This window comes from Serratia sp. D1N4 (genome assembly GCF_054552755.1).
Genome location: NZ_CM137274.1, coordinates 1,845,229 through 1,902,899, shown reverse-complemented (window position 1 = coordinate 1,902,899; position 57,671 = coordinate 1,845,229). Strand labels below are relative to the sequence as shown.

Annotated in this window: 42 protein-coding genes, 3 tRNA genes and 1 pseudogene (2 of these 46 only partly in view); 23 read left to right on the top strand and 23 right to left on the bottom strand. The window is 52.5% G+C overall.

Annotated features, from left to right (window positions below; all coding sequences use genetic code 11):
• The 4 genes in view from ACX1CU_RS08130 to yejF are tightly spaced (at most 9 nt apart) and all read left to right on the top strand, a layout consistent with a single transcriptional unit that may run on beyond the window.
• Positions 1–1,677, top strand: partial view of an extracellular solute-binding protein gene (locus ACX1CU_RS08130; protein WP_459402069.1) — the 3' portion only. It extends 132 nt beyond the left edge of the window; only the last 1,677 of its 1,809 coding nucleotides appear in the window; its start codon lies beyond the left edge, outside the window; the stop codon is at positions 1,675–1,677.
• A 9-nt stretch (positions 1,678–1,686) separates the two neighbouring features.
• Positions 1,687–2,781, top strand: coding sequence for a microcin C ABC transporter permease YejB (locus tag ACX1CU_RS08125; RefSeq protein ID WP_459402068.1), 1,095 nt, complete (start codon positions 1,687–1,689; stop codon positions 2,779–2,781).
• A complete protein-coding gene (locus tag ACX1CU_RS08120) occupies positions 2,778–3,803 on the top strand; it encodes an ABC transporter permease (protein ID WP_459402067.1) in 1,026 nt (341 codons plus the stop codon). The genes ACX1CU_RS08125 and ACX1CU_RS08120 overlap by 4 nt, the downstream gene beginning before the upstream one ends.
• 1 nt (position 3,804) lies before the next feature.
• Positions 3,805–5,403, top strand: coding sequence for a microcin C ABC transporter ATP-binding protein YejF (gene yejF / locus ACX1CU_RS08115; RefSeq protein ID WP_459402066.1), 1,599 nt, complete (start codon positions 3,805–3,807; stop codon positions 5,401–5,403).
• 13 nt (positions 5,404–5,416) lie between these two features.
• Here the strand turns inward: yejF and ACX1CU_RS08110 are convergent, their stop codons facing one another.
• From ACX1CU_RS08110 to rsuA, 4 genes are all read right to left on the bottom strand, one after another.
• On the bottom strand, positions 5,417–5,761 hold the full coding sequence (locus ACX1CU_RS08110; protein WP_459402065.1) for a YejG family protein: 345 nt from the start codon (positions 5,759–5,761) through the stop codon (positions 5,417–5,419).
• A 609-nt stretch (positions 5,762–6,370) separates the two neighbouring features.
• A complete protein-coding gene (locus tag ACX1CU_RS08105; RefSeq protein WP_459402064.1) occupies positions 6,371–8,311 on the bottom strand; it encodes a hypothetical protein in 1,941 nt (646 codons plus the stop codon).
• 736 nt (positions 8,312–9,047) lie between these two features.
• Complete coding sequence (locus ACX1CU_RS08100; protein ID WP_459402748.1) at positions 9,048–10,235, bottom strand: Bcr/CflA family multidrug efflux MFS transporter; 1,188 nt, start codon at positions 10,233–10,235, stop codon at positions 9,048–9,050.
• A gap of 29 nt (positions 10,236–10,264) precedes the next feature.
• Complete coding sequence (gene rsuA / locus ACX1CU_RS08095; protein WP_459402063.1) at positions 10,265–10,978, bottom strand: 16S rRNA pseudouridine(516) synthase RsuA; 714 nt, start codon at positions 10,976–10,978, stop codon at positions 10,265–10,267.
• A 329-nt stretch (positions 10,979–11,307) separates the two neighbouring features.
• Between rsuA and ACX1CU_RS08090 the strand changes: the two genes are divergently transcribed.
• Together ACX1CU_RS08090 and rplY are read left to right on the top strand one after the other, a co-directional pair.
• The gene (locus ACX1CU_RS08090; RefSeq protein ID WP_459402062.1) at positions 11,308–13,065 is read left to right on the top strand and encodes a DEAD/DEAH box helicase; all 1,758 of its coding nucleotides are present in this window, start codon (positions 11,308–11,310) and stop codon (positions 13,063–13,065) included.
• A 162-nt stretch (positions 13,066–13,227) separates the two neighbouring features.
• Complete coding sequence (gene rplY, locus ACX1CU_RS08085; protein WP_076941536.1) at positions 13,228–13,512, top strand: 50S ribosomal protein L25; 285 nt, start codon at positions 13,228–13,230, stop codon at positions 13,510–13,512.
• Between the two features lie 79 nt (positions 13,513–13,591).
• Here rplY and yejK read toward each other — a convergent pair whose 3' ends face one another.
• The gene (gene yejK / locus ACX1CU_RS08080; RefSeq protein ID WP_459402061.1) at positions 13,592–14,599 is read right to left on the bottom strand and encodes a nucleoid-associated protein YejK; all 1,008 of its coding nucleotides are present in this window, start codon (positions 14,597–14,599) and stop codon (positions 13,592–13,594) included.
• Positions 14,600–14,835: 236 nt separating this feature from the next.
• Between yejK and ACX1CU_RS08075 the strand changes: the two genes are divergently transcribed.
• The 8 genes and pseudogenes from ACX1CU_RS08075 to ACX1CU_RS08040 all read left to right on the top strand — a co-directional run bounded on the left by ACX1CU_RS08075 (position 14,836) and on the right by ACX1CU_RS08040 (position 24,117).
• Positions 14,836–15,063 (top strand): YejL family protein, encoded by a 228-nt coding sequence (locus ACX1CU_RS08075; RefSeq protein WP_076941538.1) that lies wholly within the window; start codon positions 14,836–14,838, stop codon positions 15,061–15,063.
• Positions 15,064–15,072: 9 nt separating this feature from the next.
• Positions 15,073–16,848 (top strand): LPS biosynthesis-modulating metalloenzyme YejM, encoded by a 1,776-nt coding sequence (gene yejM, locus ACX1CU_RS08070; RefSeq protein ID WP_459402060.1) that lies wholly within the window; start codon positions 15,073–15,075, stop codon positions 16,846–16,848.
• Between the two features lie 77 nt (positions 16,849–16,925).
• Positions 16,926–17,002, top strand: a tRNA-Pro gene (locus tag ACX1CU_RS08065).
• A gap of 199 nt (positions 17,003–17,201) precedes the next feature.
• Positions 17,202–18,078: pseudogene (locus tag ACX1CU_RS08060) on the top strand (tyrosine-type recombinase/integrase).
• A 139-nt stretch (positions 18,079–18,217) separates the two neighbouring features.
• The gene (locus ACX1CU_RS08055; RefSeq protein ID WP_459402059.1) at positions 18,218–18,805 is read left to right on the top strand and encodes a hypothetical protein; all 588 of its coding nucleotides are present in this window, start codon (positions 18,218–18,220) and stop codon (positions 18,803–18,805) included.
• Between the two features lie 743 nt (positions 18,806–19,548).
• Positions 19,549–19,947, top strand: coding sequence for a VOC family protein (locus ACX1CU_RS08050; RefSeq protein WP_459402058.1), 399 nt, complete (start codon positions 19,549–19,551; stop codon positions 19,945–19,947).
• Between the two features lie 137 nt (positions 19,948–20,084).
• Complete coding sequence (locus tag ACX1CU_RS08045; RefSeq protein WP_459402057.1) at positions 20,085–20,327, top strand: DinI family protein; 243 nt, start codon at positions 20,085–20,087, stop codon at positions 20,325–20,327.
• A gap of 970 nt (positions 20,328–21,297) precedes the next feature.
• Complete coding sequence (locus ACX1CU_RS08040) at positions 21,298–24,117, top strand: autotransporter outer membrane beta-barrel domain-containing protein (protein ID WP_459402747.1); 2,820 nt, start codon at positions 21,298–21,300, stop codon at positions 24,115–24,117.
• A 257-nt stretch (positions 24,118–24,374) separates the two neighbouring features.
• On the opposite strand, the gene ACX1CU_RS08035 is transcribed toward ACX1CU_RS08040, so the two are convergent.
• From ACX1CU_RS08035 to osmE, 3 genes are all read right to left on the bottom strand, one after another.
• Positions 24,375–24,450, bottom strand: a tRNA-Thr gene (locus tag ACX1CU_RS08035).
• A 6-nt stretch (positions 24,451–24,456) separates the two neighbouring features.
• Positions 24,457–24,544, bottom strand: a tRNA-Ser gene (locus ACX1CU_RS08030).
• Positions 24,545–24,701: 157 nt separating this feature from the next.
• Complete coding sequence (gene osmE / locus ACX1CU_RS08025; RefSeq protein WP_459402056.1) at positions 24,702–25,031, bottom strand: osmotically-inducible lipoprotein OsmE; 330 nt, start codon at positions 25,029–25,031, stop codon at positions 24,702–24,704.
• Between the two features lie 211 nt (positions 25,032–25,242).
• Here osmE and ACX1CU_RS08020 point away from each other — a divergent pair, with 211 nt between their 5' ends.
• The 3 genes from ACX1CU_RS08020 to rcsB are packed head-to-tail and all read left to right on the top strand — an operon-like array spanning position 25,243 to position 29,762.
• A complete protein-coding gene (locus tag ACX1CU_RS08020; protein ID WP_459402055.1) occupies positions 25,243–26,397 on the top strand; it encodes an MFS transporter in 1,155 nt (384 codons plus the stop codon).
• Positions 26,398–26,410: 13 nt separating this feature from the next.
• Positions 26,411–29,119, top strand: coding sequence for a phosphotransferase RcsD (gene rcsD, locus ACX1CU_RS08015; RefSeq protein WP_459402054.1), 2,709 nt, complete (start codon positions 26,411–26,413; stop codon positions 29,117–29,119).
• Positions 29,112–29,762 (top strand): response regulator transcription factor RcsB, encoded by a 651-nt coding sequence (gene rcsB / locus ACX1CU_RS08010; protein WP_025122830.1) that lies wholly within the window; start codon positions 29,112–29,114, stop codon positions 29,760–29,762. The genes rcsD and rcsB overlap by 8 nt, the downstream gene beginning before the upstream one ends.
• 53 nt (positions 29,763–29,815) lie before the next feature.
• On the opposite strand, the gene rcsC is transcribed toward rcsB, so the two are convergent.
• Positions 29,816–32,689 carry a two-component system sensor histidine kinase RcsC gene (gene rcsC / locus ACX1CU_RS08005; protein WP_459402053.1) on the bottom strand — a complete coding sequence of 958 codons (2,874 nt, stop codon included), beginning with the start codon at positions 32,687–32,689 and terminating at the stop codon, positions 29,816–29,818.
• A 299-nt stretch (positions 32,690–32,988) separates the two neighbouring features.
• A complete protein-coding gene (gene gyrA / locus ACX1CU_RS08000; protein ID WP_459402052.1) occupies positions 32,989–35,634 on the bottom strand; it encodes a DNA topoisomerase (ATP-hydrolyzing) subunit A in 2,646 nt (881 codons plus the stop codon).
• A 178-nt stretch (positions 35,635–35,812) separates the two neighbouring features.
• Here gyrA and ubiG point away from each other — a divergent pair, with 178 nt between their 5' ends.
• The 4 genes from ubiG (at position 35,813) to yfaE (ending at position 40,720) form a co-directional block, all read left to right on the top strand.
• A complete protein-coding gene (ubiG, locus tag ACX1CU_RS07995) occupies positions 35,813–36,538 on the top strand; it encodes a bifunctional 2-polyprenyl-6-hydroxyphenol methylase/3-demethylubiquinol 3-O-methyltransferase UbiG (RefSeq protein WP_459402051.1) in 726 nt (241 codons plus the stop codon).
• Between the two features lie 432 nt (positions 36,539–36,970).
• Entirely contained in the window at positions 36,971–39,259 is a 2,289-nt protein-coding gene (gene nrdA / locus ACX1CU_RS07990) for a class 1a ribonucleoside-diphosphate reductase subunit alpha (RefSeq protein WP_459402050.1), read from the top strand.
• 69 nt (positions 39,260–39,328) lie between these two features.
• Complete coding sequence (gene nrdB / locus ACX1CU_RS07985; RefSeq protein WP_459402049.1) at positions 39,329–40,459, top strand: class Ia ribonucleoside-diphosphate reductase subunit beta; 1,131 nt, start codon at positions 39,329–39,331, stop codon at positions 40,457–40,459.
• Positions 40,460–40,720, top strand: a complete 261-nt coding sequence (gene yfaE / locus ACX1CU_RS07980; protein ID WP_459402048.1) for a class I ribonucleotide reductase maintenance protein YfaE — start codon at positions 40,460–40,462, stop codon at positions 40,718–40,720.
• 68 nt (positions 40,721–40,788) lie between these two features.
• On the opposite strand, the gene ACX1CU_RS07975 is transcribed toward yfaE, so the two are convergent.
• Both ACX1CU_RS07975 and ACX1CU_RS07970 read right to left on the bottom strand, forming a co-directional pair.
• Positions 40,789–40,932: a Hok/Gef family protein gene (locus ACX1CU_RS07975; RefSeq protein WP_459402047.1), complete on the bottom strand. Its 144-nt coding sequence runs from the start codon at positions 40,930–40,932 to the stop codon at positions 40,789–40,791.
• A 229-nt stretch (positions 40,933–41,161) separates the two neighbouring features.
• Positions 41,162–42,358, bottom strand: a complete 1,197-nt coding sequence (locus tag ACX1CU_RS07970; protein WP_459402046.1) for a nicotinamide mononucleotide deamidase-related protein YfaY — start codon at positions 42,356–42,358, stop codon at positions 41,162–41,164.
• Between the two features lie 319 nt (positions 42,359–42,677).
• Here ACX1CU_RS07970 and tyrP point away from each other — a divergent pair, with 319 nt between their 5' ends.
• Entirely contained in the window at positions 42,678–43,826 is a 1,149-nt protein-coding gene (gene tyrP / locus ACX1CU_RS07965) for a tyrosine transporter TyrP (RefSeq protein WP_459402045.1), read from the top strand.
• Positions 43,827–43,860: 34 nt separating this feature from the next.
• On the opposite strand, the gene ACX1CU_RS07960 is transcribed toward tyrP, so the two are convergent.
• On the bottom strand, positions 43,861–44,403 hold the full coding sequence (locus ACX1CU_RS07960) for a YfaZ family outer membrane protein (RefSeq protein ID WP_459402044.1): 543 nt from the start codon (positions 44,401–44,403) through the stop codon (positions 43,861–43,863).
• 325 nt (positions 44,404–44,728) lie between these two features.
• On the opposite strand from ACX1CU_RS07960, the gene katA reads away from it, so the two are divergent.
• Positions 44,729–46,165 (top strand): catalase KatA, encoded by a 1,437-nt coding sequence (gene katA / locus ACX1CU_RS07955; protein WP_459402043.1) that lies wholly within the window; start codon positions 44,729–44,731, stop codon positions 46,163–46,165.
• Positions 46,166–46,209: 44 nt separating this feature from the next.
• On the opposite strand, the gene menE is transcribed toward katA, so the two are convergent.
• From menE to ACX1CU_RS07905, 10 genes are all read right to left on the bottom strand, one after another.
• On the bottom strand, positions 46,210–47,598 hold the full coding sequence (gene menE / locus ACX1CU_RS07950) for an o-succinylbenzoate--CoA ligase (RefSeq protein WP_459402042.1): 1,389 nt from the start codon (positions 47,596–47,598) through the stop codon (positions 46,210–46,212).
• Positions 47,586–48,569 (bottom strand): o-succinylbenzoate synthase, encoded by a 984-nt coding sequence (gene menC / locus ACX1CU_RS07945; protein WP_459402041.1) that lies wholly within the window; start codon positions 48,567–48,569, stop codon positions 47,586–47,588. The genes menE and menC overlap by 13 nt, the downstream gene beginning before the upstream one ends.
• A complete protein-coding gene (gene menB / locus ACX1CU_RS07940) occupies positions 48,569–49,426 on the bottom strand; it encodes a 1,4-dihydroxy-2-naphthoyl-CoA synthase (RefSeq protein WP_459402040.1) in 858 nt (285 codons plus the stop codon). Before menB ends, menC begins: the two co-directional genes overlap by 1 nt.
• Entirely contained in the window at positions 49,410–50,198 is a 789-nt protein-coding gene (gene menH, locus ACX1CU_RS07935; protein WP_459402039.1) for a 2-succinyl-6-hydroxy-2,4-cyclohexadiene-1-carboxylate synthase, read from the bottom strand. The genes menB and menH overlap by 17 nt, the downstream gene beginning before the upstream one ends.
• Positions 50,198–51,871 (bottom strand): 2-succinyl-5-enolpyruvyl-6-hydroxy-3-cyclohexene-1-carboxylic-acid synthase, encoded by a 1,674-nt coding sequence (gene menD / locus ACX1CU_RS07930; protein ID WP_459402038.1) that lies wholly within the window; start codon positions 51,869–51,871, stop codon positions 50,198–50,200. Before menD ends, menH begins: the two co-directional genes overlap by 1 nt.
• A 175-nt stretch (positions 51,872–52,046) precedes the next feature.
• Entirely contained in the window at positions 52,047–53,339 is a 1,293-nt protein-coding gene (menF, locus tag ACX1CU_RS07925; RefSeq protein ID WP_459402037.1) for an isochorismate synthase MenF, read from the bottom strand.
• Between the two features lie 268 nt (positions 53,340–53,607).
• Entirely contained in the window at positions 53,608–54,849 is a 1,242-nt protein-coding gene (locus ACX1CU_RS07920; RefSeq protein WP_459402036.1) for an MFS transporter, read from the bottom strand.
• A gap of 161 nt (positions 54,850–55,010) precedes the next feature.
• A complete protein-coding gene (locus ACX1CU_RS07915) occupies positions 55,011–55,877 on the bottom strand; it encodes a DMT family transporter (protein ID WP_459402035.1) in 867 nt (288 codons plus the stop codon).
• A 314-nt stretch (positions 55,878–56,191) separates the two neighbouring features.
• Complete coding sequence (locus ACX1CU_RS07910) at positions 56,192–56,617, bottom strand: cupin domain-containing protein (RefSeq protein ID WP_459402034.1); 426 nt, start codon at positions 56,615–56,617, stop codon at positions 56,192–56,194.
• A 309-nt stretch (positions 56,618–56,926) separates the two neighbouring features.
• Positions 56,927–57,671, bottom strand: partial view of a thiamine pyrophosphate-binding protein gene (locus ACX1CU_RS07905; protein ID WP_459402033.1) — the 3' portion only. The gene runs 1,085 nt beyond the window's last position; the window shows 745 of its 1,830 coding nt (coding positions 1,086–1,830); the start codon falls outside the window, past its right edge; the stop codon is at positions 56,927–56,929.

The window sequence follows — 57,671 nt, the reverse complement described above, 5'->3', positions numbered from 1 at the left end:
GACTACGTAAACCCGGCAGCCCCAAAAGGGGGGGACGTACGGCTGGCAGCCATAGGCACCTATGACAATTTCAACCGTTTCGCTTCGCGCGGCGTTCCCGGCGAGAGAACCGGGGAACTTTACGACACGCTGTTTACTACCTCTGACGACGAACCCTCCAGCTATTATCCGCTGATCGCCGAATCGGCGCGTTTCCCTGCCGATATGCGCTGGATGGAGTTGGATATCAATCCTCGCGCCCGTTTTCACGATGGCAGCCCGATTACCGCTGCCGATGTTGCCTTTACTTTTAATAAATTTATGACGGAGGGCGTGCCGCAATTTCGTACAGTCTACAAAGGTGTCGCCGTAAAAGCCCTTTCCCATCTGACAGTACGCATAGAGCTACCCACGCCAGATAAAGACCTACTTCTCGGCCTGTTCAGCCTGCCTATCCTGCCAGAGAGTTTTTGGAAGGATCACAAACTTAATGACCCCCTGAATACCCCACCGCTCGGTAGCGGCCCCTATAAAATCAGCAGCTACCGATTGGGCCAGTACATTACCTATGAGCGGGTGCGCGACTATTGGGCCGCCAATCTGCCGGTGAACCGCGGACGCTATAACTTCGATACGCTGCGTTATGATTACTATCTGGACGATAAAGTGTCCCTCGAAGCCTTTAAAGCCGGGGCTTACGATCTCCGGCTGGAAGGTTCGCCAAAAAACTGGGCCACGCAGTATCAGGGCGGCAACTTCGCACGCAACTTCATCATCAAACAGGATGAAACCAATCAGGCAGCGCAAAATGCACGCTGGCTAGCCTTTAATATTCAACGCCCGATATTTGCCGATCGTCGGGTGCGGGAAGCCATTACGCTGGCGTTTGATTTCGACTGGATGAATAAAGCGCTGTATTACGACGCCTATCAACGCACCAACAGCTATTTCCAGAACACAGTTTACGCCGCCAGCGGCTACCCAGATGCTGCCGAGCTGGCCTGGTTGGCACCGCTCAAAGGCAAGGTGCCAGCCGAGGTCTTTACTTCGATTTACCAGCCGCCCGCCTCCGACGGCAGCGGTAATAACCGGGAAAATTTGTTGAAAGCCACTGAACTGCTACAACAGGCCGGTTGGGAAGTAAAAAATCAGCAGTTGGTCAACAGCAAAACCGGTAAGCCGTTTGCATTTGAACTGATGCTGCTGAGCGGCAGCAATTTCCAGTATGTGTTGCCATTCCAGCACAACCTGAAACGGCTGGGCATTGATATGCAGATCCGCGAAATAGACACTGGACAGTTCACGCGACGCTGGCGTAAGCGTGATTTTGATATGATGCCAACGGTATATCCTGCGATGCCATTCCCAAGCTCTTCGCTGCAAACCCGCTGGGATTCGGAGTACATCGACTCCAGTTGGAACACACCTGGCGTCAGCGATCCCGCTGTCGATAGCCTGGTACGGCAAATCATGAAACACCAGGGGGATGAGAAAGCATTACTGTCCCTTGGAAGGGCGCTGGATCGGGTGCTGACCTGGAACATGTATATGCTGCCCATGTGGTATTCCAATCACGACCGCTACGCCTACTGGGATAAATTCTCCTCGCCGACGTTACGCCCGACCTATTCTCTCGGGTTTGATAACTGGTGGTTTGACGTCAACAAGGCGGCACGCCTGCCCGCGCAACAACAATAAGGAGTCTGTGTGGCCGCTTATCTGATACGCAGATTATTGCTGGTGATCCCCACCCTGTGGGCCATCATCACCATCAACTTTTTTATTGTGCAAATCGCGCCCGGTGGGCCGGTCGATCAGGCGATTGCCGCCATAGAGCTCGGTCAAACCAGCGGTTTTAGCGGCGGAGGCGGCGGTGATGGCCTTGGACACAGTAAAGCTGGCGTCGGCAACGTAGGTGACAGCCAATACCGTGGTTCACGCGGGCTGGATCCTGAAATCATCACGGAAATCACCAAGCGCTATGGTTTCGATAAGCCGCTGCATGAACGCTACTTCGCCATGCTGTGGAACTATATGCGTCTCGATTTTGGCGATAGCCTGTTCCGTGGAGCCTCGGTAATGCAGTTGATCGGCCAAAGCTTGCCGGTTTCCATTACTCTGGGGCTATGGAGCACGCTGATCATCTATCTGGTTTCAATACCGCTCGGGATCCGCAAAGCCATTCATAACGGCAGCGCCTTTGACACCTGGAGCAGCACGCTTATCATCATCGGCTACGCCATTCCTGCCTTCCTATTCGCCATCCTGATGATCGTGCTGTTCGCTGGCGGTAGCTACCTTGACTGGTTCCCGCTGCGCGGGTTGGTGTCCAGTAATTTCGATACCCTCCCCTGGTATGGCAAAATTATCGACTACCTGTGGCATATCACCCTGCCGGTGCTGGCGACGGTGATCGGCGGCTTCGCGGCCCTGACCATGCTGACCAAGAACTCGTTCCTGGATGAGATCCGCAAACAATATGTGGTCACCGCCCGCGCCAAAGGGCTAGACGAGAAAAAAATCCTCTACCGCCACGTGTTCCGCAACGCCATGCTGCTGGTGATCGCCGGTTTCCCAGCCACCTTTATCAGCATGTTTTTCACCGGCTCGCTACTGATCGAAGTCATGTTCTCACTCAACGGCCTCGGGCTGCTGGGTTACGACGCCACGCTGCAACGCGACTATCCGGTGATGTTCGGTACACTGTTCATATTTACCCTGATCGGCCTGCTGCTGAACATCGTCAGCGATATCACCTATACCCTGGTCGATCCGCGCATTGATTTCGAGGGACGTCAATGAGCCGCTTAAACCCTATCAATCAGGCCCGCTGGGCACGTTTTCGCACTAACCGCCGCGGTTACTGGTCACTGTGGCTGTTTTTGGTGGTATTTATCCTCAGCCTGGCCGCCAATCTGATCGCTAACGACAAACCCTTGCTGGTGCGCTATGAGGGCCGTCTGTACGTGCCGTTTATGGTCAACTACAGCGAAACCACCTTTGGTGGAGAACTGCATACCACTACCGACTTTCAGGATCCTTTCGTGCTGAAACAGATCGAGCAGCACGGTTGGGCGATCTGGGCCCCGATTCGCTTCAGTTACAGCACCATTAACTTTGCCACTGACGTCCCCTTCCCTTCACCACCATCAAGGCAGAACCTGCTCGGCACCGATGGCAACGGCAGCGACGTTTTGGCTCGGGTGCTTTATGGTTTCCGCATCTCCATGTTGTTCGGGCTGGCATTGACGCTGTTTTCCAGCGTGATTGGCATTTGCGTGGGGGCCACCCAGGGTTATTACGGCGGCAGGTTCGATCTCTGGGGGCAGCGCTTTATTGAGGTGTGGTCTGGTATGCCAACGCTGTTCCTGATCATTTTGCTTTCCAGCATTGTTCAGCCGAACTTCTGGTGGCTGCTGGCAATTACCATTCTCTTTGGCTGGATGAGCCTGGTGGGCGTGGTACGCGCCGAGTTCCTGCGTACCCGCAATTATGACTATATACGCGCTGCCAGAGCCATGGGGGTGCCGGATCGGGTCATTATGTACCGCCATATGTTGCCAAACGCCATGGTCGCCACGCTGACTTTCCTGCCGTTTATCCTGTGCGGTTCGATTACTACCCTCACCTCACTCGATTTTCTCGGCTTCGGCCTGCCCATTGGTTCACCTTCGCTGGGCGAGCTGTTATTGCAGGGCAAAAACAATCTGCAAGCGCCTTGGCTGGGTATTACCGCCTTCCTGGTGCTGGCGATACTGCTCTCATTATTAATTTTTATCGGCGAAGCGGTTCGTGACGCCTTCGACCCCAGCAAGGCGCATTGATATGAAGACTCCTCTGCTTGCCATTCAGGATCTCAGCATCGCTTTCCGCCAAGGGGCAGCGTTAAATCAGGTGGTTAACGGCGTTTCACTGCAAATTGAACAAGGTGAAACGCTGGCCCTGGTGGGTGAATCAGGTTCGGGTAAAAGCGTTACCGCGCTTTCTGTACTGCGTCTGCTGCCTTCACCACCGGTGGTCTACCCCGGTGGCGACATTCTGTTTAACGGCAATTCGCTATTGCACGCACCCGAGGCTGAACTGCGTAAAGTGCGCGGCAACCAAATCTCCATGATCTTCCAGGAACCCATGGTGTCACTGAATCCGCTGCACACCATTGAGAAACAGCTGGCAGAAGTACTGATGCTGCACCGGGGCATGCGCCGCGATAACGCGCGCAGTGAGATTATTCAGTGTCTGGATCGGGTGGGCATACGTAACGCTAAAGGGCGTTTAAAAGATTATCCGCACCAGCTTTCCGGTGGTGAACGCCAGCGGGTGATGATCGCTATGGCGGTTCTGACCCAGCCAAAGCTGCTGATTGCCGACGAACCGACCACCGCGTTGGATGTCACCATTCAAGCCCAGATCCTGATCTTGCTGAAAGAGCTAAAACAAGAGTTGGGCATGGGGTTGTTGTTTATCACTCATAACCTGAATATCGTGCGCCGCCTGGCAGACAACGTGGCGGTGATGCGCCAAGGGTTGTGCGTAGAACACAGCAGCCGCGAACGCCTGTTTAGCGCACCGCAGCATGCTTATACCCGCCAGTTGCTGGCTGCCGAGGACGTCGGTGAACCGCTGCCGCTACCGGTGAACCAGCAACCAAACAAACCGCTACTGAAAGTGGAGAATTTGCAGGTCAGCTTCCCGATCAAACGCGGCCTGTTGCGGCGCGTTGTCGACCAGAATTATGCGCTGAAAAATTTGAGTTTCGAGCTGCAACCCGGGGAGAGCGTAGGCTTGGTTGGCGAATCGGGCTCCGGTAAAAGCACCACCGGCCTCGCGCTGCTGCGCTTGCTGAACTCGCAAGGCGCAATCTGGTTTGATGGCCAACCGCTGCACCAGTTCAATAACCAGCAGATGCTGCCTTACCGCAGCCGAATGCAGATTGTTTTCCAGGATCCCTATTCCGCGTTAAACCCACGGCTGAACGTGCAGCAGATCATCGCGGAAGGCTTGGAGGTTCATCAGCAGCTAACTGCGGAACAACGGGAACAGCGAGTGATTGAGGCATTGCAGGAAGTGGGGTTGGATCCGGCATTGCGCCATCGCTACCCGACCGAATTCTCTGGTGGGCAACGCCAGCGTATTGCGATCGCCCGGGCGTTGATCCTGCAACCGCAACTGCTGATTCTGGACGAGCCCACCTCATCGCTGGATAAATCGGTTCAGGCACAAATCCTGATGTTGCTGAAATCGTTACAGCAGCGTCACCAGTTGGCTTACCTGTTTATCAGCCATGACCTGCAAGTGGTGCGTTCGCTCTGCCATCAGGTGATTGTGTTGCGCCAAGGTGAAGTGGTGGAGCAAGGGCACTGTCAGACTATTTTCAATGCACCCTCGGCAGCCTATACACAGCAATTATTGCAGTTAGTGGATTAATCAATAGCGGGATTCAGAAGGGATATTGTGCACTGAGCTGTTCAGCAATTGCCGCGCCGACGTTTTTTAACCGGCACATAGCGGCACTTTCATCGTGATGATGAACAAACAGGCAAGGCTCACCTTCCCATTCCACAATGGTGCAATTGACCTGAATTTCTTGCAAAGAAAGATTGAGCTGTTGCATCACAAGCCAAGCATCATTCCCATCATGACTGAGCAACTTCAGACCGATCAGGTTGTTATCGTCGTCTATGCCGCTGAGCGGAATCGGTTCAACCTTGACTCCGGTAAAACCCGATATCCAACGATAACTTTGCGGCAAGCGATGCACTACCGAAAGTTGGAGAGTATCCACATGAAATCCCTAGTATCAAAAGGTGGAACACTTTTTTACATCACAGCACTACTTTAGTTATAGCCGCAATCAACCGACTTTGCCGTGAGCAAGTGTTATTTAAACGTAAAAATTTTACAAAAAATTAACTTAATTTTGTACTTGCTGATATCACACGGCTTTCTAACCTACCGTAAAATGTTATTTCACAGCATTTTGCGACTCAGCTCGCATTTTTTGCGTTATATGTAACCCTTTCAGACCTCGAACTCAACATTTTTTTCTTTCAATGTAGTTACTTTACAATTGCTATAATTTTACATTGTGGAAACACTCGACCAATGCGCAGCTCCCACACATCAGCATAACGACATGATTAAAAATAGGAATAGTAGAAGAGGAAGAGCTTGCTGCCAAAAGGATTACAGCTGTAGCAATCTGGCAAGCCATCGCATTTTTTAACAAAAATAATACAGTTTAGGCTGTACAAAAGGCGCTAGTGATACATGTACAAAATACGACAGATGGGATGAATGGATGATACTGGGAGCCCACTGAGTGGGCTCCCAAGACGTGCGCTCGAACCGCACTATAGGACGTCATGCTCAAAAAGCGAGGGATTACGCCAAATCAACGCGTCGGTAATGGTCCACAATAGCCTCCCAAGGTTAAATCATAAGTCTGGTTGCTACCAAATAATTCATCTACCGTAAATTCACGATATGCAAAGAAATAGCACCCTTCACTAATGCCTTCCACCATACCAAAAGAGCTGGCCGCATTGAGATAAAAACGTTCATATCCCTGACCAATCCATTCAGGAAGAACGGTTAGAGGATAAACGACTCCCGTAGGGATAGTCACAGAAACAATGGTCGGCGGTACTGTAGGAAAGACTTGATCCCTATATTGAGGCCCCAGCGATATGTCACATTGTTCAATAGCGATATCTTGGATTGGATCAGTGTTACGTGCTTGAGGATCGCAACGCACATAAATATATTGCTGGTTAATTTTTTCCGGCGGCGTAGCAAATGTCATCACTAATTTATTTCCGCTAAGTGACGCATTGCTACCTTCTGCAGTATATTTCCATACCTCACCATTCTCTTTTGCTATGTACTGATACGCGTTCCAGTCTATACGTTGCGGTACCTCTTGCTTGTAAATGAAACTACCTTCCGCCGGTAAGCTATATTCCTGCGCCTCTGTAACTCCACTAAACACTATCTTGGATCTACAGGCTACTGGCGTCAGGTCAGGTAACTGGCATTGGGCAGTAAATTGATAAGGGGCAGATAACGGAATAGATATTGAGTCAGGTATCGAAGCACCTGTTCCCGTCGTATCCAATGGGTTTTTAATTGTACCGGTCAAATACCCACTTTCCTGCAAGAATGCAACGGCTTCCCAAGTAATCTCTTTTACCCGATCCGGCATATAGAGGATTGTAGAGCCATTGACACCAATACTACTGTTTTTTACGAGCTTCGAACCATCCATCAACACCACAGAAGCGGTTATACTACAGGCAATGGGTTTAGCTTCGGGATCCAAGCATTGCAAGAAAGTACTGCCTGGGGACTCAAATTTAAAATCCCAGTTCCATGATGAGAAATGCGGCACGGTAGCTTCTACCATCAACACTTTCTCGCCGTTGCGGGTCACTACGATTGCCGATCCTTTGACATCAGGCGTTTCTTCCCACAGCCCCAAGCGCTCATTGAAGTACCACATCGGGATTGCGCCGCCCGCAGATAAATCATGGCCGTCAATGCTGGAGAACGGCAGGCCCATCTGCAGGGTAGCGGTTTTACCTTCGGCTAAATTCAACGCTTTACCGGCTTCATCATAAAACGCGACGGCCATCAGCCCTGCGCTGATCAAGTCAACTTCCTGATTATCTGCGGTAATAGCACGCCCATTGGCAGGCATGGCTTTCAGATCATTGCTGTCGATATTCCAAGGCGTCAATTCAACACGCGCTTTGCCTGTCGCAGGCGTTCCGTCCGCATAAACCAACGCAGCCTCAGGCAGAATAACGTGGGCATCCATGGTCAGGCTGGAAATCCCCTGCGCTTTTTCAATATTTTCAAGGTACTTAGTTTCTGTTACTGGCATCAAATGAATGACAAGCGGCGGCATTTTTTCCTGTACCGCAACTTTAACAGCTTGCGTCACATAACCCGCTTTTTTCACTTTCACCACCCAGAAACCCTTCTCATCCGCAGGGAGAGAAGAGAGTTGCGCTACGCCATTTTGGTCGCTGGATGATACCTTTACTTCATCAAAGAATATTTCAGCGCCAGTCAGGACAACGCCATCTTTGCCTTGCGTAATAATATCCAGAGTCGCAGTCTCTGGAGTGACAATAGGGGGTTCTGGTGGAACAACAGGCGGTGTAACTGGCGGAGTGACGGGTGGAGTAACCGGCGGTGTAACAGGTGGGCTAACGGGTGGACTCACTGGCGGGTTGGTGTCTGAAGAATCTCCCCCGCCAGAATCGCACGCGGACAACGTAGCAACAAACATCCCAATGCATAAAGAGCGTAAGAAACGTATTTTTTTCACAGCATCTCCTTCCTAGAGTTATTGTTAGTGCAATTATTATATTTTATAATGCATATATCCCTAGTGCCTTTCAGAACGTATAGATACGAACTTCCCCGCTTACCCCAATCTGGTTTATCCAGCCTCTGAGAGTTCGCCTGGTTACCTCCTACCTGTATCCTGAAATCCACTGGGTATATCGTTTTGAATCCTTTAAACGTAACTGAACGTGCGCTGTTTATTTCTATACATAAGGCCGTATAGATTGCACTACCTCATATTATGTATCTCCCCCCTAACCAAATGCAACATAAGTGTTAACAAGTAACCCATTGACAAAGTTTTAAAATATGATTTTTGCTTAAGGCGGGGATTTATCTGATTATGTAGTGTGATTTCATTCACATTTAATGCTGGTGATAGATAAGAATAATATTACGGTAGAAATACTGATGAATACATATAATATACGGCAGCTAAAGTAGCCCCCATTCTGGCTGTACCTACCGGTGATTTAAAACCCTTCAGATAAACTCACCCATTAAATTATCTTGATATAATTATCGTTTCACATAACTTTATCTAAGATATTTACTAGAGGGCATTAGGTACAATATTAGAGAAAGCTCACAAATATTTACGCCAAGGATTAACCCATCAAACGCTGAGGTACCAACACATTTTTTTCACAAAAATAATGTAGCGATATGCCTATCACCATCCCCCCGCACTTTCAAAATGCAGGGGGATAGACAGATTATTTCTTGGGCACACTCGCAAAGCGGTAAAACAGCATAGCAATAATGCTGCATAACGCCATTGAAGAGACCATCGGCCATGCACTCTTACCCGGTGCCATAGCCAATATCGCACCGACCAACCCACCGATACTGAAACGCAAAGTACCAGCCAAGGAAGATGCCGTTCCCGCCATATGCGGAAAGTCATCCAAGATAACGGCCATCGCGTTAGATGAGATCATGGCGATACAGCCCAGATAAACCGCCACGCCCAGAACCAGCGCCCAGAAACCCAGCCCGCCAGCGCTCACCAGCAGCAACCACACGCCCATCACCAACTGCACTGATAAGCCAAAACGGAACATTTTGACGGCGCCAACGCGGCGCACATTGCGGCTATTGATCAAGGTGGTCAGGAACAGGAACACAATATTCAGCGCAAAGTAGTAACCAAAATGCTGGGGCGAAACGTTATTCAGCTCAATGTAAACAAAAGGCCCGGCGCTGAGGAAAGAAAACATCCCGGCAAACGAAAAAGCACTGGCCAACATATAGCTCAGCACCCGTTTGTGGCGGAACAATGAGCCAAAATTCCTCAGCGTAGTGCGCAGATGGAATTTCTGCCGCCGCTCTTTGGGCAGGGTTTCTTTGATAAAGAATGCCACCAGCACAGAACCCAGCAACGCCGCTGCACCCATAGTCCAGAAAATGGCATGCCAGCTAAACCACAGCAGCAGCACGCCGCCGATCATCGGGGCCAGCAGCGGCGCAATGGTCATCACCAGGATCACGAACGACATCATGCGCGAGAATTCATCCTTGCTGAACATGTCACGCATCAGCGCGTTGATCACCACGCTGGCCGCCGCCGCCGACAGGCCATGCAGGAAACGCAGATTGATCAGTTGCTCAACCGACTGCGCCAGGGCACAGGCCCCACCCGCGATGGCGAAAACCAACGTGCCCCACAGGATCACCGGTTTACGGCCAATGCTGTCCGACATCGGCCCATAGAACAGTTGGCCCAAGGCAAAACCCAGCACGTAGGCGCTGAGCGTCATCTGGACCCGGCCAGATTCCACGCCAAACTCCTGGGCGATGATCGGCATACTGGGCAAATACATGTCGATCGCCAATGGCATCAGCATGGAAAGCAGGCCCAGGATAAAGATCAAACCCAGGTGAGATGTCCGGTTCTGTTGCACGTTCAACGACTCCTTCATCGGCCGCAAAATCAATCCTGCAGGTGCGGCGCACCGACGCTGGCGATCTCTTCTTCGGTCAGCAGACGATATTCGCCCGGAGCCAAATCATCATCCAGCACAATGGCGCCAATACGTTCACGATGCAGCTCAATCACCCGGTTGCCTACGGCGGCAAACATGCGTTTTACCTGATGATAGCGCCCTTCACTGAGCGTCAAACGCACCAGGTTATCTTCGATCTTTTCCAGGCGTGCCGGTTTGGTCAGGTCTTTTTCATTGTGCAACTGCACGCCCTGTTCAAACTGCTGTGCGGTGTCTTCGGCTAGCGGATGCTCCAGCGTCACCAGATAGGTTTTTTCACAGTGATGCTTCGGAGAAGTGATCCGGTGCGACCACTGACCGTCATCGGTCATCAACACCAAGCCGGTGGTATCAATATCCAACCGCCCTGCCGCATGGAGCTTGTAGGCCACCGGTTCATCAAGGAAATAAAGCACCGTCGGGTGATCCGGATCTTCGGTGGAGCACACATAACCCTGCGGTTTATTGAGCATGAAATAGCGTGGCCCGGTCAGTTGTGACAGAACGTTGCCGTCGAATGTCACTTCCTGCTCCGGGGCCAGCTTGATCGCCCCGCTCTTGACCACTTCGCCATCTACGGTGACGCGTTTTGCACGCAGTTCACGCGCTACCAGGGCGCGGCTGATGCCTAATTGCTGAGATAAAAACTTGTCCAGTCGCATTGAATCTGCTTTGCCTGTCGTTGTTATGATCGCATTGATCGTATTGCTGAATATGACGCCCCACCCTTACACCAGGTGCAAAAAGCAGGTTCGAAGAGGAGGAATCAGTAAAATCGCGTGGGGAAACAGCGATTGCTGTCACATAAGTATAGCGGCGTAAACGATGCCATGACAGCGGCAATTTCCAAGCTTCTCGCACCACCCGCGCGATAAGGGCATAATAAGGGAAACTTTTCCGCCATTCGGGGAGCAGCATGGCACGATTTCAGCGGGGTTTTCTGTTGCAAAACCGGTTCCCGATGGCCTATTTCAACAAACGGCGTTAATTCATGGCATTTACCCTGCGCCCCTATCAGTTGGAGGCGGTCGACGCCACTATCCAACATTTCCGGCAGCATCCTGAGCCCGCGTTAATCGTGTTGCCAACCGGTGCTGGCAAAAGCCTGGTGATCGCCGAGTTGGCAAAGCGTGCCCGTGGCCGGGTGTTAGTGCTGGCGCACGTCAAAGAGTTGGTGGCGCAAAACCATGCCAAGTACTGCGCTTACGGGCTGGAGGCGGACATTTTTGCCGCTGGGCTACAGCAGAAAGAAAGCGCCGGTAAAGTGGTGTTTGGCAGCGTACAGTCGGTGGCGCGCAATCTACAGCTGTTTGATGGTGCTTTTTCGCTGCTGATTATCGACGAATGCCACCGCATCAGCGACGACGATGACAGCCAATATCAGCAGATTATTCAGCATCTGCAAAAATCTAACCCGCAACTGCGCCTGCTTGGCCTGACGGCCACCCCTTATCGGCTAGGCAAAGGTTGGATCTATCAGTTTCACTACCACGGTTTTACCCGTGGCGACAGCAGCAGCCTATTCCGCGACTGTATCTATGAACTGCCGCTGCGCTACATGATCAAGCATGGCTTTCTGGTTCCGCCCGAGCGGTTGGATATGCCGATCGTGCAGTACGATTTCAGCCGCCTGGAAGCCAGAAGCAACGGTTTGTTCAGCGAGGTGGATCTTAACCGCGAACTGAAAAAGCAGCATCGCATCACGCCGCACATCATCAGCCAGATTGTTGAGTATGCTGAAACCCGCAAGGGCGTGATGATCTTTGCTGCAACGGTAGAACATGCGCGCGAAATCCACGGCCTGCTGCCCGCTGGAGAAGCCGCACTGGTAAGCGCCGAAACGCCACCTGCCGAGCGCGATGCGCTGATCGCCGCCTTTAAACAGCAGCAGTTACGCTATCTGGTTAACGTGGCGGTGTTGACCACTGGCTTTGACGCACCTCATGTCGATCTGATCGCAATTCTGCGGCCAACCGAGTCCGTCAGCCTGTATCAGCAGATCGTCGGCCGTGGGTTGCGGCTGGCACCCGGCAAGAAAGATTGTTTGATCCTCGACTATGCTGGCAACCCACACGATCTGTTCACCCCGGAAGTGGGTGTCAGCAAGCCACACGCGGGCAGTCAACCGGTGCAGGTGTTTTGCCCCGCCTGCGGCTTTGCCAACCTGTTCTGGGGCAAATGCACCGAGAGCGGCGCGATCATTGAGCACTATGGCCGCCGCTGCCAAGGTTGGCTGGAAGATGACGACGGCAATCGTGAGCAATGTGACTATCGTTTCCGCTTCAAAAACTGCCCACACTGCGGGGCTGAGAACGATATCGCCGCACGCCGCTGCCATCAGTGCCAGGAAGTGCTGGTCGACCCTGATGATATGCTAAAAGCCGCACTGAAGCTGAAAGATGCGCTGGTGTTGCGCTGCGGTGGCATGGAGTTACAAGACGACCGGGATGACAAAGGGGAATGGCTGAAAGCCACCTACTACGACGAGGACGGCACCAGCACCAGTGAGCGTTTTCGTCTGCAAACACCGGCTCAACGTAAAGCGTTTGAAATGCTGTTCCTGCGGCCGCATCAGCGCGCGCCGGGGGTGCCATTCAGTTGGCAAACGGCTGCTGACGTCTTAGCGCAACAGGCGCTATTGCGCCATCCGGACTTTGTGGTGGCGCGTAAACGCGGCCAGTTCTGGCAAATCCGCGAAAAAGTTTTTGATTATCAGGGCCGCTTCCGCCGTGCCAATGAGCTGTATTAAGGGCGGTGCCGCGCACTTGCGGCAGGTTTTCATTGCCCAGAGAGCGGCTTTCCGTTAAAATGCCGCCCGCTTTGCCTGGGTTCGCCCAGTGTGAAAGCAGGTTATCGAGCCTGTTACTGGGTCGCCTGTAGCAGGGTAAATTTTCTTTTAAGAGAAAAAATAATGTTCACTATCAACGTACAAGTACGTAAAGACCAGGGTAAGGGTGCGAGCCGCCGCCTGCGTGCAGCAAATAAATTCCCAGCTATCGTTTACGGTGGCAAAGAAGCTGCAGTTTCCATCGAGCTAGACCATGATTCTGTGAAGAACATGGAAGTTAAGCCAGAATTCTACAGCGAAGCAGTAACTCTGGTTATCGACGGTAAAGAAACCAAAGTTAAGGTTCAGGCTGTACAGCGTCACCCGTTCAAGCCAAAACTGGCTCACATCGACTTCGTTCGCGTTTAATCGCAACGTTATCGATTTTTCGGGACGCCGAAGTAGAAAACGCCGCAATTGCGGCGTTTTTTATTGGCTGCGATCCGGCTTATTGGCCGCCGCCTGAACGGCGTTGCAGCTGATCGCGCAGGTTCGGCGGCGTGCCGCGAATAGTCAGCGTATCGGTAGCCGGATCCCAAAAGATCCGCTCACCTAACAGCATCGCATCAAAGTTCAGGCTGATACCGCCACCGCTGCCAGCAAATTTGGTCAACTGACGCAGCGTACCGCGATCCGCCGGGAAACTCTCTTCCAGTTGATAGCCCTGCTCGCTGGAAAACTGCAGGAAATCTTTTTCACCCACCGGCGCAATTTCTTTCGACAGTTCCTGTAGCGCAATCTCTTCGCCTGCCTGCAACTGCTCATTACAGTAGCTGTAAACCTGCTGGCGCACCGACTGGCGTTCGTTCTTGCCCAACTGCGCATCGGCACAGTAGTCGTCCACCGCTTGCAGCAGGCCACGGTTCTGCGCTTTGGTGTCCAGGCCTTCGGCCGCCGCCAGGAAATCCATGAAGAAATCGGAAACTTTACGGCCCACGCGCCCTTTCAGGAAGGTCAGGTAACGCGTTGATTGCGGATTGGTTTCCCATTCGGTCAAATCAATACGCGCCACGATATCCGCGTGGTTGATGTCCAGATAGTGAGTCATGCTGAGATCCAGCTCTTCATTGACGCGCGTACTGTTACAGCTGTTCAGCACGGCGATCAGCAAATACTCCACCGCCAGATAACGGTATTGGCCAAACAACACCACGCCGCCGCTGGCAAATGGGTATTTGGCCAGTTCATCGCGCAGGCGACCGGTCGCTGCACGGCTGAATGCCAGGAAGTCTTCATCACCCTTGCGGCAGGTACGCAGCGCATCCGCCAGTTCGCTCCCTTCATTAAACAGGCCATAAGCTTTGCTCTTGGCGCTGTAAACGCGGTGCAGCTCTGCCATCATCTCTTCCACCGCCACATTGGTGGGGAGAAGGGAATCGCGCAACACCACGTCCAACGTCTGTTCGTCGCGTTTAACCAACTGGTGCAGTGCGATCTGCTGGATATCCAGACTCATGATAAATCCTCCTGTTCTTTGAGCGCGTATTCAAGCACTGAAGGCTTCGAACCGCAACAGATACCCAATGGATTTCAAGTGACGATGAGCGCAGAGATAGAAGCAGCCAGCCCCTGCGTATTGGAAGGCAACGGGTATAATCATTTCCTTAACGATCTTCACGCTATAAAAGAGCGGAAAAACACGGCTCTATACGGTAAGATATTGGACTTTGTCAGGCTTTGAGCACAATCTTTATGCCACAATCATCCCGTTACAGTGACGAACACGTTGAACAATTGCTTTCTGAACTGGTCAATGTTCTGGAAAAACACCATACTCCCACCGATCTCTCTTTGATGGTGCTGGGCAACATGGTAACCAACCTGATCAACACCAGTATTGCTCCCGCGCAGCGGAAGTCACTGGCAAGATCGTTTGCCGAAGCTCTGCAAGCTTCGATCCGTGAAGATAAAGCGCATTAATAATTATTTATGGTGACAAACCGTCAGCGTTATCGTGAAAAAGTCTCCCAGATGATCAGCTGGGGGCACTGGTTCGCCTTATTCAATATTCTGCTCAGTATCGGGTTGGGCAGCCGCTATCTGTTTGTTACCGACTGGCCAGCCTCGCTGCTGGGGCGGATTTATGCGTGGGTCAGCCTGATTGGACACTTTAGCTTTATTGTGTTTGCTGCCTATCTGCTGATCATCTTCCCCCTCACCTTTGTGGTGATGTCGCAGCGCCTGCTGCGATTTATTTCTGCCGCGCTGGCCACTACGGGCCTGACCTTGTTGCTGGTCGATAGCGCCGTATTTACCCGCTTCCACCTGCACCTTAACCCGGTAGTATGGGAACTGGTAATCAATCCAGATCAAAGTGAACTGGCGCGCGACTGGCAACTGATGTTCATCAGCGTACCGGTGATCTTCCTGGTCCAAATGCTGTTTGCCACCTGGAGCTGGCAGAAACTGCGCAGCCTTAACCGGCGTAGCTTTGGCAAACCGCTGGCTGCGTTATTTATCTGCTCGTTCTTTGCTTCGCATCTGATCTATATCTGGGCAGATGCCAATTTCTATCGCCCGATCACCATGCAGCGCGCCAATCTGCCGCTTTCTTATCCGATGACCGCGCGTAAGTTCCTGGAAAAACACGGCCTGTTGAACCAAGAGGAGTACGAACGCCGCCTGATTCAACAGGGGAGCCCTGAAGCCGTAGCCGTAGAATATCCGCTGAGCCCATTGAGTTACCGTGATAAAGGGAGTGGTTATAACCTGTTGATGATTGTGGTCGATGGCATTCGCACGGCTGATATCGCGCAGGATATGCCTGCCCTCACCCGCTTTGCGCAGGAAAATATCCGCTTCAGCAATCATTACAGCTCCGGCAACCAGGCTGATACCGGTCTGTTTGGTCTGTTTTACGGCATTTCGCCCACCTATCTGGATGGTATCCTGGCCGGGCGTAAACCTTCGGCACTGATTAATGCGCTGAGCGATCAAGGCTACCAGTTTGGTCTGTTCTCTTCAGATGGATTTAATGCCACGCTGTATCGCCAGGCACTGCTGGCTGATTTCTCGCTGCCGGCACCTGAAGCGCAGAGCGATGCGGTAACCACCCAACAATGGCAACGCTGGCTGGCCACGCAGAATCATACTGCACCTTGGTTCTCTTACCTCAACTTCAGCGGTGCTGAACTACAGAATAATAGTGACAAACCGGATACGTTTATCCAGCGCTACCGTAATGGTGCGAAGGATGTTGATGCCCAGATCGCACAAGTGCTGGCGACGCTGAAAGAAAAAGAGATGCTGGACAATACCGTTGTGGTGATCACCGCAGAGCACGGTATTGAATTCAACGATACCGGCGAAGGGAATTGGGGAGCAGGTACCCGCTTCAACCGCAGCCAGTTGCAGGTTCCTCTGATTATCCATTGGCCTGGCACACCGGCACAGACGATCAACAAACTGACCAATCACAATGACGTGATGCGCACGTTGATGCAGCGCCTGTTGCATGTCAGCACCGCCGCCAATGATTACTCACAGGGTGAAGACCTGTTTGCCGCACAGCGAAAAAAAGACTGGCTAGCCACCGGCAACCGCAGTCTGCTGGTGATTACCACGCCAACGCAAACCCTGGTGTTGGACAGCAACGGCAGTTATCGCGCCTACGATCAGAATGATAAAGAGATAAAAGATGAAAAACCTCAGTTAGCGCTGTTATTGCAAGTGCTGACCGACGTTAAACGCTTTATTGCCAACTAACTGCTTAAATCTAAAGCAATCAGCGATAAGCCATCTTGAATTCACAACGGGAAACGGTAGTATAGGTCGCACTGCGTCGGCATGTAGCGCAGCCTGGTAGCGCACCGTCATGGGGTGTCGGGGGTCGGAGGTTCGAATCCTCTCATGCCGACCAAACACATATTCTGATAGGAACGGTTACTATCCGGAAGCCTCACAAAACCCGCAGCCTGATTAGGTTTGCGGGTTTTTTATTGCCTGTTATCGTTCGGTATGGCATGGTTTTAGCCGGATATTTTGGGACTATACAAGGGACTCTCGCCCCGTAGGCCCATAAATTTGTAGTCCCATAGTCCTATAAAATGGCGGATAACATGGCGATACAGGCAAAACCCCTGACCAATACAGAGATCAAAGCAGCCAAAACCACAGGCAAAGATTTATCGCTCTACGATGGCGGTGGTTTGCTGCTGTTGGTCAAATCATCCGGCGTTAAAACCTGGCGTTTTCGCTATTACCACCCAAACACCAAGAAAAGAACCACGCTTACATTCGGCAACTAACTCCGGGTTAATCCATGCCAACCCAGCATCAAAGATCAGCAAGGCATTTGAAAACCCGGTCACGCGCCATATGCCAACCATTAGGCCAGAACAGCTCCCGGATTTAATGCGTACACTGTCAGTCGCCAGCATAGAGCTGCAAACCCGTTTGGCTATTGAGTGGCAGCTATTGACCATCACCCGGCCAGCAGAAGCCGCCTCAACCCGCTGGGATGAAATAGACCTCACGGCCAAGGAATGGACGATCCCGGCAGGACGTATGAAAATGAAGCGAGAGCATGTCATCCCTCTCCCACCGCAAGCCCTGGCTGTTCTGGATGCCATGAAGCCCATAAGTGGCCACCGGCCTTATGTTTTTCCATCCAGTAAAGATCCAATGGGCCCAATGAACAGCGCCACAGCCAATGCTGCGTTGCGCCGAATGGGCTACAAAGGGATTTTGGTTTCTCATGGCCTGCGCGCCATTGCCAGCACTGCATTAAACGAAGAGGGTTTCCCACCAGATGTTATTGAGGCAGCACTGGCACACGTTGACACCAACGAGGTTCGCCGTGCTTACAACCGCAGTACCTACCTAGAGCAGCGCCGAGTAATGATGTGCTGGTGGGGGGAATTCGTGGAACGCGCAGCTGGCGGCTGTATTTTGGCTTCGGAGGGGGTGCGCGGGATCCGTGTTGTAGGAGAATAATTTCCTCATATTTGTCATTTTTTCGAATCGGTTGCGGTTCGAAGCCTTCAGTGTTTGAATTGGTGAGCCGGTCAAAACCGGTGATAACCGAACAGAGAAGATAAGCACCGTCTTATCTGAAAGGCATTGGGGCTACAAGATGGCGAATGACTGGAAAACATTAACAGCAGAGTATCGATACCTCGAAGTATCAAAATTTATCCAGGCGCTGATCCACCATCTGGGTATGCAACACTGCGACGCTTACGCGTTTACAGAAAAATTATTATCCTCCTTTCGTGGGTTGCCGCCGCTGAGCCTCTACTACCGACCCGCTACGGTTCTATCTTTTGATGATTATGAGGCTTGCAGCCCTGTTGACATTGAGAGCACCCGTTTTGAGTTACGCGATGCCGCTTATCGGAAAGTCGATATTAATTTTGACGGTATTTATTTTGAGCGCCAAGAAATTGAAGATAGAGCAAATGATTTAAAGATCACCTTACCTATATTCGAAGAATTAAATTACTCATATAAACATAAATCTGAGGGGTTGGATTTATTGCAAATAGCCTCAGATAAATGGAAAAACTTTGACCCATCAGATGTGACTACCGCGCCATTTTCATCTGACATTGTTGAACTATTGGTGAAAGAACATCGCGCCAGCAGACCAATGGCACAAGCTATTGCCAAAGTATTATGCCCGGAATGGGTTGCCACCAGCGGACGCCGTAAAGCTGTATAAGCCACCGGCCTATCAGTGGAAGAAGCCAGCACCGCGCCGGTAATGCTTCCATACGTTCCACCAGCGCCAGCGAGATCTAGTCTCCACTAAGGAGGCACGCGGCAACGATCACCGGCACAATCACCAACGCACCCAGGCGCATAAAGACACGAACGGGCCGAGTTATGGCCGCCGCCACAGTGCTGGTGGAGTCAGATAAGCGTAGCGCGTACCCGATGCAGGTAATTGGCTTTGACCTGCTGGCGCTGGAGCTGATGATCCACCATCGGGAGGAGCGGTTAACTGTGAGTGGCTTCGGGAGTTCGACGGCTACCAGATAACGGCGCGAGAGATGGTGGCCGGCAAGTAGGTTTTCCCCTGGACGGCGAAAGGGTAAAAAGTGGGCTAAAGTGATGATGACTTTTGCCTATGGGACTACATATAGGACTACAAAACAAAAAGTAAAATTATAAAATCATTATTTTTCAATTAAATAACCATCAAATTACAATTCTCTCATGCCAACTTTTTTATAGAGAAACCAACCTGTTACGGTTGGTTTTTTTATGCCTGCGATTTATTGATAACAAAATAATTCCCTCTCATCCATCCCTTTATTGATGTAAACCCTGCCCCGCTGGTGGGTTATTGTGCATGCTATCTTGGATAGTTACCGTACATAATGGATTCGCGGTAGCTCTTAGCGTAAGCAGTTTCACTCGCGTTCGGCCAAAAACAGACCTGGTTTGACCTGGAGATAAAGCATGATTGATCACACCGGCATCAATGTAAGCCAATTTGCCCAAAGCAAAAAATTTTACACGGAGGTGCTGGCATCGTTGGGTTATGTGCTACGTCTGCAACTCGGTGACACCGCAGCAGGCTATGGTAAAGCGATTCTACAGCCTGGGGACGATCCGGGGGGCGCTTTCTGGATCTCTGCCGGTGAACCCTGCACGCCGCGTATTCATATTGCTTTCCGAGCCACAAGCCAAGCACAGGTGAATGCCTTTTATGATGCCGCGTTAGCGGCTGGGGCGAAAGATAACGGAGCCCCAGGATTTCGCCACCACTATCACAACAATTACTATGCCGCGTTTGTATACGACCCTGACGGCTACAACATTGAGGCTGTTTTCCACGGTACGGCAGAGCCTATCTGAAGTGCTGAGGCTTTAGTCAATGGCGTTTCATGGCAGTGAGTTACCGCTGCAAGATTTTTGTCATTTTTCTCTTGCATAAAGCCCTAGCTCTCGGCCAAAATAACTGTATACATAAACAGTTATTTTAAGGTTTAACTATGTTCGTTGAATTGGTGTTTGATAAGCGCAACGTTACTGGCATTCCGGGGGCAGATGAAATTATTAAGGCCGAACTGACCAAACGCGTACATCGGCTGTTCCCTGACGCCGAGGTGAAAGTAAAACCCATGCAGGCTAACGCCCTGAACTCCGATGCCAGCAAAAGTGACAGAGAGAAGTTAAACCGTCTGCTTGAAGAAATGTTCGATGAGTCTGACCAATGGCTGGTCAATGAGATTTAAATCTGACACTACCTTGCGAATAAATAATCGAAAATGTGCGCCGGTATAATTTACCGGTGTAATACTTTGGCTCAAAAAAAAACCTCATTTACTCAGCCATTTAATGTCAGTTCGAAGTATAAATAATTGAATATATACTGACTCACCTCGTTGACTGCATCTAAAAAGCCCGAACACTAACGAGATGCATATTATTACAACAAGATGAGTTTATCACTCAGTAATATAACCTTTTAATCAGTTATCCAAAACCATCAAAAAAATAAGACTCTCTAATTTATTCCTAAGCTAAAAACAGGAGAGTATCAATTACACGTTGAGCAGGGAATGTCTCCGGTAAACCCGCCAGAAGAAGACAGAACCTACCATCCTGTTTGCAGCGATCACGACACAGTCAACAACACATAGGGCGTCTCATGATTTTATCACTATTCCCATCCCCCCTGCGAATAGGCGGCAGCACTGGCTTTGATACAGCATCCGTTAAATAGGGTTACTTACAGCACTGGTACAATTTCTTAACAAAGATAATATCCGAAGAGATAAATTTGCATTTAATTTAATCTAATATACTTAAAATTACATTATCCAAGCAAATTCCCAAAATAACAAATACTCATTGTGGTGATTTTTTAATCTACATATAATGCACCTAACTCGTCGTTTATTCTCCAAACGGTAAACATACGTACATCCAGCATAATAATTATTATATTCACTTTTTGATATTCCTAAATAACATTAGATGCACGGAATTAACCATTAATATTACATTAATTCAACACCAGGAAAACCTCATATGGACATACACTCTTTAGTCACATGTCGGCAATTTGTTGTCTCTAATCCAAAACCTAAAGAAAAAATCAATAGGCATCGTTCTTCCCATAATTCTACCGCAAACTCAGAAGTGACGAATGTATTCAGGCGATCATGCCTTTCTGTTGCACTTTCATGCTCTATCTTGAATGTGCCTTTCGCCTTCGCGGAGACGATTGATGGTGGCCAGACCGTCACTGTTCCAGGCTCACAATCCTCGCCTTGGGGTACCAATAACCTTCTGATCGGCGACGCCAGTAGTGGCACATTGCTGATTCAGGACGGCGGAACTGTCACGACCACGGGTGCCAGCTACCTCGGCAGAACCGCTGGCTCAACGGGCACGGTGCAAGTCTCCGATGCCGTATCATGGAATAACAGCAGCTACCTCTATGTAGGTTACGCGGGTAATGGCTCGCTCACCATCAGCGATGGCGGCACAGTCAGCAATACAGATGGCTATATTGCCAACATGGCCGGAGCAACAGGCGCGGTCGACGTATCCGGTGCCGGATCGCAGTGGCATAACAGCAAAACACTCGTTGTAGGTAACTATGGTGATGGTTCACTGACGGTTAGCGATGGCGGTGTTGTGATTAATACAACGGGCTTTATCGGCTACGCCCCGGATATTACGGGTACTGTCGAGGTGTCCGGAGCTGGGTCGCAGTGGAATAACAGCGCCTACCTCTATCTTGGCTACTACGGCAACGGCAAGCTAACGATTAGCGATGGCGGCACGGTGAGCAATACCATGGGTCTGCTCGGCGTCAGCGCTGGGACAACAGGTGTTTTAGAAGTGTCCGGCGTTGGGTCGCAGTGGCTTAACAGCGATTACCTCTATGTTGGCAACGCTGGGAATGGCAAACTCACCATTAGCCATGGCGGTATTGTCAGCAATACCAGTGGCTATATAGGCTCAGCCACCGATGCAATAGGTGTTGTCGAGGTGTCCGGTGCTGGATCGCAGTGGAATAATCGCAACAGCCTCTCCGTCGGTAGCGGCGGAAATGGCACTCTCACCATCAGCGATGGCGGTGTTGTCAGCAATACGACGGGCAGTATCGGTGCGAGCACCGGTTCAACAGGCGTTGTTGAGGTATCCGGCGCTGGCTCGCAATGGAATAACAGCGATGATCTGGCTATAGGCCGCTTCGGTAATGGCACACTTACCATTGCCGATCGGGCAGAGGTTTCCGCCAGATACGTAACTATTGCTAATAACGCATCCACCCAAGGTACATTAAATATCGGTAACGGTAATCTGGGCGGTACTCTCAATGCATCCAGTATCCGCAGCGGTGCCGGTTCAGCAACTGTCAACTTAAATCATACCGATAATATCGCCTTCGCACCGCGGATGTCCGGTTCATTAACCGTAAACAAGGTTAATACGGGTACCACCACGCTGATGTCTGTCAGTGATTATTCTGGCGTTACTACCGTCGATTCAGGAACCTTACGAGCCGGAACGGCTGGGGCCTTCAGCTTTAACTCAGACTTTGTTATCAAAGCCGACGGAAGGTTGGATCTGGCCGGTTATGACCAAACTCTGGCCAGCCTGAATAACGCCGGTGTGGTGAGTTTTAACGGTGCTCCAGGTACTGTGTTGACCGTTGAGGGTGATTACATCGGTAACAACAGTTTGCTGAATTTCAACACGGTACTGAATGATGATGCATCGGCAACCGATAAGCTGGTGGTAGAAGGTAATACTTCAGGCACTACGTGGGTAAGTGTGACCAACGCCGGCGGCAGCGGTGCTGCTACCCTGAACGGCATTGAACTGGTACAGGTTAACGGTCTTTCTGATGGTGAATTCGTTAAAAATGGCCGTATTGTCGCAGGGGCTTATGATTACTCTCTGGCACGCGGCACTGGTGACAAATCCAGCCATTGGTACCTGACCTCGGCCACGGAGCCAGTAGCACCACCACCAAGCCCAGAGGTTGAAGTTACACCGGAGCTAAAACCAGAAGAAAGTCCGGCAATCATGGTTGAACGTCCAGAAGCCAGTAGCTATGCCTTTAACCTGGCGGCAGCGAACAACATGTTTGTGACCCGTTTGCATGATCGTTTAGGTGAAACCCAATATATCGATGCTTTGACCGGCGAGCGGAAAGTGACCAGCCTGTGGCTGCGTAACGAAGGGGGGCATAACCGATCTCGTGATACTGATGATCAATTGAGTACGCTGGCCAACCGTTATGTATTGCAACTGGGTGGCGATATTGCCCAATGGAGTAGTGATGAGCAAAACCGTCTGCATCTTGGCGTGATGGCGGGCTACGCTAACGGTAAAAGCAACACGGTATCTCGCCTGTCTGGTTACAGTGCTCGCGGTTCTGTTGAGGGATACAGTGCCGGTTTGTACGGTACCTGGTATGCCAATGAAGCCGATAAGTCCGGTTTGTACGTTGATAGCTGGGCACAATATAGCTGGTTTAACAATACCGTCGATGGCCAGAACTTAAATACCGAAAAGTACAAGTCCAAGGGGGTTACGGCGTCAGTTGAAAGCGGCTATACCTTTAAAGTCGGTGAGAATTCAACCCAAAACGCAACTTACTTTATCCAACCGAAAGCGCAAATCACCTGGATGGGGGTGAAAGCAGACGACCACAAAGAAGCCAATGGCACAAATGTCTCTGGTGAAGGCCATGGCAATATCCAGACTCGTCTGGGGGTGAAAGCCTTTATTAACGGTTATAGCGATCAGGATAAGGGCAAGGACCGTGTATTCCAGCCGTTTATTGAAACCAACTGGGTCCATAACACTAAAGACTTTGGCGCCACGATGGACGGCATCACCGTGAAACAAGACGGCGCGGCCAACATAGCCGAACTCAAATTGGGTCTTGAGGGCCAGATCAATAAGCAGTTAAATCTTTGGGGCAATGTAGGCCAACAGATCGGGGACAAAGGCTACAGTGATACTGCGGTGATGTTGGGAGCTAAATATAATTTCTAAGGTGATGTGACTGTAAAAACCACCCGCTCTGGGGGGATTTTTTTGCCCCCTCTCTCGGCGTGCGAACTTCTCAATAAGCGAGTGGCATAGCGATGCCCCTTGGGAGTAGAGCATGACTGTGCGTGGTTTTTCGCATGCATAAAATCTCTATACGCGCAGCTATGCACAAGTGACCGAAGCGAATAGACGAAAAAGCCCAGCAACCTGTGAGGTTGCTGGGCTTAATAGACGTTAGTAAACGTGGGTATATCTAATTATGGTGCCGGCTACCGGAATCGAACTGGTGACCTACTGATTACAAGTCAGTTGCTCTACCTACTGAGCTAAGCCGGCTGAATTTGGCGGAAGGACAGAGATTCGAACTCTGGGACAGTCGCCCGTCGACGGTTTTCAAGACCGTTGCCTTAAACCACTCGGCCATCCTTCCAATGGGCGCAGATATTAGCGATACCGTTATGAAATGTCTACTGTTCCCATGCAAAAAAATGCAGAGAAACGTTCACTTGCTTAAAATTCAGACCACTAGCGGTTAAAAAATAAAGAACCACGTAAAAACGAGGTTCTTTTATAATAGTCGATGGCGATTATTTAGGCTGGACATCGTAGTCGGAACAACTCTGATAGCCTTTGTTCATCACATGGCCCGTATCGTTAAAGCTGACAAAATAGGTTTGTGCTTTTCCATCACGCGGTGCCACGGTGTAAGTATCACAGGTCCCTTGCGCGTGGATCAGTGTTGCGGACGTCGATGGCGGCCCGGCAATTGCACGCACTTGCTGTTTAGTCATCCCGACTTTTACATCGCTTACCACAGGCTCCTTCACATAGCTCGCGGCCCTGTCGTAAGCGGTACAACCAGCAAGAACAGAAAATGCCGCCATAATACAAATAGTTAATACCCGTTTCTTTGTCATAGCTCATCCTGTTGAAGTGCACTTGTCGTGCCCTAAGCCTAGAAGGCGAAAGGCTTTCCTACAAATAATAAATACTTTCCTCGCCATGCTCCCGATACATGCAGCCAAACTTAGGCGGTAACAACGCGAATCCTTTCGACCCCGATCGCGGATTGTGATAAAAACAGGGGTTCATTTTAGCCACTTACGCAAAATCGATCCCAATACCCACATGACAGCCACTTTGTGCAGTGAACAACGTAAACCCGGTGTACCAGAACAGGTAGCCACTCGCCTGGCGTTTTTTATCGCTGGTATTGGTATGGCCGCCTGGGCTCCTCTAGTGCCTTTTGCCAAAACGCGCATCAATATTGACGACGGTTCATTAGGCTTACTGTTGCTGTGTATTGGTGCAGGGTCAATGCTGGCGATGCCACTGACGGGCCTATTGACCGGCAAATTCGGCTGTCGGCGCGTGATCCTGCTGGCCGGGTTCGCACTTTGCATCGATTTACCGCTGCTCGTCATTATGGATTCAACGGCAGGAATGGCCCTGGCACTGCTGCTGTTTGGCGCTGCAATCGGCATGATTGATGTGGCCATGAATATACAGGCAGTGGTGGTTGAACGCGCCAGTGGGCGGGCCATGATGTCTGGCTTCCACGGTTTTTTCAGCGTTGGCGGTATCGTGGGTGCCGGTGGCGTCAGCGCGCTGTTGTGGTTAGGGCTCGGGCCGCTTCAGGCTACGCTGGTTGTCGTTGCCATGATTTTGGCATTGCTTTCTCTTGCCAGTAAAAACCTGCTGCGGGAAAGCGGCGGTAACGCAGGTGGCCCGATGTTTGTGCTGCCACGTGGCTGGGTGATGTTCATTGGTTTACTGTGCTTTATTATGTTTCTGGCTGAAGGTTCGATGCTCGATTGGAGCGCACTGTTCCTGACCACGTTGCGTGGTATGGATCACAGCCAGGCGGGGCTGGGATATGCGCTGTTCTCTATCACTATGACGCTCGGCAGGCTGAATGGCGATCGGATGGTCAACGCCATGGGAAGATACCAGGTGCTGTTATTGGGCAGCCTGTGTGCGGCGATCGGCCTAGTGTTAGCGATTTCTATCGACAACGTGATGACCTCGCTACTCGGCTTTATGCTGGTTGGCATCGGTGCCTCCAACGTGGTCCCCATTCTGTTTACCGCCGCCGGCAATCAGCAGGCGATGCCCGCTAACCTGGCTATCGCTTCGGTCACCACTGTCGGCTATGCCGGTATTCTCGCGGGCCCTGCGTTGATCGGCTTTATTGCCCAACTCTCTAGCCTGACGTTTGCCTTCGCCTGCGTCGCTACATTGTTGCTGGTGGTTACCGTAAGCGCTAAAGCGATCACTCGCTAACACGAAGGGTATAATGCAAAATAAACGACTGACTATCAGTTCCAGCTACATCACCCGCTGTTTCTGGCTGTTCATCGTGCTGCTGGCTGTGGCTCTTGGCTTGTATGGTTACAACTACACCAATGCCTACCTGGCGGAAAAGAAGTATTCCGTCAACACTATCGCCAATACCCTGCAAAAGCGGATTGATAACTATCGCTATATCACTTACCAGATCTACGACAGATTTGGTAACACGACAGCGCAACCCGCCGATGCCAGCCGCCAGGAAACCCGCCTGCATCCCGACATTTATTACGTTGAAAAATTGCGCAAGAAAACCGATGCGGTGATTTTTGGCAACCACGACAGCAGTACGTTGACGATGGTCGCCAACATTTCAGACTTCCTTGATGTCCGCTGGGGGGCCAAAACCGAAAGTTATACCATGTACTACCTCAACGGGCAGGACAACAGCCTGAGCCTGGTGACAACCCAATCGCTGAAAGAACTGACCTCACGGCTGAAAGAGAATTACCTCACCACGTTAGCCTCGGAGCGCCGGGCGGAAATGCTGCAACAGGCCAATATGCTGGACGAACGCGAAAGTTTTTCAGGCCTGCGCAAGCAACGTTTTCAGAATGCTTATTCGTTTTCGATCCGCACGACCTTTAATCAACCTGGGCATTTAGCCACGGTGATCGCCTTTGATCTGCCGATTAACGACATCATTCCGTTGCATATGGCTCGCTCCAGCTTTCTGCTGTTGCCCGACGGTGGTGAGATAGATGAAAACACAGTACCAAGCGAAACGATCACCGATACCAACGTCGCATTGAAAGGCAGTTGGGTCGAATTTAGCATTGCACTGCCAAACGCGCCGCTAAAACTGGTTTACCGCGTTTCTGCCATCAATCTGGCTATCGATCTGCTACGCAACAACCTCTGGTTGCTGGTGATTAATCTGCTGTTGATGGTGCTGTCGATGATGGGCATTTACTTTATTCGCCAACAATACATTCGGCCGAGCGAAAATATGGCCGCTGAATTGGAGAACGAGCGCACGCTGAATCGAGAAATCGTCGCCAGCCTCCCCTCGGGTTTGCTGGTGTATGATTTTGCCAGCAACCGCGTGATTACCAGCAACAAAATTGCCGAACACCTGCTGCCACACCTCAGCCTGCAAAAAATCGCGCATATGGCTGAACAGCATCATGGCGTGATTCAGGTCACGGTAAATAACGAAGTTTATGAAATCCGGATTTTCAACAGCCAATTATCACCGGAAACTTACCTGTTCCTGCTAAGCGATCAGGACAGAGAGGTGTTGGTCAACAAGCGGTTGCAGTTGGCTCGCCGTGAGTACGATAAAAACGTCCAGGCACGCAAGCTGATGCTGCATAACCTGGGGATCGAACTCAATCAGCCAGTGCAGCAGATGCATGCGTTGGCCGAGCGCCTGCGCACGCCAGCCGACGAAGAACAGCAACAGACGCTGCTCAACCAACTGAATCTGGTTTCGTCTTCGGTGTTGAGCCTGATCGAAAATATCACCCTGCTTACCCGGTTGGAAACACAGGAGTGGCAGCCTTCGCTCCAGCCTTTCAGCCCTTCGGCCCTGATCGATGAACTGCTGTTGGATGCCCTGCCAGCGATCAATCAGAAAGGATTGGCACTGTTCAACCATTTCCAACTGGATGTTAACCAGCAATATATCGGCGATGCCAACGCATTGCGCAAAGTTATCTCGCTGCTGATTCACTACGCCATTATCACTACCGCCTACGGCAAGGTTACGCTGATCGCCGAACATGAGGTGGATCACCCAGACCATCTGCTGTTCCATATCAACGATACGGGTTCGGGCATTTCCGATGAGGAAATCAGCAATCTGACTTACCCTTTCCTTAGCCAGACCTTGGTCGATCGCTTCAGCCAAGGCTCTGGGCTGACTTTCTTCCTGTGTAATCAACTGTGTAAAAAGCTAAACGGCCGGTTGGATATCCACAGCAAAATCGACCTCGGCACGCGCTATACCATCCATGTCACCTTGGAGTTGAAAGAGAACGAACAGGAAGAAGAAGCGCAGGAAAAGTTGCTGGATGGGGTAACGACACTGCTGGACATCACCTCTGAGGAAGTTCGCAGTATTGTCACTCGCCTGCTGAATGCTTATGGGGCCAATTGTATCGTTGCCGAAGAGCACCAACTTAATCGTGATTATGACGTGCTGCTGACCGATAACCCGCAGCAAGCCGATGACTATACGCTGCTGCTAGCCAGCGATGAAACCGGCTGGCAGCGGCTCGACAAACGCTACGTCCGGGTAAACTATAATCTGAGCGGCGCTATGATCGACGCTATTCTGATACTGATGGAACAGCAGATGGCCGCACTGGATCAAGAGGAAAACCCGTTGTCATTGAAGGCAGATGATATCCAACATTATGAAAAACAATTGAAATCAAGTGATTACTATGGTTTGTTTATTGATACAGTACCCGATGACGTCAAAAAACTGTATACTGAAGCGGGCAGCAGTGATTTTGCTGCACTGGCTCAAACCGCACACCGCCTGAAAGGCGTGTTTGCTATGTTAAATCTGCTTCCCGGCAAGCAATTGTGTGAATCGTTAGAACAGCACATCGCGGACGGTGATGCGCTTAATATCGAGAATAACATCAGTCAGATTGATTTTTTCGTCAGTAGACTGCTGCAGCAAGGTAGCCAACAACATGAATAACCTGAACGTAATTATTGCTGATGACCATCCTATCGTATTGTTTGGCATCCGGAAGTCACTTGAGCAAATTGAATGGGTGAATGTCGTTGGGGAGTTTGAAGACTCGACAGCGCTGATTAACAATCTGTCCAAACTGGATGCGAACGTGTTGATCACCGATCTTTCGATGCCTGGTGACAAATACGGCGACGGCATTACGCTAATTAAATATATCAAACGCCATTATCCGCAATTGTCGATCATTGTTCTGACCATGAACAATAACCCGGCAATTCTCAGCGCCGTGCTGGATTTGGATATCGAAGGCATCGTACTGAAACAAGGTGCACCCACCGATCTGCCTAAGGCGCTGGCCGCATTGCAGAAAGGCAAGAAATTTACGCCGGAAAGCGTTTCCAAACTGCTGGAGAAAATTAATGCCAGCGGTTACGGTGACAAACGTCTTTCTCCGAAAGAGAGCGAAGTGCTGCGCCTGTTCGCTGAAGGCTTCCTGGTGACTGAGATCGCCAAGAAACTGAACCGCAGCATCAAAACCATCAGCAGCCAGAAGAAGTCGGCGATGATGAAGCTGGGCGTTGATAACGATATTGCTCTGCTTAACTATCTCTCCTCCGTCAGCATGACGCAGTTGGATAAAGACTAAGCTCCCAGGGGCGAACGAAAAAGGGCGCATCAATTATGCGCCCTTTTGTTTTTCTACACCTCTTCCGTTTCGATCCTGTTCCGCCGCACCTGCTGGCTGTAATAAGACAACGTCTGATTAAGCGTTTCCAAGGTTACCGGCTTCGACAGGCAATCATCCATCCCAGCCTCGATACAGCGCTGTTTCTCTTCCGCCAGAGCATTAGCCGTCACGCCAATCACCGGAGCGACAAAATGCAGCTGACGCAAGCGCTGCGTTAAACGGTAACCGTCCATATTTGGCATATTTACGTCGGTTAGGACGATATCCACCGTATTGTGATTCAAGACCGCCAACGCATCGATACCATCATTAGCGGTAATCACCTGATAACCCAGCGAAGCCAGTTGATCAGACAACAAGCGGCGATTGATCGGGTGATCGTCCACCACCAGCAAACGGATATCTCCGTTGTCTACCGCGCTGGCTTTCGCTGGCAATGGCAGTTGTACCAAGGGTTTGAGATGCTCATTATCAACACCGAACAGGCGGTTCAATAACACAATGGTGTCCCGCGATGTCGACGTGCTGTGTACCCAGTAACCCGGATGCGTTTCCAATGAAGGCCCAATATGCCCGATAGAAAATTCAATTTGCGCCAATAATGGTGTTGCCACTTGCAATGGGTAATCGCTGAGTAAAACATCGCCCGCTGCCGTATCTTGCCCTTCATGGCGCAGTACGAGCGCGCCATACCCCCCGAGAATGGTCATCAGATAACTTTCCAACCGTTGGTTACGGATCTGCAACCACAGGGTTTTCCCCTGCCAGGTGTCGCTGGCCTGTGGCAGCGGGAACTGTGCCCCGAACAGGGGAATGCGGATGTTGAACATACTGCCGAGCCCTGGCTCAGACTCTACGGCGATATCACCATCCATCAGGTTGATGAGCTTCTCGCAAATCGCCAACCCCAAACCCGTGCCCTGGAAGTGGCGCTGCACTCCGCTGCCGACCTGAAAGAAAGGATCGAACAAGCGGGGAATTTCTTTCTCTGGGATGCCTACGCCCGTATCGCGCACGCTGAACTCCAGATAGTTGTTACGGGTACACACTTGCAAAATGATGCAACCGGTGTCGGTAAACTTGATCGCATTACTCAGCAGATTGGATAAAACCTGCTGCAAACGCACCGGATCGCCATGAAGACGCTCTGGGACGTTTTGTTCGATGAAACAGTACAACCCGAGGTGTTTCTTCACCACCAGCGGCAGATAGTTGCCCGCAATATGGGTGATCACTTCCAGGCAAGAGAACTCACGCGGTTCAATTTTTAATTGCTCTGACTCAATTTTGGAGAAATCCAGGATGTCGCTGATGATCTTCAGCAACAGCCCCGATGAGTTGTTCATCGCATTAACCAAGCGCTCCACCCCTTGCGGCAACGCCTTGGTCTGTAGCAGATCCAGGTTACCAATAATGCCATACAGCGGGGTACGCAGCTCATGGCTAACGGTGGCCAGGAACATCGATTTCGACTGACTGGCCTGCTCCGCCGCCGCCGCCATCTCCTGCAACGACTCTTCCATCTTCACGCGAGCGCTCACATCCACCAGCACGCAGATCGCCACATCTTCATTACGATAGCGGGAATGCACAAAACTGATTTGCAGGTTGTTATTATTGCTGGTCATCACATCAACAAAGTTCGCCTGCTGTTCGCAGATAATCCGTGTAATGCGTTCGCGATCTTCGTGAGTCAACAGGTTGATATAGTTGTGCGCCAGCTCATTACTCAGAATATTGCTGCCGTCACTGATACGCAGAATACAGATCCCGACCGGGGCCGAAGCCACGATCTTGCGGTTGAACTGCTCATGTTCCTCAAGGCGGAAAGCATTCTCCTCCGCAGGCAGGAACATTTTGCGCTCAAACAACCAAGCCAGGCTGAACAGCACAGCAGCCGACAGTAAGTTCAATAGCACCGCATTCAGGATCAATACCTTGAAGCGCTCCGCTACACTCTTCACCGGCAGTGAATACACGATACTGAGCGATGATGGTGGCAATGCCTTCTTCATGATCAGATCGTGATAGCTATCGACATAGCCAAAATACGTGTGAGCCTGCGGATACATATAAAGCGAAGAGGCATAGCGATCGCCGTTTGTCAGGCGTAACACCGGTTCGCTGTTATCATCCAGTAGCGTGACGCTCACCGGCAGGTTGCCCGAAGTAATAAAATCCTCCAGACGAATGGTTTGCTCAATCCCCAGCAACGCTTCCAGCTTGTTGCCAATATAGATAGGCGTCATGACATACAGATAGCCGACGTCTGGCCGTTGAGCGCTAGGGCTGACCCAATAGAGATTGTTGCCTTTATCCAGGCTGTTGGTATTGCGGTATTTCAGTATCTGCTCATGCAACGATTTCAGGACGTTCTGCCGATCGGCCGTACCATTGCTGCTGCCAAACTCCGCCATACACAGACTGTCACCGCCAATGAAAAACACCCGATTAAGATCATAGGCGGCAACAAAATTTTCTTTCCAGTATTGGATCAGGCTGTTCAGCGAAGTGAGAGATTCGTGATAAGCCGTATTGAGGGTGCAGTTGGACTCAGGGTAAAGCGGAATAAAATTTACCGGGGTATTATTTTTACCGTTAATGACACCGGTAAACACATCCAGGCTGCCAGCCGAACGGTTAAGTCGATTTTCCGCCATATATTTGATATCGCGGATAATGTCAGAGGAATGGCGGATATACCCCTGCGCCTGATCGAAATTGAGGTTAAATTCCTGTCGGATATCCGATTCTTTCTCATGCAGGATATCCAGAATATAAAACGTCGTCAGCAACGCCCCCAGCGACCACAGCATGAGCGCCAGTACCCGGAACAGATAGCGGGAAATCTTTAAGGTGGTACGGAAAGAGGCTAGATATTTCAATCGGATACCATATCAAAATGAGCGGTAACGCACGTATTCATCACAAAAATGACTATTCTGGGAAACGCCGATGGATCATATACTCTAAATAATTCGAGTTGCATGTAGGCGGCAAGTCCGGGAGTCACCGGGAGCATAGACAACTATGTGACTGGTGCGAGTGGACACAGCCAACACCCATGCAACTTGAAGTATGACGAGTATACCGGCAATTAAACCATATAACTGAAAAAGGGCCTAGCATCGCTGCCAAGCCCTTTGTTTCACCGCTGATAACAGGTCGTTATCTACGGTAAGCCTTATGCGTCTTCGTCATCCAAGTCGTCAGGCGCGATGTCGTCACCGTCATCAAGCGGCGTACTGTCTTCTTCCGCTTCCTCAACACCCGGTTCAAGGCTATCCAATTCCTCGTCCTCAACCGGTTCTGCGACACGCTGCAAGCCAACGACGTTCTCGTCCTCGGCGGTGCGGATCAGCGTCACGCCCTGGGTATTACGGCCAACCACGCTGACTTCCGCAACGCGGGTACGTACCAAAGTACCGGCATCGGTGATCATCATGATCTGATCGGTGGTTTCTACCTGTACTGCGCCAACCACCCGACCATTACGCTCGCTCACCTTGATCGAGATAACCCCTTGGGTCGCACGCGACTTGGTAGGATATTCCGTCACCGCAGTGCGCTTGCCATAACCATTCTGGGTTACCGTCAGGATATCGCCTTCACCACGTGGAATGATCAGCGAAACCACGCTGCTGCCTTCACCGAGGTTGATACCCCGGACACCGGTGGCAGTACGGCCCATCGAGCGAACCTGCCCTTCAGGGAAACGCACCACTTTACCGTTGGAGGAGAACAGCATCACTTCGTTGCTGCCATCGGTCAGATCCACGCCAATCAGTTCGTCGCCCTCGTTGAGGTTAACGGCGATGATGCCCGCACTGCGCGGACGGCTGAATTCAACCAACGCTGTTTTCTTCACGGTACCGCTGGCGGTGGCCATAAACACATGGCGGCCTTCTTCGTACTCACGCACCGGTAGAATGGCGGTGATACGTTCGTTGGCTTCCAGCGGCAACAGGTTGACGATTGGACGACCACGCGCACCACGACTGGCTTCAGGCAATTGATACACCTTCATCCAGTACAAGCGGCCGCGGCTAGAGAAGCACAGGATCGTATCGTGGGTGTTGGCCACCAGCAGGCGATCAATAAAGTCTTCTTCTTTAATACGGGCGGCAGACTTGCCTTTACCACCACGACGCTGTGCTTCGTAGTCGGTCAACGGCTGGTATTTCACATAGCCCTGATGCGACAGCGTAACCACCACATCTTCCTGGTTGATCAGGTCTTCGATGTTGATGTCAGAGGTGTTGGCAGTGATTTCAGTACGGCGATTATCACCAAACTGATCGCGTACCGCTTCCAGCTCTTCACGGATCACTTCCATCAGACGATCTGGGTTTTCCAGAATAAAGATCAGCTCAGCGATCACGTTCAGCAGTTCTTTATATTCGTCCAGCAGCTTCTCGTGTTCCAGGCCGGTCAGTTTCTGCAAGCGCAGATCCAGAATCGCCTGAGCCTGCTGCTCGGTCAGGTAGTACTTACCATCACGGATGCCGAATTCCGGCTCCAACCATTCTGGGCGCGCGGCATCGTCACCGGCACGTTCCAACATGGCACCCACGTTGCCCAAGTCCCAAGGCTGCGCAATCAGCGCAACTTTCGCTTCGGCCGGGGTCGGCGCACGGCGGATCAGTTCGATAATCGGATCGATGTTGGCCAACGCAATCGCCAACGCTTCCAGGATATGCGCACGATCGCGGGCTTTACGCAGTTCGAAAATGGTACGACGGGTCACCACTTCGCGGCGATGGCGAACAAATGCCTTCAGAATATCTTTCAGGTTCAACAACTTCGGCTGGCCCTGATGCAGCGCCACCATGTTGATACCAAAGGTAACCTGTAGCTGGGTCAGCGAATACAGGTTGTTCAGCACCACTTCACCGACCGCGTCGCGTTTAACTTCAATCACGATGCGCATACCGTCTTTATCAGACTCGTCACGCAGCGCGCTGATGCCCTCAACGCGTTTCTCTTTCACCAGTTCGGCGATCTTCTCGATCAGGCGCGCTTTGTTCACCTGATACGGAATTTCATGCACGATGATGGTTTCGCGGCTGGTTTTGGCGTCGGTTTCCACCTCAGCACGGGCGCGGATATACACTTTGCCACGGCCGGTACGATAAGCTTCTTCAATACCACGGCGACCATTGATGATCGCTGCCGTTGGGAAGTCCGGGCCTGGAATGTGTTCCATCAGGCCTTCGATGCTGATGTTTTCATCATCGATATAGGCCAGACAGCCACTGATAACCTCAGACAGGTTATGCGGCGGAATGTTGGTCGCCATACCCACGGCGATACCGGATGAACCGTTAACCAGCAGGTTTGGAATTTTGGTCGGCATAACCGCCGGGATCTGCTCGGTACCGTCGTAGTTCGGCACGAAGTCGACGGTCTCTTTTTCCAGATCCGCCAGCAGTTCGTGAGCAATTTTCGACATGCGCACTTCGGTGTAACGCATTGCCGCGGCGGAGTCGCCATCGACAGAACCGAAGTTACCCTGGCCGTCCACCAACATATAGCGCAGCGAAAACGGTTGGGCCATGCGGACAATGGTGTCATAAACCGCACTGTCACCGTGTGGGTGGTATTTACCGATGACGTCCCCGACGACACGGGCCGATTTCTTGTAGGGTTTATTCCAGTCATTACCCAATACATTCATCGCGTACAGAACGCGGCGGTGTACCGGCTTCAGTCCATCACGAACATCTGGCAGCGCACGCCCGACAATAACGGACATCGCATAATCCAGATACGAGCTTTTCAGCTCATCTTCGATATTTACCGGTGTGATTTCTCTGGCAAGGTCGCTCATGGAGCTGCTATCCCTCATACTGAATGATTCATCTGCCCTGGCATAGTGCCAAAGGGGTAAAACTATATCACAAAGCGCGCTTTACTGGAAAATATACCCGGCAACTTAGCGTTATTGGGGCAACTGCGCCGGAACATGTATAATCCGCACAATAGAAAATCAGGAGTCAATAACACCCATGAATGCAGAATCATCCCGCCACGTGCAGAATGTTGATCACCAGGAGATCGCCAAGTTTGAGGCTGTGGCCTCACGCTGGTGGGATTTGGAAGGTGAGTTCAAACCGCTACACCGGATCAATCCGCTGCGCCTGAATTATATCATGCAACGCGCAAACGGCATTTTTGGCAAGAAGGTGCTCGACGTCGGCTGCGGCGGCGGAATTCTGGCAGAAAGCATGGCGCGCGAAGGCGCTGATGTCACCGGCCTGGATATGGGAGCCGAACCGCTGCAGGTAGCGCGCCTGCATGCGCTGGAAAGCGGTATGCAGGTCACCTATGTGCAGGAAACGGTAGAAAGCCATGCACAGGCTCACCCCCAGCAGTATGACCTCGTCACCTGCATGGAGATGCTTGAGCACGTTCCCGATCCGGCCTCCGTGGTCCGCGCCTGTGCCCATCTGGTGAAGCCTGGTGGCCATGTGTTCTTCTCCACCATCAACCGCAACACCAAAGCCTGGCTGATGGCGGTGATCGGGGCGGAATACGTCCTCAAGATGGTGCCACAGGGCACGCACGACCATAAAAAATTCATCCGCCCTTCCGAGTTGATTGGCTGGGTGGACGGCACGCCACTGCGTGAAAAACATATGATTGGCCTGCATTACAACCCTATTACCGATCATTTCAAGCTGGGCCGCAATGTAGATGTGAACTATATGGTTCATACCCAGCACGAAGGTTAACCTGGCTACCGCGCTCTGGAGCTGGCTTTGCTGGCTCCAAAGGGCTGCAATTTTAAGATAAATACCCAATTTATTGGCTTTCGATCAAAAAACACGATGTAAAGGGTTTTTAAGAATATTAAATCAGATCAATATGCCGTTTTTTTCTAACGTTTAATAAAACGGCAAACGATCCAAGTTTTCTAGATTTTAGTAAAATCTTATCCCGCTTATTGACAAGCTTGTCGTGCCAGTCACAGTGCGCACTTGGAACGGGCAGTAAAATTTCACCCCCAAGTTATCCACAAAATAGGTCGGTTTTGTTCACTTGCAAACGCCCTGCTTTCTCACTATCTTGTTACTTCACCGACACCCACCCCCTATATGTAGTGTTTACATACTGAGCAGAGCGACTACACTTTTTGCTTAGGGGAATCATACGGACAGGTAAAAATGAACCAAAGTCTACTTGTAACTAAACGCGATGGCCGTAAAGAGCGCATCAACCTCGACAAAATCCACCGGGTCATCGACTGGGCCGCAGAGGGTTTACATAACGTCTCGGTATCTCAAGTAGAGTTACGTTCACATATTCAGTTTTATGACGGTATCAAAACCGCCGATATTCATGAAACCATCATCAAAGCTGCCGCCGATCTGATCTCCCGCGATGCGCCGGACTATCAGTATCTGGCGGCTCGCCTGGCCATTTTCCACCTGCGTAAAAAAGCCTATGGCCAGTTTGAACCACCAAAGCTGCACGCTCACGTGGTGCGCATGGTGGAGATGGGCAAATACGATAAGCATCTGCTGGAAGACTACACCACTGAAGAGTTCGAGCAGATGGGCTCCTTTATCGATCACTGGCGCGATATGAATTTCTCCTACGCGGCAGTCAAGCAGTTGGAAGGCAAATACCTGGTGCAGAACCGCGTGAGCGGCGAGATCTACGAGAGCGCGCAGTTCCTGTATATTCTGGTTGCGGCATGCCTGTTCTCTGGTTATCCGCGTGCCACCCGTCTGGATTACGTAAAACGTTTCTATGATGCGATTTCTACCTTCAAAATTTCTCTGCCTACGCCAATCATGTCTGGCGTGCGTACCCCAACCCGTCAGTTTAGCTCCTGTGTGCTGATCGAGTGCGGTGATAGCCTAGACTCCATCAACGCCACTTCCAGCGCCATTGTGAAATACGTTTCGCAGCGTGCAGGGATTGGTATCAACGCTGGCCGCATCCGTGCGCTGGGTAGCCCGATCCGCGGCGGTGAAGCCTTCCATACCGGCTGTATTCCGTTCTACAAGCACTTCCAGACCGCGGTGAAATCCTGCTCGCAGGGCGGCGTGCGTGGTGGTGCCGCTACATTGTTCTACCCAATGTGGCACTTGGAAGTAGAAAGCCTGCTGGTGCTGAAAAACAACCGTGGCGTTGAGGGGAACCGCGTGCGCCATATGGACTATGGCGTGCAGATCAACCGCCTGATGTATCAGCGCCTGATCAAAAACGAAGATATCACCCTGTTCAGTCCATCCGATGTTCCAGGGCTCTACGACGCTTTCTTCGCCGATCAGGACGAATTTGAGCGCTTGTACACCCGTTACGAGAAAGACGACAGCATCCGCCAGAAACGGGTGAAAGCGGTGGAACTGTTCTCACTGATGATGCAGGAACGTGCCTCTACTGGCCGTATCTACATTCAGAACGTCGACCACTGCAATACCCACAGCCCGTTTGATCCGCAGGTCGCTCCGGTGCGCCAGTCCAACCTGTGCCTGGAAATCGCCCTGCCAACCAAGCCGCTGGATGATGTGAACGATGAAAGCGGTGAAATCGCGCTGTGTACGCTGTCAGCCTTTAACCTGGGTGCTATCGATAGCCTGGACGACTTGGAAGAGCTGGCGACTCTGGCCGTGCGTTCACTCGACGCGCTGCTGGATTACCAGGACTACCCCATCAAAGCCGCTTACCGTGGTGCAATGGGCCGCCGTACCCTGGGCATTGGCGTGATCAACTACGCTTACTATCTGGCGAAGAACGGCGTGCGTTATTCCGATGGCAGTGCCAACAACCTGACTCACCGGACCTTTGAAGCTATCCAGTACTATCTGTTGAAAGCGTCGAACCGTCTGGCTCAGGAGCAAGGGGCCTGCCCGTGGTTCAATGAGACCACCTATTCGCAGGGCATTCTGCCGATCGACACTTACAAAAAAGACCTGGATGTTATCTGTAGCGAACCGTTGCATTACGACTGGGAAACTCTGCGTCAAGAGATTAAAGAAACCGGCCTGCGCAACTCAACGCTGTCTGCGCTGATGCCGTCGGAAACCTCTTCACAGATTTCCAACGCGACCAACGGCATTGAGCCGCCACGCGGCCATGTCAGTATCAAAGCATCGAAAGACGGCATTCTGCGTCAGGTGGTGCCCGAGTATGAACGTCTGAAAGACAACTACGAACTACTGTGGGAAATGCCGAATAACGACGGTTATCTGCAACTGGTTGGCCTGATGCAGAAGTTTATCGATCAGTCGATCTCTGCCAACACCAACTATGACCCAACCCGTTTCCCAGGTGGCAAGGTTCCAATGAAGCAGTTGCTGAAAGACCTGCTCACCACCTACAAGTTCGGCGTGAAGACGCTGTATTATCAGAACACCCGTGACGGTGCGGACGATATCCAGGAAGACATGCAGCCAGCCAAAGGCAGTGATGACGACTGTGAAAGCGGCGCCTGCAAGATCTAACGTTTGACACAGCGGGCCAGGGTTCTTCTGGCCCCTTTAATTCAGCACGGCACTAATGGATTCAAGCTTATGGCTTACACCACTTTTTCTCAGAACAAAAACAACCAGTTGCTTGAGCCGATGTTCTTCGGCCAGTCAGTCAACGTGGCGCGTTTTGACCAGCAGAAACACGAAATCTTCGAAAAGTTGATCGAGAAACAGCTCTCCTTTTTCTGGCGTCCGGAAGAAGTTGACGTTTCGCGCGATCGCATCGACTATCTGGCGCTGCCGGAACATGAAAAACACATCTTCATCAGCAACCTGAAATACCAGACCCTGCTGGATTCCATTCAGGGCCGCAGCCCGAACGTAGCGTTTCTGCCGCTGATTTCGATCCCGGAACTGGAAACCTGGGTGGAAACCTGGTCATTCTCTGAGACCATCCACTCGCGCTCTTACACCCACATCATTCGTAACATCGTTAACGATCCGGCAGTGGTGTTTGACGATATCGTCACCAATGAAGAGATCCTCAAGCGCGCGAAAGACATTTCCGGCTATTACGACGACCTGATCGAAATGACCAGCTACTACCATCTACTGGGTGTGGGTACGCATCAGGTTAACGGTAAAACCGTTACCGTGAATCTGCACGCCATCAAAAGGCTGTTGTATCTGTGTGTGATGAGCGTTAACGCGCTGGAAGCCATCCGCTTCTACGTCAGCTTTGCCTGCTCGTTTGCTTTCGCCGAACGTGAATTAATGGAAGGCAACGCCAAAATCATCAAGCTGATCGCCCGCGATGAAGCGCTGCATCTGACCGGTACCCAGCACATCATCAATCTGATGCGATCAGGTGCCGATGATCCAGAGATGGCCGAGATCGCCGTAGAATGCCAGCAAGAGTGCTATGACCTGTTTGTGCTGGCAGCGCAGCAAGAGAAAGAGTGGGCCGAATACCTGTTCCGCGACGGCTCCATGATTGGCCTGAACAAAGATATTCTGTGCCAGTACGTGGAGTACATCACCAATATCCGTATGCAGGCGGTGGGTTTAGGCTCACCATTCCAGACCCGTTCCAATCCAATTCCGTGGATTAACGCCTGGTTAGTTTCGGATAACGTACAAGTTGCACCACAGGAAGTGGAAGTGAGTTCCTATCTGGTGGGCCAGATTGACTCGGAAGTCAACGCTGACGACCTGAGCGATTTCGAGCTATAAGTGGCTGAATCAACCGTAACGCTGCGTGCCACCGGTACGCAGCTCTCCTGCCCCGAAGGCGAAAATTGCCTGCTTGAAGTGCTGGAGCTGCACGACGTTGCGGTGGAATATCAGTGCCGCTCCGGCTATTGCGGCGCCTGCCGCATGAAGCTGCTGAAAGGTAAAGTCGCCTATCGCCAGCAGCCGCTGGCATTTCTCAACGAAGGTGAGATCCTGCCCTGTTGTTGCATGCCTTTGATGGATATTGAGCTGGAAATATAAAGTCGGGTGCCTGAAACCCACGCCAGGATACCAGAAGGCGGGGTTTCCCCCGCCCAATGATTACCACTTCACGTACAGGTTAACGACATTAGGATAGTGATATCCTTCTGGTAGATTGCCAACCCACAAAACCGGTCTTTAATCATCCAGATAAATATTAAAACCGTAATGCATACAACCGCTAACGCATACAGCGCATGTTTTTTATACATGGCTTGCCTCCTTGCTGTGAAGGGGCTACCATAACGGTGTCTAGGCGTTAGGGCAGCCCCATTCTGATTGAGAGTCAGTCTGGGGCTTTCTTCTATCCGCCTTGCCACACAATGCCCAAGACGAACAGTCTCAAGCACCCGCAAAGAGTGTAACAGCATAATCCCACGCCGAATATCCCCCATAATGTTATGATTAATAAGGGATATATCACCGCGCTGAAGGTATAAGTTATTCGATAATTTCCACAATTTCCAGCCAGCTATTCTTGCCACACACTTTTTCGCCATTCAACCAGCGGCGCAGCATATCCAACGCCAACATCGCCACCGATTCCTGACGCAACCGCAGGCCATGGCGTGTTGCACGATAACTCACGGTTTGGCCAACACCGCCCTTAGGCGTATGCAAGGCTACGCTGACGCGATCGCCTTCCAGTGCGCTAACCGCCAGCGCCAATGGTGAACCAGTGAGCTGAGCCAAAGACTGCGCGCGCGCCAACACCGTTTCCAGCGGCTCGGAGCAGTGCGCTGGCAGCAACTCGCCTCCTGCCAGCGGTGCTGCTGCGTTCTGCAACTGCAGATTGATTAAACCCGCGGTAAATTGCTCGCTCAGAGCCAATTTCAACCCCTGCTGCTGCAAGCGTTCTGCCAGTGATGCGGGTAACCCTGCCGTGCCTTCAAAAATCTTGTTGTCCCCCGCCACTTCGCGCACCCGCTCCCATGCCTGCTCCATCGCAGCCTGCTGGTTGCGTGGGCCTGTCAGCTTCAATTCAATAATTGGGCTGGAAGAGCGATACCCCAGCACCACGCCTGGCGGTAATGCCATGCCGTCTAACTCAGCAGCCAGATCGCTTTCCGACGTACCAAAGGTGGTCAAACGCAAACATAGCGGGGGTTCTGGCAGAGTCAGATGTTGACGCAGGCGCGGTAAAATCTGCTCTTCAACCATCACTTTAAATTCAGAAGGCACGCCGGGCGTGAAGAACATCTGGCATTTATTGAGCGTCAGCGCGAAGCCACAGGCGGTGCCCACACGGTTATCCAACATTTCAGCATTGGCCGGGATCTGAGCCTGTTTACGATTAGACGCCGCCATCGGGCGGCCACGCTCCGCGAAGAAGGCTTCCATACGGGCAATCCATTCAGGATGCTCAACCAAACCAACGCCACAGGCATTGGCCGCCGCCAGCGCGCTGAGATCGTCGCTGGTTGGCCCCAAACCCCCGTTGACGATCAGCACATCGGCGATATGGCTGCGTTCCTGCAATATTTCCACCAAAGAGGAGAGGCTATCCCCCACCGTTTCGCGTCCGCTCATCGGTAAACCTTGCTGGAACAGATAATCCGCCAGCCAGGCCGCATTGGTATCTATAATTTGCCCATGCAGCACCTCATCACCGGTGCTGAGCATCTCCACCCTTAACATTGGTCTCTCCCGCATTGTTGACTCATCCATTCGGCTGCGATCGGCAACCCCGCAATTTGCAAGATGAAGGGTATGCAGAAGCCTGTAAACAACTTTTCACTGCACATGAAACGATATTGCTTATCTAAAGCATTTTTTACTGCTACAGCATCACCCTAGCATCGTAAACATAACTATACAGTCTTCGTAACGTCGGTTTGACACAAAATGGGCAATCCACTATTCTGCCGCCCAAAGTCATAAGCTAGTAGAGAAAAATGTGAAGAATCGCACTCTGGGCAGTGTTTTTATCGTGGCAGGCACCACCATTGGTGCCGGAATGCTGGCCATGCCGCTGGCAGCAGCAGGGGTTGGTTTTGGTGTCACCTTGGCCCTGTTGGTTGGGCTGTGGGTATTGATGTGCTATACCGCCCTGTTGCTGGTGGAAGTTTATCAACATGAGCAGGCAGATACCGGCTTGGGCACGCTGGCACGACGCTATCTGGGGAGCAGTGGCCAGTGGCTGACCAGCTTCAGCATGATGTTCCTGATGTACGCACTGACGGCCGCCTACATCAGCGGAGCCGGTGAACTGCTGGCAGTCAGTATTAGCCAATGGACTGCGCAGGATTTCCCAACCTATCTTGGCGTGCTGCTGTTCACCCTGGTGGCGGGTGGCATAGTTTGTGTCGGTACCCACTCGGTCGATCTGTTCAACCGTATTCTGTTTAGCGCCAAAATCATCTTCCTGATCGTGATGCTCGGCCTGATGATGCCCTATATCCATCAAACCAACCTGATGACGCTACCGCTGGAACAAGGGCTGGCGCTTTCGGCTATTCCAGTGATTTTCACTTCGTTTGGCTTTCACGGCAGCGTACCCAGCATCGTCAACTATATGGGCGGAAACGTCCGCAAACTGCGCCGGATCTTTATCATCGGTAGCGCCATTCCGCTGGTTGCCTACATCTTCTGGCAGTTGGCAACGCTGGGCAGCATCAGTTCTAGCACTTTCGTCGGTATACTGGCGCAGCAGGCCGGGCTAAACGGTTTATTGCAGGCCGTACGCGGCGTGGTTGCCTCCCCGCATGTGGAACTGGCCGTACACCTGTTTGCCGACTTGGCACTAGCGACTTCATTCCTCGGGGTTTCACTCGGGCTGTTTGATTTCCTGGCCGACTTGTTTAAACGTCAGGACAATGTGCGTGGCCGCTTGCAAACTGGCTCCATTACTTTCCTGCCGCCGTTGGCGTTTGCGCTGTTCTATCCGCGTGGTTTTGTGCTGGCATTGGGGTTTGCAGCCATTGCGCTGTCGATACTGGCCCTGCTGCTGCCTTCGCTATTGGTCTGGAAAACACGCCAACAACATCAAACCAATTACCGTGTCTGGGGCGGTACACCGGCACTGGCACTGGTGTTTGTCTGTGGAATAACGGTGATTGCCATTCAACTTGGCATCGCCAGCGGTATGTTGCCAGCGGTAGGGTAACGGCTGAATGTGGGGGCAGATGCCCCCATCATGATCAGAAGCTCAGACCGGCACCGATATACAGGCCATCTGCCACCTTGTTGTCGCGGTGGCCATCTTTACCTTCAATGTTGGCATAACGATAGCCTGCATTGACGTTGAGAGGGCTGAAAACATTCCAGCGCAGGCCGCCGTTGACTTCGTTATAGGCCTTAACGCCGCTGGTCAGCGATTCTGGGGCAAAATAACCTTCACCGTACAGGCTGAAATAGCGATTGAGGGTCCACTGCAGGCCGCCACCCAACGCAAGCGCCGCGCCGCTCTTGCCGTCATTTGGGCTAAGGTAAAGCGCCTTACCGCCCACGGTTGCCATCAACGGGCCAACCGGCAGGCTAAACCCCAACCCCAGGCTGCCGACGTTACCGTCATGATCGCTGCGTAACCAGTTACCGCTCAGTGCTAAACCGGTGGTTGAGGTGCCCATGCCAATGCCCAGATTGGTGTAATGTTGCCCTACCTCACCATTCATGCTAATGGCATTAGCCGACCCCGCCACCAGCAGTAAACCGGCGGCACATGCGACTAAAGTTTTCTTCATCGTTGTTTCCTTTCATCCTTCATCATCAGGAAGTGATGATGTATTACCCTGAAAATAGCGCGGTGATGAGTGTAACCGAATCGTCACGCTATCGGCGGTAATTTAAAGCAAAAATCTTCCAATTTTTCAATAAATTGTAAATAAATGAAAATCAACCATCCCCGTATCGCAACGATAACCGGTGCCTATTTGCCCCTGGCCGAGAATAGGGCTACAACTAGTAATGCCATTGATATAAGCCAGCAATCTAGGGCTTTTCATTAATTACGATTATGTCCCCGAGTATGAGCAATCAACTTAACTGCAATACAGTAAGGAGCAATTGATGAGCAAGAAAGGATTAACCACTGCGGCCGGTGCACCCGTTGTTGATAATAATAATTCGATGACCGCCGGGAAACGTGGCCCACTGCTGATGCAAGACGTGTGGCTGCTGGAAAAACTGGCCCACTTTGACCGTGAAGTGATCCCAGAACGCCGCATGCATGCCAAGGGTTCCGGTGCATACGGCACCTTCACGGTGACTCACGACATCACCCAATACACCCGCGCAAAAATCTTCTCCGAGATTGGCAAAAAAACCGAGCTGTTCGTTCGCTTCTCTACCGTCGCCGGTGAGCGCGGTGCCGCCGATGCCGAACGTGATATCCGTGGTTTTGCGATGAAGTTTTATACCGAAGAAGGCAACTGGGATCTGGTGGGTAACGATACACCGGTGTTTTATCTGCGCGATCCGCTCAAATTCCCCGATCTCAACCACGTGGTAAAACGCGACCCGCATACCAACCTGCGCAACCCGATTTATAAATGGGATTTCTTCTCGCACCTGCCGGAAGCCCTGCACCAGTTGACCATCGACTTCAGCGATCGCGGCCTGCCCAAGTCTTACCGCCATATGCACGGTTTCGGTAGTCATACTTTCAGTTTTATCAATGCTAATAACGAGCGGTTCTGGGTGAAATTCCACTTCCGCTGTGAGCAAGGCATCGAAAACCTGATGGATGATGAGGCAGAAGCGATCATCGCCAAAGACCGTGAAAGCTCGCAACGCGATCTGTTTGACGCGATCAAACAGGGCGACTTCCCGCGCTGGACGCTGCAAATCCAGATCATGCCCGAGCACGAAGCCTCACAGACCCCGTATAACCCGTTTGACCTGACCAAAGTCTGGCCGCACAGCGACTATCCGCTGATCGAAGTCGGTTTCTTCGAGCTGAACCGCAACCCGGACAACTACTTCTCCGAAGTAGAGCAAGTGGCAATGAACCCGGCCAACGTGGTGCCAGGTATCGGTTTCTCACCGGACAGAATGTTGCAGGGCCGTTTGTTCTCCTACGGCGATGCACATCGCTACCGCCTGGGGGTCAACCATCACCAGATCCCGGTTAACGGTGCCAAATGCCCGTTCCACAACTATCACCGTGACGGCGCGATGCGCGTGGACGGCAACAGCGGCAACGGCGTCACCTATGAGCCAAACAGCTTTGGCCTGTTCCAGGAGCAACCGGATTTCAGCGAGCCGCCATTGAGCATCGAAGGTGCGGCGGATCACTGGAACCATCGCGAAGACGACGATTACTACAGCCAGCCACGGGCGCTGTTCAATCTGCTGAGCGCTGAAGAGCATCAGCGTATGTTCACGCGCATTGCCGATGAGCTGTCGCAGGTGCCAGAACAGATCCAGCGCCGCCAGGTTGATCTGTTCGCCAAGGTGCACCCAGACTACGGTGCCGGTGTCGCCAAGGCGTTAGGTTTGAAATAATCAGTGACTGTTGTGCCAAGGCCGCTCTCGGGCGGCCTTGTTTTTCAGCGAGAACCTTTCAACTGCTCAACTACCCACTGCCGTAAGCGGCGGCGCGAAATCTTGATACCGCCGGTTTTCAGTTCGTCACGTAGAGCAAACAGCGCGATTGGCCGCTGGAAATTCGCCAGTTTGTCATCCGCCCATGCCAGCAAGGCATCCAGCGTCAACTCCCCTTCGTAGTCAATCACCGCCACTGGCCGCTGACCAAATTCGGGATCGTCAACCGGCACGATAAACACCTGCAAGATCTGCGGATGCGCTGCCAGCACCCGTTCAACATCTTCGGGTTGCACCCCTTCGCCACCGCTGAAGAACAGATTATCCAGCCGACCGATAATCCGCAGCTCACCCTGCTCCATCGCACCACGATCGCGCGTGTGGAACCAGCCCTGCTCATCGGCGATCGGCAACAGTGCTCCCTGGTGCCAATAACCCAGCGCCAGGCTTGGCGAGCGGATCCACACCTCCTGATCCACCAGCCGTATCTCGCGGCCATGCAAAGGCAAGCCCACGCCCGGCCGTTCGTCGGCGCGTTTAGCGCATACCGTGGAAGCCAGTTCGGTCAAACCGTAACCGCACCAGCAGCGGATCCCCATTGCCTCTGCCTGCTGGGTGAGCGAAACCGGGATCATCGCCCCACCGAGCAGCACCTCTTTCAACGCATGTTCGGTCATCGGTTCAGACAGTAAGCGCCATAACTGGGTCGGTACCAGAGAAGCATGAGTGCAGCCAGCCAGCGCGTCGGCCAACGGCTGCATATCACGCACCACCAACTGCGCACCTGCCACCAGCCAGCGCCAAATAATGCCTTGCCCAGAAACGTGGAACAGCGGCAGAGAAAGCAACCAACGATCCTGCGGCTGAAAGTCCATCAGATGCAGCACGCCTTCGGCGCTGGTAAGGTGCCCGGCATAGCTGTGTGCGGCCGCTTTTGGCAAGCCGCTAGAACCGGAGGTCAGCGTCAGCGTTGCCAACCGTTGTGCATTCCACGGTAGCTCTTGCAGAGGGTATTCCATTCCTGCCGATGGCGATAATCGGATAATTTCAGGCGGCAGCTCGGGTAAACCATCGGGGCTGAAAGCAAAAGTGATATCCAGATCCGGTAGCAACGCTGCCAGCATCGAGGCAGGCAACGCCGGGTTAAGCGGCAACACGCGTACCCCGCATTGCAGCAATGCCAAATAAGCCAGCAGCAATGGATAGCTATTTTTGCCACACAGCACCACGCCACAGCCCGGCAAAACCCCTTGATGCTGGAAATCCGCCGCCAGCAGATCAACCAGCCGTTGCAGCTCCAGCCAGCCGATCGGCTGATGCCCAACGATCACCGCCGTCGCCTGCGGGCGCTGTGCGGCCCAATAGCGCCAGGGCCAGTCGTTTAGCTGCGCCATAAGCACTCCAGCGCATCCGTACCGAGCAACGGCAGCGTACTCTCTGGCCAACCGCGCATCAGTTGCGCCTGCATCAAGCTCAAAGTATCCAGCCCCGGTACGGTATCCGGCGTCAGCCAATGGGCAATGCGTGCCAGCTGCGTTAGCCCCAGGCTGGACTCAATGCTGGAGCTGATCACTGCGACTAACCCCGCCTGGTGCGCCTGCTCGATCAGTTCACGGCAGCGGTTCAAGCTGCCGACCAGCGTTGGTTTGATAACAATCGCGGCCACGCCCGGCTCGGCCTGCACCACAAAGTCCGCTTCACGCACGCTCTCATCCCAGGCGATAGCAATACCGGTCGCCTGCGCAAAATCCCGCGACTCATCACGAGTTTTGCAGGGCTCTTCCAGAAATGCGATGCGATCGCGCCATGCCGGGTTGACGTACTTGGCAAAGCTGTCGGCCTTGGCGCGCGTCCAACTGCGGTTGGCATCCAGCCGCAATTTAAGATCTGGCAAAGCCTCTAGCAGCACGTTGACCACCATGCCATCGCGCACCGCCTCATACAGGCCCACTTTCACCTTGGCTACCTTCTCGCCCGGCAATGCGCTCAGCACCGCAAACAATTCGTCGGGATCGCCGGTACAAAGCGGAGCCTTGCGATAGTCGGCCTGCAACGGCAACTGCTCTGCCAATTCAGCCAACGCGCAACTGGTGCCGAAAGCCACCGACGGCGGTTCGCTGGCAGCGCTGGCCTCACCCACCAGCCACGCCTGTAGCCAGATTAAGGCGGCCTGCTGTGCCTGCTCGAGCGTTTCCTGACTGAATTCCGGCAGCGGCGCGATCTCGCCCCAACCCTGCTGATCCCCCTGTTGCAGGTGGATCAGTAAGCCATCACGGGTTTTTAACCGCTGGTTGCGCAGCACCACGCCCGCCTCCATCGGCAGGCAGTAACGGTAAAGGGCTGCGTTACGAGTTAGCGCGGTCATTACGGATTACGCTTGAACTTGCTGAAGTCCGGCTGGCGCTTTTCATTGAATGCGTTGCGCCCTTCCTGACCTTCGTCGGTCATATAGAACAACATGGTGGCGTTACCCGCCAGCTCCTGCAAACCTGCCTGGCCGTCACAGTCGGCGTTGAGCGCTGCTTTCAGGCAGCGCAAGGCCATCGGGCTGTTTTGCAGCATCTCACGGCACCAGCGCACGGTTTCTTTTTCCAGATCCGCCAATGGCACCACGGTATTGACTAAGCCCATATCCAACGCAGCCGCAGCATCGTACTGGCGACACAGGAACCAGATCTCACGCGCTTTTTTCTGGCCAACAATGCGCGCCATGTAAGAAGCGCCCCAGCCGCCGTCAAAGGAACCAACCTTCGGCCCAGTCTGGCCAAAGATGGCGTTATCGGCCGCAATGGTCAGATCGCACATCATATGCAATACGTGACCGCCGCCAATAGAGTAACCAGCCACCATCGCCACCACCGGCTTCGGGCAGGTGCGGATCTGGCGCTGGAAATCCAGCACGTTCAGGTGGTGCACGCCGCTGTCATCACGATAGCCGCCGTAGTCACCCCGCACTTTCTGATCGCCACCGGAGCAGAAGGCCTTGTCACCAGCACCGGTAAGAATGATAGTGCCGATCCCATCGTCATAACGCGCGTTCGCCAACGCATCGATCATCTCTTTCACCGTATGCGGGCGGAAGGCGTTACGTACCTGCGGGCGGTTGATGGTGATTTTGGCAATGCCATCGCTGGATTTGTGGTACAGGATGTCCTCGAAATCGCCGGAACAGTCCTGCCACTCAATGGCGGCGTACAGTTGTTCTTCATTGGGATACAGCATGTTCAGTTCCTTTATTATCAAGAAATTCATGTAGCGCAGCGGCAAAATCCGCCGGGTTCGCTAAATGCGCATTATGTCCGGCCTGTGGCACGGTACGCAGCGGCAAACCGGCATCGCGCGCCAGCATTTGAAATTTGTGATCATCAACACCGCACAGCACCCGCATCGGCAGCGTCAAACGTTGTAATTGTGGCACCAACCACGGCTGCCGCCCGAGCGAAGTGGCTTCCAGCATATCGGCCACCGCCGAGCCAATATTGGCAGAACGGGCTGAGATCAGCGCTTCACGGTGTACCGCGCTCAGATCGTCAAATATCGGTTGCTGATACCAATCCAGCAGCACCTGCTCAATAGGTTCAGCGCGAAAACGACTGGCCCAATTGGCATCATGGGCACGGCGCTGAGTGCGTAGTTCTTCGCTCTCCAACCCCGGATTACCGCCTTCGACCACAATCCCCTGCAACCCCTGATGCTCACCGTAGCAAGCGTGGTACATGGCAATCCGGCCGCCGAGCGAATAGCCCACCAGCCAGTAACTTTCAATTTTGTGATGTTGCAGCGTGGCGGTGATTTGCCGGCTGATATCGGCAAAGTCCTCGCAGGGCTGGGCAGCAGAATCCCCATGGCCGGGCAGATCGATCGCCAGCGAAGGCCACTGCTCGCAGCGAGAAGCGATAACCCGCCACTCATTGTTATTGCCCAGCAGGCCATGCAACCAAACCAACCATGGGCGATGGCTTTCGCCCTGTTGTAAAACGCGTGAAGCCAGCATCAGTTCACCACCTTGTGTTGTACCAGATGTTGTAACGTCTCTGCGCCATCGCTCGGCGGCACCTGCAATTCAATTAACGTCGTTCCGCTGTGGTCCCAAGCCTGTTCTACTGCCTGTTGCAACTGCTGCCAATTTTGCGGGCAGGCGTAATTCAGCTGGAACATTGCCGCAGCATGGCTGAAATCCACGTTCTGCGGCATACAGTAAAAACGCTCGCGCTCCAATTCCGGCGTTGGCAGCAGCGAGAAGATCTGGCCACCGTTATTATTCACCACAATCAACACCATCGGTGCAGAAGATTGGCGCAGCAATGCCAACGCATTCAGGTCATATAACGCGGAAAGATCGCCGACTACCGCCAGGGTGGGTTTAGCCGTGGCGCGCTGCACGCCTGCGGCGGTGGAAATCAGCCCATCAATGCCGCTGGCTCCGCGATTGCTGAACACAGGATAACCTGCTGGCAACTGTGCCAATGCGTCGATCAAGCGCACAATCAGGCTATTGCCGAGAAACAGTTGGCCATTTTCTGGCAATAGCTCCGGCAACCGGTGAGCCAGTTGCGCCTCACCGAAGCGATTGACCAAATATTCAGACACAGCATCAAAAGAATCCTGAGCCAAGGCCACCAAATCCTCAGCCCACGGCGCACCTATCTGTGCCGGGTGTAGATCGAGCCACTCGCCCACGGCGGCGCGAAGTCGGCGGCCACGATGGTGCGCCGGATCGAGCCGACCAGGCAGTGAATCAATCAGCCAATATTCCTCTGGTTGGCAATGCTCTTGCCATTGCAGCAGGCGTTTGCCGGTCAGGCTGCTGCCAAATTGCACCACCAGTTGCGCATTTTCCAGCAATTGGCGCGCCTGTGGCTGTGCCAGCCACAGATCGGCACAGGGTAACGGTTGACCGGTTTGCGAAAGGACGTCACCAATCAATGGCCAACCCAGCATGTCGGCCCATTCGGCCAACCGCACTCCCTCTTCAGCGCTCATACGCCCGGCGATCACCACCCCACGCTTTTGCCGCCAGACAAACCAATCTGGCTGTTGCAATACCTGATGCGCATCCACTTCTCGCAGCCAAGGCTGGGCCCCTTGCCACCAATCGCCCAATGCCGCCGACCATTCGGCATACTGCTGCTCATCACCGCCATACAGCGGTTCGGCAAACGGGCAGTTGATATGCAACGCACCGTGCGACAGGCGCGCCATCGCGCTATCTAAAGTAGAAACCAGCCAGCGGGCGGGAATATCCGCGCTAGGGCGTGGCAAATCAATATTCAGCGTTGGGTGGCTCGCATAGAGACCCGGTTGGCGAATCGCCTGATTGGCACCGCAATCGATCAGTTCTGGCGGCCGATCGGCAGTGAGAAAGACTAATCGTTCACCGGTCAGCCCAGCTTCAATCAGGGAAGGATAGAGATTGGCCGCAGCGGTGCCAGAGGTGACGATCACCGCCACCGGTTCGCGCGCCGCTTTTGCCAGGCCGAGCGCCAAGTGGCCCAGCCCACGTTCATCAAAATGGGTATGGCAGATAAAAGAGCTGTTGGCAGCCGCCGCCAGCGTCAAGGGTGTGGAGCGCGATCCCGGAGCGATACAGACATGCCGCACCCCATGGCGTGCCAGCGCTTCTAACAGCAACGCCGCCCACCGGCGATTAAAAACACTTGTCGACATAGTTCGCTCACGAGTCAGTAAACAGAAGTTATGCTCGGAGGATAACTAACAAGAGATATCACTCCAGGGGCTATAACTCTAAATTATATAAGTAATCATCTTTGCGGCTTTTGCGCTGGAGCAAAAACGCCGTAACTCTCCGTGGCAGGCTGAGCCGGAATACATCAATTCCGGCTCAGAGGCCGCCTTCTGGTTGCAGAAGAGTCCGCAAACCGGCCACTTTATTTTCGATTTCCTGCCACTCTTCGGCCGGATCCGAACCGGCAACAATACCCGCACCAGCATAAAGTTGGACCTGAGCACCATCGATCTGGGTGGAGCGCAGCGCCACGCAAAATTCGGATTGATCAATAGACAAATAACCGGCCGATCCGGCATACCAATGGCGAGAGAAAGGTTCATGCAGGCGGATAAAGTCACGTGCTGCCTGGCGTGGCAACCCGGCCACCGCAGCGGTAGGCTGAAGCCGTTGCAGGCAGTCGGCGTCGTCACCACGGTTCAGTTGCCCTTCAATCCGCCGCCGCAGGTGCTGTACCTTACGCAAACGCACCACTTCGGGGGGCAAAACGTCTACCGCACTGGCGCCCCCTTGCAGGCGCTGGCAGATATCATCCACCACCAGTAGGTTTTCCTGTTGGTTCTTGGCATCCTGCAGCAGCCACTGTGCCAACGCGCGTGCCTGTTGCTCATCCGTATGGCTGGCAACGGTGCCCGCCAGCGCTTCGGTCAGTAAATGCTGCCCTTCACGCAGATACAATCTTTCCGGGCTTGAACCAAGAAAGGCCGAGTGCGCATCGAAACGCATCATAAAATGGTAGCAACGGTGGTTAACCTTGCGGCTGGCAGCAATCAACGCGGGTGCAAACAGCGGGCTTGCCAGCGTCAGCCGCGTGCTGCGTGCCAACACTACCTTATCGAGCTGCTGATGTTCGATCGCCGTCAGCGCCTCACGCAGCATAGCGTCCCAAGCTGAACGCTCTGGCTGATGCAGCACCGATTGCACCGTTACCTGCAAATCCGCGATCGGTTTTGCCGCCGCCAGTTCCTCAAGCCAGCGGCTGGCGGCAATGGCGTCTTCATGCAATGAAGATTCAGAAAACAGATTCAGCGTCAGTTCACCCTTGCCGCTGCGACTCTGGATCTCCACACGCGGCAACAGCAGCAGCGCGCTGTCGTCAAAAGCGTTCAGCCCCCACAGGCGAGCACCGGGATGAGCATGCAGAAACGCCTGCGCCGGCAAAGGATGCGAGAATTGCCTGACTGCGCCACATACCGCAGCTTCTCGCTGCGCTTCACGATGGCGCCAATAAAACTGCGGGAATAGCGTTTGTGCCGCCAACCACTCAAGTAACGTGGCGGCCAGGCGATCGGGAACCGGTAATGTTATCTGCCGAAATCCGGCTTCAGAGGGGAAACCCTGCGCAAGCTGCTGACGTAACTGCCGCAACAATCCCGAAAGTTGTTCCACTGCAACCTCATTAACCAAACTTAATGTGGGGAATTATACGGTAAATCAAAACCGGCGGGCGGAAAAATACCGTCAGCGTCTTGGCATATCAGCCAGTTGCTTATGGATTAACCGTGAAGAGTAATTTTCAAGCTACAGGTAAGAGGCAATCAAAGATAACGCTGTATTAATGAAGGGGATTTCTTAAAAAAAAACAGCGTGCAAGCACGCTGAAAATAGTACACAACACCAGGGAAATCGGCAGTAACGCGGGTTATCCTTATTGGTTTTAGCGCGGGAATTTCGCTCGCATTACCAGTAGACCCAAGGCCAGGCAAACCACAGCGCTGACCATAAATAACAGATTGACCGCCAGATGCAGGCTGGCATGGTCGATCACTACACCCAACAGAATAGGTACCCAGTTGGCAATATAAGCGATCACATAAAACAGCGAAATCAAGCGCGCATGGCTGGCCTTGGGTGAAATCAGGTTCACCAGCGTCGCACTGCCAACAAAAATTGCTCCGTAGGCATAACCCGCAATCACCATGCCCGCCGCAGCCAGGCCCAATGAATGGATCAGGATCGCCTCGGCAAACACCACCACAGCCAACGCCTGCGCCAGGCAACCAAACATCAACGAATAGCGCGCATTAAAGCGACGGCTTAAAATCTGACTAATACCGGCAATCACCAGATACACCGCAATCACATAGCCATAAACACCACGGCTTTGTATACCCAACAACTTTTCCGCCACGCTGGGGCCAATCGCCAGAATGCTCGCCGCCACCGCCCAGCAGATGAATAACGCCCCAGCACACAGGAAGAATTGACTGCCGGTGGCCCGCAAGCCATCCGCCAAACTGCTTTTTTCTACTACAACTTCCGCAGCCTGCCCGCTGCTTGGTGCAATTACCACATCCTGCGGCCACTTCAGCATCACGCCCAACGCCGCCGTGGCCGCAACGACCATAATGATGACAAACGGCAGCGACGTGGTATAGAACCCGGTCTGCAATGCGACACCGCTGAAAATCGGCCCCAGCGCCAGCCCGGTGGTAAACGACAGCGTGGCGATCAGTGCGGCGTTTTTGCCCCCGTCCTTCGGGCCAAAACGCACCAGTGCAATATTGGCCGCACCGGTCAATGCCCCAGTGCCAATTCCTGCCAACAAGCGTGCGATAAACAACATGAGAAATGAATCCGCCAGCGCAAATAGCAGAGCTCCAACCAGCACCACCAGTAACGCCGGGACAATCATGCTGCGCAGATCTTTCACCTTTCCGGCCAGGTTGCCCACGCCGAACAGAGAAATAAGCACACCCGCGGCATAAGCACCGTAAATAACCGTCAGGCTTACCGAAGTTAAAGCCAGTTCATGCTGATAAAGGGGATAAAGCGGCGTCGGTGCACTGCTGTTCAGTAGCGCAGACATCAATGCCAGCGCTAGAAACAGCAGAATAGCAAAACGCGAAGAACTCGAGTCCGTTCTAGTTGATCCATCAACAGCCACACCGTCTGACATTATCCTCTCCCGAAACGATCAAGCCTGCGCCTGCAATAAACCGCGCTTTCCGAAAATAGCCCCAATCAGAAAACGCGCTCATCATACCGTTCGGATCTAACTGCCAAAATAGCCAATAACGCATCACAGTGATTCATTAATGCATGCATTTAGATGCAAAATTACACTGACGCGGTTTTGGCGGCGGCTTTTGCTGGCGCACGCCGCAGCATGGCCAACGCCCCAGAGAGAATAATCAATGCCATGCCAACAGCGGCAATCGAAGACAATGCTTCTGCAAACATCAGGTAGCCGAGCAGCGTGGAGAAAATAATGGTGCTGTAAGAAAGTATGCTGACAATCACCGCGTTACCACTGCCATAGGCGCGGGTCATGGTGATTTGCCCCAGGCTGCCGAAGATACCGATGGCACAGACGCACAGCAACGTGGCGGCATCCAGTGCCGAGAACCCGACGATCAATGCCATCACAACGCCCACCAGCGTCCCTACCAGAGAGAAATAGAACACCACGCGCAGTTCAGGTTCACCGGCGCGTACCAGTTTACCGACGTTAAAATAGGCCAGCGCGGTTAATAACCCGGAAAACAAACCGATTAACGTCGCCGCAAACTCACCGTGCGGCACATCCGGGCGCAAAAGAATCAGGATACCGACAAAACCCAGCAAGACGGAGAACAGCAGTTTACCGGTCAGTTGACCTTTGGTCGTTACGAAAACGATCACCGACTGAAAGATGGGATTGGTATAACCGAGGGTCGCCGCCGTGGCGATAGGCAGATGAATCAGCGAGTAGAAACCGCAGTACATGGCGGCATTGCCGATGGCAGCACGCTTCATATGCAACCCAAGATGCTGGGTACGGAAACCGATATTCTTGATTTGAATCAGCGCTGCCACTATCGCCACGTTGATAAATGAACGATAGAAAATGATGTCAAAAAAACCGACCTTCGCTGAAGCCAGTTTGATACAGGCCCCCATCAATGCGAAAAACGCACTGGCAACGACCATCCATAACGCAACCATGATTTCCCCGGAATGCGGCCCAATCGGGCCGCGAACTCATTTATACCCTAAATAATTCGAGTTGCAGGACAAAAGCGCAACGCGTTTTTGAACAGCACTTGTGCTGGCCCCACAGGGGCGAGGCCCAAACTTGGGCCGAGTAACGCGACAAGCTCGTGACAAATGGGTCGTAGACCGATTTGAACAGCGCTTGCGCTGGCCCGTAGGGTGAGCCTCATTAATGAGGCTCATAATCCCCAGAAGCATAGGCCACTATGTGACTGGGGTAAACGAGCGTAGTCAACACACCTGCTGCTTGAAGTATGACGGGTATGTTATTCGGCGGCTTTCACCGTCAGTGGCTTATTATCTGCACAGGCAAAGAATACCAGCATTTCGGCGCCTTTATCACCGGAAACGCCCTGATGAACAATATCTACCGTATCGGTAAATGAGTCACCCTGTTTGAACGTTTTTTTCACACCGGTGGCTTTCACCGTCAGAGAAACACTGCCACCGGTCATATACACCGCACTGATGCAGGGATGAGTATGCCAGGCCAGCACTTTGTTCGGCTCTACCGTAACTTTGAGCATGGTGATTTGCGGTGCCCCTGCCGGGTAGTGCCGGTAGGCGGTGCCTTCCCATGAGTTTTCAGTTTTCAGCAGGGTTTCTTTGGTGATCCCTTCACCATGTTCATCAGCCGCCAGCACGTTACCTTGAAATGCGGCCATTAATGCCAGAAGTACCCATTTATACATGGTTATTGCTCCATCGTTGTTGTGATTAAAAAATAGAATGGGGTGAAATACCGAGGTGACATTGATATACCCAAAATAATTCGAGTTGCTTGTAGGCGGCCACTGAGAGAAGCCCTAGGAGCATAGGCCACTATGTGATTTAGGGTGAATGACAAATCTGCGCATGCAGATTTGAACACCGCTTGCGGTGGCCCCGAAGGGGCGAGGCCCAGCATGGGCCGAGTCACGCAGCCAACACCCAAGCAACTTGAAGTATGAAGGGTATAGCGATGCTGAGGCCGCCATACACACAGGCATGGCAGCTACGTTTTATATCCCCTTGATACGCTGTTCGTATTCTTTAATGCTCTCGGAATAATAGCGGTTGGGAACCACGTGGTTGCCGACCATCACCTCAATCAGGAATGGCCCTTCATGCTCAGCCGCCATGGTGAGCGCATGATCCAGTTCTTCGAGCGTCGTGGCTTTGGCCGAAGCCACGCCCAAACTGTTGGCAAAGGCCCTCCAGTCATGATTCGGCAATGCGGTATAAGCAGCGGAAACCCCCCGGTTTTGCAGCGTGTCGATATGCACGGCACCGTGTGCGCTGTTATTCATCACCACAAAGGTCATTTTTACCTGATAACGTGCTGCGGTCTGGATCTCCATACCGTGCATCAGCATGCAGCCGTCACCGGTGACCACCAGGCAATCGCGCTGTGGAGCAGCCAGCTTAATGCCGATACCGGCACAGATCGCCCACCCCATGGGAGCCAGCGAGCTGGAGGTATGATAGTCACCACGGCCATGCGTCTGCCAATGGTGTGCCATAAAGATGCGATGCGCACCTGAGTCCACCACCACATTGGTGTCATCGGCCGTGCGGCGGCGCAGATGCTTGATCACATCCCCAGGGTACATATTGGCCTCACCCAGGGCGATACGCGCCACCAGATCCGGCTGTTCCTGTTCCAACGGCAAGGTACGCACCTGCTTCATCCACTGATCGCGCAAGCGGTTAACGCAAATCAGGCGAGCATCGTCATCCTCAATAATTTCCAGCAGGCTCTGCAAC

Excerpts from the sequence above, each read along its gene's own strand:
- ACX1CU_RS08050 (WP_459402058.1), top strand. The coding sequence starts at position 19,549 with ATGATTGATCACACCGGCATCAATGTAAGCCAATTTGCCCAAAGCAAA.
- ACX1CU_RS08090 (WP_459402062.1), top strand. The coding sequence starts at position 11,308 with ATGGCATTTACCCTGCGCCCCTATCAGTTGGAGGCGGTCGACGCCACT.
- menC (WP_459402041.1), bottom strand. The coding sequence starts at position 48,569 with ATGACCGCGCTAACTCGTAACGCAGCCCTTTACCGTTACTGCCTGCCG.
- ACX1CU_RS08055 (WP_459402059.1), top strand. The coding sequence starts at position 18,218 with ATGGCGAATGACTGGAAAACATTAACAGCAGAGTATCGATACCTCGAA.
- nrdA (WP_459402050.1), top strand. The coding sequence starts at position 36,971 with ATGAACCAAAGTCTACTTGTAACTAAACGCGATGGCCGTAAAGAGCGC.
- ubiG (WP_459402051.1), top strand. The coding sequence starts at position 35,813 with ATGAATGCAGAATCATCCCGCCACGTGCAGAATGTTGATCACCAGGAG.
- rcsD (WP_459402054.1), top strand. The coding sequence starts at position 26,411 with ATGCAAAATAAACGACTGACTATCAGTTCCAGCTACATCACCCGCTGT.
- ACX1CU_RS07920 (WP_459402036.1), bottom strand. The coding sequence starts at position 54,849 with ATGTCAGACGGTGTGGCTGTTGATGGATCAACTAGAACGGACTCGAGT.
- ACX1CU_RS07915 (WP_459402035.1), bottom strand. The coding sequence starts at position 55,877 with ATGGTTGCGTTATGGATGGTCGTTGCCAGTGCGTTTTTCGCATTGATG.
- yejK (WP_459402061.1), bottom strand. The coding sequence starts at position 14,599 with ATGAGTCTGGATATCCAGCAGATCGCACTGCACCAGTTGGTTAAACGC.
- menH (WP_459402039.1), bottom strand. The coding sequence starts at position 50,198 with ATGCTGGCTTCACGCGTTTTACAACAGGGCGAAAGCCATCGCCCATGG.
- yejF (WP_459402066.1), top strand. The coding sequence starts at position 3,805 with ATGAAGACTCCTCTGCTTGCCATTCAGGATCTCAGCATCGCTTTCCGC.
- gyrA (WP_459402052.1), bottom strand. The coding sequence starts at position 35,634 with ATGAGCGACCTTGCCAGAGAAATCACACCGGTAAATATCGAAGATGAG.
- ACX1CU_RS07970 (WP_459402046.1), bottom strand. The coding sequence starts at position 42,358 with ATGTTAAGGGTGGAGATGCTCAGCACCGGTGATGAGGTGCTGCATGGG.
- menD (WP_459402038.1), bottom strand. The coding sequence starts at position 51,871 with ATGTCGACAAGTGTTTTTAATCGCCGGTGGGCGGCGTTGCTGTTAGAA.
- rplY (WP_076941536.1), top strand. The coding sequence starts at position 13,228 with ATGTTCACTATCAACGTACAAGTACGTAAAGACCAGGGTAAGGGTGCG.
- rcsB (WP_025122830.1), top strand. The coding sequence starts at position 29,112 with ATGAATAACCTGAACGTAATTATTGCTGATGACCATCCTATCGTATTG.
- ACX1CU_RS08075 (WP_076941538.1), top strand. The coding sequence starts at position 14,836 with ATGCCACAATCATCCCGTTACAGTGACGAACACGTTGAACAATTGCTT.
- menB (WP_459402040.1), bottom strand. The coding sequence starts at position 49,426 with ATGCTGTATCCCAATGAAGAACAACTGTACGCCGCCATTGAGTGGCAG.
- osmE (WP_459402056.1), bottom strand. The coding sequence starts at position 25,031 with ATGACAAAGAAACGGGTATTAACTATTTGTATTATGGCGGCATTTTCT.
- ACX1CU_RS08020 (WP_459402055.1), top strand. The coding sequence starts at position 25,243 with ATGACAGCCACTTTGTGCAGTGAACAACGTAAACCCGGTGTACCAGAA.
- rsuA (WP_459402063.1), bottom strand. The coding sequence starts at position 10,978 with ATGCGACTGGACAAGTTTTTATCTCAGCAATTAGGCATCAGCCGCGCC.
- ACX1CU_RS08120 (WP_459402067.1), top strand. The coding sequence starts at position 2,778 with ATGAGCCGCTTAAACCCTATCAATCAGGCCCGCTGGGCACGTTTTCGC.
- menE (WP_459402042.1), bottom strand. The coding sequence starts at position 47,598 with ATGGCGCAGCTAAACGACTGGCCCTGGCGCTATTGGGCCGCACAGCGC.
- ACX1CU_RS08045 (WP_459402057.1), top strand. The coding sequence starts at position 20,085 with ATGTTCGTTGAATTGGTGTTTGATAAGCGCAACGTTACTGGCATTCCG.
- ACX1CU_RS07960 (WP_459402044.1), bottom strand. The coding sequence starts at position 44,403 with ATGAAGAAAACTTTAGTCGCATGTGCCGCCGGTTTACTGCTGGTGGCG.
- nrdB (WP_459402049.1), top strand. The coding sequence starts at position 39,329 with ATGGCTTACACCACTTTTTCTCAGAACAAAAACAACCAGTTGCTTGAG.
- katA (WP_459402043.1), top strand. The coding sequence starts at position 44,729 with ATGAGCAAGAAAGGATTAACCACTGCGGCCGGTGCACCCGTTGTTGAT.
- ACX1CU_RS07975 (WP_459402047.1), bottom strand. The coding sequence starts at position 40,932 with ATGTATAAAAAACATGCGCTGTATGCGTTAGCGGTTGTATGCATTACG.
- yejM (WP_459402060.1), top strand. The coding sequence starts at position 15,073 with ATGGTGACAAACCGTCAGCGTTATCGTGAAAAAGTCTCCCAGATGATC.
- tyrP (WP_459402045.1), top strand. The coding sequence starts at position 42,678 with ATGCTGGCCATGCCGCTGGCAGCAGCAGGGGTTGGTTTTGGTGTCACC.
- ACX1CU_RS07910 (WP_459402034.1), bottom strand. The coding sequence starts at position 56,617 with ATGTATAAATGGGTACTTCTGGCATTAATGGCCGCATTTCAAGGTAAC.